Annotated in this window: 58 protein-coding genes and 1 pseudogene (1 of these 59 running past the window's edge); 9 read left to right on the top strand and 50 right to left on the bottom strand. The window is 34.0% G+C overall.

Annotated elements, in window-relative coordinates:
- The 29 genes from ord to BLV37_RS00140 all read right to left on the bottom strand — a co-directional run.
- Positions 1 to 110: the beginning of a 2,4-diaminopentanoate dehydrogenase gene (gene ord / locus BLV37_RS00280; RefSeq protein WP_091725619.1), read on the bottom strand. 937 nt of this gene lie to the left of the window's left edge; only the first 110 of its 1,047 coding nucleotides appear in the window; the start codon lies at positions 108 to 110; the stop codon falls past the left edge of the window.
- A 209-nt stretch (positions 111 to 319) separates the two neighbouring features.
- A complete protein-coding gene (locus BLV37_RS00275; RefSeq protein ID WP_091725616.1) occupies positions 320 to 1,729 on the bottom strand; it encodes a sigma-54 interaction domain-containing protein in 1,410 nt (469 codons plus the stop codon).
- 26 nt (positions 1,730 to 1,755) lie between these two features.
- Positions 1,756 to 2,580, bottom strand: a complete 825-nt coding sequence (gene pgeF, locus BLV37_RS00270; protein WP_091725613.1) for a peptidoglycan editing factor PgeF — start codon at positions 2,578 to 2,580, stop codon at positions 1,756 to 1,758.
- Between the two features lie 54 nt (positions 2,581 to 2,634).
- Positions 2,635 to 3,090 carry a transcriptional regulator NrdR gene (gene nrdR / locus BLV37_RS00265; protein ID WP_091725609.1) on the bottom strand — a complete coding sequence of 152 codons (456 nt, stop codon included), beginning with the start codon at positions 3,088 to 3,090 and terminating at the stop codon, positions 2,635 to 2,637.
- A 105-nt stretch (positions 3,091 to 3,195) separates the two neighbouring features.
- Positions 3,196 to 3,477 (bottom strand): YlmC/YmxH family sporulation protein, encoded by a 282-nt coding sequence (locus tag BLV37_RS00260; protein ID WP_091725607.1) that lies wholly within the window; start codon positions 3,475 to 3,477, stop codon positions 3,196 to 3,198.
- A gap of 105 nt (positions 3,478 to 3,582) precedes the next feature.
- Positions 3,583 to 4,356 (bottom strand): RNA polymerase sporulation sigma factor SigG, encoded by a 774-nt coding sequence (sigG, locus tag BLV37_RS00255; protein WP_091725604.1) that lies wholly within the window; start codon positions 4,354 to 4,356, stop codon positions 3,583 to 3,585.
- 226 nt (positions 4,357 to 4,582) lie between these two features.
- Positions 4,583 to 5,314, bottom strand: coding sequence for an RNA polymerase sporulation sigma factor SigE (gene sigE / locus BLV37_RS00250; RefSeq protein ID WP_091725601.1), 732 nt, complete (start codon positions 5,312 to 5,314; stop codon positions 4,583 to 4,585).
- Positions 5,315 to 6,220 (bottom strand): sigma-E processing peptidase SpoIIGA, encoded by a 906-nt coding sequence (spoIIGA, locus tag BLV37_RS00245; protein WP_244270420.1) that lies wholly within the window; start codon positions 6,218 to 6,220, stop codon positions 5,315 to 5,317.
- Between the two features lie 146 nt (positions 6,221 to 6,366).
- Entirely contained in the window at positions 6,367 to 7,458 is a 1,092-nt protein-coding gene (gene ftsZ, locus BLV37_RS00240) for a cell division protein FtsZ (protein ID WP_091725594.1), read from the bottom strand.
- Positions 7,459 to 7,480: 22 nt separating this feature from the next.
- Positions 7,481 to 8,728 (bottom strand): cell division protein FtsA, encoded by a 1,248-nt coding sequence (gene ftsA, locus BLV37_RS00235; protein WP_091725591.1) that lies wholly within the window; start codon positions 8,726 to 8,728, stop codon positions 7,481 to 7,483.
- Positions 8,729 to 8,833: 105 nt separating this feature from the next.
- The gene (locus BLV37_RS00230; protein WP_208975164.1) at positions 8,834 to 9,172 is read right to left on the bottom strand and encodes a small basic family protein; all 339 of its coding nucleotides are present in this window, start codon (positions 9,170 to 9,172) and stop codon (positions 8,834 to 8,836) included.
- An 8-nt stretch (positions 9,173 to 9,180) separates the two neighbouring features.
- Positions 9,181 to 9,915: a DUF881 domain-containing protein gene (locus BLV37_RS00225; RefSeq protein WP_091725585.1), complete on the bottom strand. Its 735-nt coding sequence runs from the start codon at positions 9,913 to 9,915 to the stop codon at positions 9,181 to 9,183.
- Positions 9,916 to 9,934: 19 nt separating this feature from the next.
- Positions 9,935 to 10,669 carry a DUF881 domain-containing protein gene (locus tag BLV37_RS00220; protein WP_091725582.1) on the bottom strand — a complete coding sequence of 245 codons (735 nt, stop codon included), beginning with the start codon at positions 10,667 to 10,669 and terminating at the stop codon, positions 9,935 to 9,937.
- Positions 10,670 to 10,679: 10 nt separating this feature from the next.
- Complete coding sequence (locus tag BLV37_RS00215) at positions 10,680 to 11,441, bottom strand: cell division protein FtsQ/DivIB (RefSeq protein WP_176967799.1); 762 nt, start codon at positions 11,439 to 11,441, stop codon at positions 10,680 to 10,682.
- A 52-nt stretch (positions 11,442 to 11,493) separates the two neighbouring features.
- Entirely contained in the window at positions 11,494 to 12,744 is a 1,251-nt protein-coding gene (gene murA / locus BLV37_RS00210; RefSeq protein ID WP_091725576.1) for a UDP-N-acetylglucosamine 1-carboxyvinyltransferase, read from the bottom strand.
- Between the two features lie 112 nt (positions 12,745 to 12,856).
- Positions 12,857 to 13,960 (bottom strand): undecaprenyldiphospho-muramoylpentapeptide beta-N-acetylglucosaminyltransferase, encoded by a 1,104-nt coding sequence (gene murG, locus BLV37_RS00205; protein WP_091725573.1) that lies wholly within the window; start codon positions 13,958 to 13,960, stop codon positions 12,857 to 12,859.
- Between the two features lie 5 nt (positions 13,961 to 13,965).
- Positions 13,966 to 15,075 (bottom strand): putative lipid II flippase FtsW, encoded by a 1,110-nt coding sequence (gene ftsW / locus BLV37_RS00200; protein ID WP_091725570.1) that lies wholly within the window; start codon positions 15,073 to 15,075, stop codon positions 13,966 to 13,968.
- A 2-nt stretch (positions 15,076 to 15,077) separates the two neighbouring features.
- Positions 15,078 to 16,436, bottom strand: coding sequence for a UDP-N-acetylmuramoyl-L-alanine--D-glutamate ligase (murD, locus tag BLV37_RS00195; RefSeq protein ID WP_091725568.1), 1,359 nt, complete (start codon positions 16,434 to 16,436; stop codon positions 15,078 to 15,080).
- A gap of 24 nt (positions 16,437 to 16,460) precedes the next feature.
- Entirely contained in the window at positions 16,461 to 17,426 is a 966-nt protein-coding gene (gene mraY, locus BLV37_RS00190; RefSeq protein WP_091725565.1) for a phospho-N-acetylmuramoyl-pentapeptide-transferase, read from the bottom strand.
- A 45-nt stretch (positions 17,427 to 17,471) separates the two neighbouring features.
- Positions 17,472 to 18,929 (bottom strand): UDP-N-acetylmuramoyl-L-alanyl-D-glutamate--2,6-diaminopimelate ligase, encoded by a 1,458-nt coding sequence (locus BLV37_RS00185; protein WP_091725563.1) that lies wholly within the window; start codon positions 18,927 to 18,929, stop codon positions 17,472 to 17,474.
- A 125-nt stretch (positions 18,930 to 19,054) separates the two neighbouring features.
- On the bottom strand, positions 19,055 to 21,232 hold the full coding sequence (locus BLV37_RS00180; RefSeq protein ID WP_091725560.1) for a stage V sporulation protein D: 2,178 nt from the start codon (positions 21,230 to 21,232) through the stop codon (positions 19,055 to 19,057).
- 12 nt (positions 21,233 to 21,244) lie between these two features.
- A complete protein-coding gene (locus tag BLV37_RS00175; RefSeq protein ID WP_091725557.1) occupies positions 21,245 to 21,712 on the bottom strand; it encodes an FtsB/FtsL family cell division protein in 468 nt (155 codons plus the stop codon).
- A gap of 30 nt (positions 21,713 to 21,742) precedes the next feature.
- Positions 21,743 to 22,675: a 16S rRNA (cytosine(1402)-N(4))-methyltransferase RsmH gene (gene rsmH / locus BLV37_RS00170; protein WP_091725554.1), complete on the bottom strand. Its 933-nt coding sequence runs from the start codon at positions 22,673 to 22,675 to the stop codon at positions 21,743 to 21,745.
- Between the two features lie 60 nt (positions 22,676 to 22,735).
- On the bottom strand, positions 22,736 to 23,167 hold the full coding sequence (mraZ, locus tag BLV37_RS00165; protein WP_091725552.1) for a division/cell wall cluster transcriptional repressor MraZ: 432 nt from the start codon (positions 23,165 to 23,167) through the stop codon (positions 22,736 to 22,738).
- A gap of 226 nt (positions 23,168 to 23,393) precedes the next feature.
- Positions 23,394 to 24,140 (bottom strand): prolipoprotein diacylglyceryl transferase, encoded by a 747-nt coding sequence (gene lgt, locus BLV37_RS00160; protein WP_091725549.1) that lies wholly within the window; start codon positions 24,138 to 24,140, stop codon positions 23,394 to 23,396.
- 84 nt (positions 24,141 to 24,224) lie between these two features.
- A complete protein-coding gene (yfmH, locus tag BLV37_RS00155; RefSeq protein WP_244270419.1) occupies positions 24,225 to 25,499 on the bottom strand; it encodes an EF-P 5-aminopentanol modification-associated protein YfmH in 1,275 nt (424 codons plus the stop codon).
- Between the two features lies 1 nt (position 25,500).
- Entirely contained in the window at positions 25,501 to 26,799 is a 1,299-nt protein-coding gene (gene yfmF / locus BLV37_RS00150) for an EF-P 5-aminopentanol modification-associated protein YfmF (protein ID WP_091725546.1), read from the bottom strand.
- Positions 26,800 to 26,820: 21 nt separating this feature from the next.
- A complete protein-coding gene (locus tag BLV37_RS00145; RefSeq protein WP_176967798.1) occupies positions 26,821 to 27,765 on the bottom strand; it encodes a ferrochelatase in 945 nt (314 codons plus the stop codon).
- A 350-nt stretch (positions 27,766 to 28,115) separates the two neighbouring features.
- Positions 28,116 to 28,598, bottom strand: a complete 483-nt coding sequence (locus BLV37_RS00140) for a YhcN/YlaJ family sporulation lipoprotein (RefSeq protein ID WP_091725541.1) — start codon at positions 28,596 to 28,598, stop codon at positions 28,116 to 28,118.
- A 146-nt stretch (positions 28,599 to 28,744) separates the two neighbouring features.
- Between BLV37_RS00140 and ychF the strand changes: the two genes are divergently transcribed.
- On the top strand, positions 28,745 to 29,836 hold the full coding sequence (gene ychF, locus BLV37_RS00135) for a redox-regulated ATPase YchF (protein ID WP_091725538.1): 1,092 nt from the start codon (positions 28,745 to 28,747) through the stop codon (positions 29,834 to 29,836).
- A 57-nt stretch (positions 29,837 to 29,893) separates the two neighbouring features.
- Here the strand turns inward: ychF and BLV37_RS00130 are convergent, their stop codons facing one another.
- From BLV37_RS00130 to BLV37_RS14900, 9 genes are all read right to left on the bottom strand, one after another.
- Positions 29,894 to 31,258 carry a restriction endonuclease subunit S gene (locus BLV37_RS00130; RefSeq protein WP_091725536.1) on the bottom strand — a complete coding sequence of 455 codons (1,365 nt, stop codon included), beginning with the start codon at positions 31,256 to 31,258 and terminating at the stop codon, positions 29,894 to 29,896.
- The gene (locus tag BLV37_RS00125; RefSeq protein ID WP_091725533.1) at positions 31,258 to 32,676 is read right to left on the bottom strand and encodes a class I SAM-dependent DNA methyltransferase; all 1,419 of its coding nucleotides are present in this window, start codon (positions 32,674 to 32,676) and stop codon (positions 31,258 to 31,260) included. The genes BLV37_RS00130 and BLV37_RS00125 overlap by 1 nt, the downstream gene beginning before the upstream one ends.
- Positions 32,677 to 32,735: 59 nt before the next feature.
- Positions 32,736 to 34,775, bottom strand: coding sequence for a type I restriction-modification system endonuclease (gene hsdR / locus BLV37_RS00120; protein ID WP_244270429.1), 2,040 nt, complete (start codon positions 34,773 to 34,775; stop codon positions 32,736 to 32,738).
- A 23-nt stretch (positions 34,776 to 34,798) separates the two neighbouring features.
- A complete protein-coding gene (locus BLV37_RS00115; RefSeq protein ID WP_176967797.1) occupies positions 34,799 to 35,317 on the bottom strand; it encodes a phospholipase D-like domain-containing protein in 519 nt (172 codons plus the stop codon).
- Between the two features lie 409 nt (positions 35,318 to 35,726).
- Entirely contained in the window at positions 35,727 to 36,137 is a 411-nt protein-coding gene (locus tag BLV37_RS00110; RefSeq protein ID WP_208975158.1) for a DUF3879 family protein, read from the bottom strand.
- Between the two features lie 656 nt (positions 36,138 to 36,793).
- Positions 36,794 to 37,276, bottom strand: a complete 483-nt coding sequence (locus tag BLV37_RS00105; protein ID WP_091725523.1) for a hypothetical protein — start codon at positions 37,274 to 37,276, stop codon at positions 36,794 to 36,796.
- Positions 37,277 to 37,344: 68 nt separating this feature from the next.
- On the bottom strand, positions 37,345 to 37,761 hold the full coding sequence (locus BLV37_RS00100; protein ID WP_091725520.1) for a hypothetical protein: 417 nt from the start codon (positions 37,759 to 37,761) through the stop codon (positions 37,345 to 37,347).
- A 74-nt stretch (positions 37,762 to 37,835) separates the two neighbouring features.
- On the bottom strand, positions 37,836 to 38,312 hold the full coding sequence (locus tag BLV37_RS00095; RefSeq protein ID WP_091725517.1) for a hypothetical protein: 477 nt from the start codon (positions 38,310 to 38,312) through the stop codon (positions 37,836 to 37,838).
- Positions 38,313 to 38,577: 265 nt separating this feature from the next.
- Positions 38,578 to 38,724 carry a hypothetical protein gene (locus BLV37_RS14900; RefSeq protein ID WP_176967795.1) on the bottom strand — a complete coding sequence of 49 codons (147 nt, stop codon included), beginning with the start codon at positions 38,722 to 38,724 and terminating at the stop codon, positions 38,578 to 38,580.
- A gap of 242 nt (positions 38,725 to 38,966) precedes the next feature.
- On the opposite strand from BLV37_RS14900, the gene BLV37_RS15370 reads away from it, so the two are divergent.
- From BLV37_RS15370 to BLV37_RS00060, 8 genes are all read left to right on the top strand, one after another.
- The gene (locus BLV37_RS15370; protein ID WP_091725514.1) at positions 38,967 to 40,370 is read left to right on the top strand and encodes a LuxR C-terminal-related transcriptional regulator; all 1,404 of its coding nucleotides are present in this window, start codon (positions 38,967 to 38,969) and stop codon (positions 40,368 to 40,370) included.
- A gap of 142 nt (positions 40,371 to 40,512) precedes the next feature.
- Positions 40,513 to 41,022 carry a hypothetical protein gene (locus BLV37_RS00085; RefSeq protein ID WP_091725512.1) on the top strand — a complete coding sequence of 170 codons (510 nt, stop codon included), beginning with the start codon at positions 40,513 to 40,515 and terminating at the stop codon, positions 41,020 to 41,022.
- 36 nt (positions 41,023 to 41,058) lie between these two features.
- On the top strand, positions 41,059 to 42,693 hold the full coding sequence (locus BLV37_RS00080; protein ID WP_091725509.1) for a hypothetical protein: 1,635 nt from the start codon (positions 41,059 to 41,061) through the stop codon (positions 42,691 to 42,693).
- A gap of 89 nt (positions 42,694 to 42,782) precedes the next feature.
- On the top strand, positions 42,783 to 43,334 hold the full coding sequence (locus tag BLV37_RS00075) for a DUF4352 domain-containing protein (protein WP_091725506.1): 552 nt from the start codon (positions 42,783 to 42,785) through the stop codon (positions 43,332 to 43,334).
- A gap of 24 nt (positions 43,335 to 43,358) precedes the next feature.
- Positions 43,359 to 45,497 carry a hypothetical protein gene (locus BLV37_RS00070; RefSeq protein ID WP_091725503.1) on the top strand — a complete coding sequence of 713 codons (2,139 nt, stop codon included), beginning with the start codon at positions 43,359 to 43,361 and terminating at the stop codon, positions 45,495 to 45,497.
- The gene (locus tag BLV37_RS14765; protein ID WP_176967794.1) at positions 45,472 to 45,876 is read left to right on the top strand and encodes a hypothetical protein; all 405 of its coding nucleotides are present in this window, start codon (positions 45,472 to 45,474) and stop codon (positions 45,874 to 45,876) included. The genes BLV37_RS00070 and BLV37_RS14765 overlap by 26 nt, the downstream gene beginning before the upstream one ends.
- A 13-nt stretch (positions 45,877 to 45,889) precedes the next feature.
- Positions 45,890 to 47,131 (top strand): zinc ribbon domain-containing protein, encoded by a 1,242-nt coding sequence (locus tag BLV37_RS00065; protein ID WP_091725501.1) that lies wholly within the window; start codon positions 45,890 to 45,892, stop codon positions 47,129 to 47,131.
- 19 nt (positions 47,132 to 47,150) lie between these two features.
- Positions 47,151 to 47,513 (top strand): zinc-ribbon domain-containing protein, encoded by a 363-nt coding sequence (locus BLV37_RS00060; RefSeq protein ID WP_091725497.1) that lies wholly within the window; start codon positions 47,151 to 47,153, stop codon positions 47,511 to 47,513.
- Positions 47,514 to 47,674: 161 nt separating this feature from the next.
- Here BLV37_RS00060 and BLV37_RS15215 read toward each other — a convergent pair whose 3' ends face one another.
- From BLV37_RS15215 to phaZ, 12 genes and pseudogenes are all read right to left on the bottom strand, one after another.
- Complete coding sequence (locus BLV37_RS15215; RefSeq protein WP_244270418.1) at positions 47,675 to 47,935, bottom strand: DEAD/DEAH box helicase family protein; 261 nt, start codon at positions 47,933 to 47,935, stop codon at positions 47,675 to 47,677.
- A gap of 171 nt (positions 47,936 to 48,106) precedes the next feature.
- Positions 48,107 to 48,292, bottom strand: a pseudogene (locus BLV37_RS15210) (type I restriction endonuclease); the annotation flags it as partial.
- A gap of 2 nt (positions 48,293 to 48,294) precedes the next feature.
- Positions 48,295 to 48,498, bottom strand: a complete 204-nt coding sequence (locus BLV37_RS00050) for a hypothetical protein (protein WP_091725491.1) — start codon at positions 48,496 to 48,498, stop codon at positions 48,295 to 48,297.
- A gap of 389 nt (positions 48,499 to 48,887) precedes the next feature.
- Complete coding sequence (locus BLV37_RS00045) at positions 48,888 to 49,913, bottom strand: class I SAM-dependent methyltransferase (RefSeq protein WP_091725487.1); 1,026 nt, start codon at positions 49,911 to 49,913, stop codon at positions 48,888 to 48,890.
- Positions 49,914 to 49,943: 30 nt separating this feature from the next.
- Complete coding sequence (locus BLV37_RS00040) at positions 49,944 to 50,504, bottom strand: GNAT family N-acetyltransferase (protein WP_091725485.1); 561 nt, start codon at positions 50,502 to 50,504, stop codon at positions 49,944 to 49,946.
- 190 nt (positions 50,505 to 50,694) lie between these two features.
- Positions 50,695 to 50,964: a CD3324 family protein gene (locus tag BLV37_RS00035; protein WP_091725482.1), complete on the bottom strand. Its 270-nt coding sequence runs from the start codon at positions 50,962 to 50,964 to the stop codon at positions 50,695 to 50,697.
- A 314-nt stretch (positions 50,965 to 51,278) separates the two neighbouring features.
- Complete coding sequence (locus BLV37_RS00030) at positions 51,279 to 51,887, bottom strand: DUF3298 and DUF4163 domain-containing protein (RefSeq protein WP_091725479.1); 609 nt, start codon at positions 51,885 to 51,887, stop codon at positions 51,279 to 51,281.
- An 80-nt stretch (positions 51,888 to 51,967) separates the two neighbouring features.
- The gene (pepF, locus tag BLV37_RS00025; RefSeq protein ID WP_091725477.1) at positions 51,968 to 53,779 is read right to left on the bottom strand and encodes an oligoendopeptidase F; all 1,812 of its coding nucleotides are present in this window, start codon (positions 53,777 to 53,779) and stop codon (positions 51,968 to 51,970) included.
- 80 nt (positions 53,780 to 53,859) lie between these two features.
- The gene (locus tag BLV37_RS00020) at positions 53,860 to 54,735 is read right to left on the bottom strand and encodes a cell division protein FtsX (RefSeq protein WP_091725474.1); all 876 of its coding nucleotides are present in this window, start codon (positions 54,733 to 54,735) and stop codon (positions 53,860 to 53,862) included.
- Positions 54,728 to 55,402, bottom strand: a complete 675-nt coding sequence (locus tag BLV37_RS00015; protein ID WP_091725472.1) for a cell division ATP-binding protein FtsE — start codon at positions 55,400 to 55,402, stop codon at positions 54,728 to 54,730. Before BLV37_RS00015 ends, BLV37_RS00020 begins: the two co-directional genes overlap by 8 nt.
- Before the next feature lie 16 nt (positions 55,403 to 55,418).
- Complete coding sequence (locus BLV37_RS00010; RefSeq protein ID WP_425287111.1) at positions 55,419 to 56,270, bottom strand: coiled-coil domain-containing protein; 852 nt, start codon at positions 56,268 to 56,270, stop codon at positions 55,419 to 55,421.
- A gap of 387 nt (positions 56,271 to 56,657) precedes the next feature.
- Complete coding sequence (phaZ, locus tag BLV37_RS00005) at positions 56,658 to 57,551, bottom strand: intracellular short-chain-length polyhydroxyalkanoate depolymerase (RefSeq protein WP_091725468.1); 894 nt, start codon at positions 57,549 to 57,551, stop codon at positions 56,658 to 56,660.
- Positions 57,552 to 57,671 lie beyond the last annotated feature (120 nt).

Here is a 57,671-nt window from a genome sequence, read left to right as displayed (position 1 = left end):
TCCATATCACATACGCCTACAATATCTACTCCTTTTTTCTTAAGTAGCATTCTTGCCATTCCGCTTCCCATTGCTCCAAATCCCCAAATTACAACCCTAACATTATCCATATAATACACACCTCCAAAATAAGTATAATTAAACAACCCATGTATTTTTTATTGCAATATCGTTGCCAATATATTCAAATACGTTATATGCTACAAAACAGGTGTTTTGCAATATTTTACATTAATAGTATTTTAAAGTACTGTCTTATATGCTAAATAAAATAAAAAACCGCAATTTTATTTGCGGTTATATGCAAAAGAATTTGCGGTTATAATGGTATTCTATATTTTTTAATCTTGTGCTGTAGTGTTTGTCTTTTAATTCCTAATAATCTAGCTGACTCTGAAATATTATAGGCTGCCTGGTCAAGTGCATCTTGAATTAAACTTTTCTCCACATTAAGTATTATATCTGGCAATGGTTTATGAGAATGAATTAATTCATCATAGTTAGGCTCCTTATCCATTATACTGGGCACAAATCCATAAAAATGCTCCTTTTTAAGAACATGCTCGTCATTAGAGATATAATTCATTGCTCCTTCAATTAGGTTTTCTAGCTCTCTTACATTGCCTTGCCAGGAATGCTTCATAAATTCCTGCATTAAATCTTTTGAAATCATCCAAACATCTTTGTTAAGCTTTCTGTTGTAATGCTTGATAAAATGTTCGCACAATAGCTTAATATCATCTCTTCTTTCTCTTAAAGGTGGAACTCTTATAGAAACTACATTAAGTCTATAATATAAATCTTTTCTTATGGTTCCCTTGCTTACAGATTCTAAAGGTTCTTCATTTGTAGTAGCTATTATCCTTACGTCTATTGGTATATCTTTTAGCCCTCCTACTCTTCTAATATATCCTTCTTGGAGCACTCTCAAAAGCTTTGCTTGCAGTGACATTCCCATTGAATTTACTTCATCTAATAATATGGTTCCACCATTTGCTTGCTCAAATAAGCCTGGTCTATCTACTGCACCAGTAAAGCTACCTCTTACAGTTCCAAATAGGATGCTTTCTAAAAGAGATTCAGGAAAGGCAGCACAATTCTGCCCTATAAAGGGCTTGCTTTTACGAAGGCCATCATAATGTATACTTTGAGCAAAAAGCTCTTTTCCAGAGCCAGTTTCTCCGAAAATTAATACACTGGAAGATGAATCCTTTGCTTTCCTTGCAATATCAATTGCCTTTAAAAACTCTTCATTGCGTCCTATAATGTGGTCAAATACATAATGATTAGATATAGAGGGTATGTCCTTTTTATTATCTCCAATTAGCTCTATTTGCAAGTCTACAAGCTGCTCAGAAAGCTTCTGAATATTAGTTACATTTTTGGCAATCTCTAAGGCTCCTAATATAGTATTGTCACGATTTATAGGAATAGTAGTATTTACTGTAGTTATTTTCTGTCCCTTATAGTTTAAATAGGTCTGAGTTCTATTTATTATACTTTCACCAGTCTTTATAACACTTAATAATGTACTTGTATTTTCGTTTAAGCTAGGGAATATTTCTAATAACTGTCTGTTCATAGCTTTTTCTCTTTCTATTCCCTCAAGCTTTGCCATGGTTTCATTGTAAAATACAGTTTTACCATTCGAGTCTATTACATGAATTCCCACATCAATATGCTGCAAAACTTTTTGCAGTAAAATTTTTTCAAACTCATGTGACCTCATGAAATCATTCCCCTTTTATTATTTGACTAAATAAGCTGTATAAATGCAGCCATTCTACCAGTATTCCCTTGTTCATTTCTATAGGAAAAAAACTTTTCCGTATTGCAGCTCGTGCATAAATTACTTATTGTAATATTTCTACTTAATATCCCATTTTCCTTTAATATAATTTCATTTGCTTTCCAGAGATCTAACTGCCACGTATATATATCTTGGTTACTGAAAATACCTATTGTATTAATAAAATTATTATTAAATTGATCATGTACATCTTTTTTTACTGAATAACAACAGGTTCCAATTGAAGGGCCTATGCCTACTAATATATCCTCTGGATTAGAACTGTAAGTACTAACCATAGTTTTAATCATTTTTTCTCCTATTTTGGCTACAGTACCTTTCCAGCCTGCATGAGCAACACCAGCTACTTTTTTAGCCCTATCTAAGAAAAATAAAGGAACACAGTCTGCATAAAAAGTAAATAACATAATCCCCTTCACATTTGTTAGTAATCCATCTATTTCCTTAAAATCCATTGGCTTAACTAGTCCTTTTCCTCCGTCATCTTCCGTTATTATTCTAATGTTTGTTCCATGAACTTGATCTGACAATACCATTTTATCCATAGGTACCTCTAATGCATCTGAAATAGTTTCAAAGTTTCTCACTATATTTTCCTCATTATCTTCAGTGTTCAATCCTAAATTTAAGCTATGAAAGGGATGGGGACTAGCACCTCCTATCCTAGTAGTGAATCCATGCTTTACAATTCTAGTTTCTTCAAAGCTAGGTATAGTATAAAATTCTATTTCTTTTTGTCTATTTAATCTAAAGCCTATGTTTGCACTCATTTTAGCACCTCACCAAACTATTACTCTGTTATGATAAAAGGACTCATAAGAGTCCTATTTTTCATCAAGTAGTTTTTTTAGTTCATCCATAAAAGTATTTATATCCTTAAACTGTCTATAAACAGATGCAAATCTAACATATGCAACCTCATCTGTATTTTTAAGCTTATTCATTACCATTTCACCAATGAGCTGAGTAGTTATTTCTCTTTCCATTGAGTTAAATAAGTTTTTTTCTATTTCGTCTACTATTTCCTCTATTCTTTTCATAGAAACTGGCCTTTTTTCACATGCTCTTATTATACCGTTTAATAGCTTGTTTCTATTGTATGCTTGTCTATTTCCATCTTTCTTTATGACCACTAGTGGAATGTCTTCTATCTTTTCATAAGTAGTAAATCTCTTACTACATTTAATACATTCCCTTCGTCTTCGAATAGCTTGTCCTTCATCAGTTGGTCTGGAATCTATTACCTTGGATTCATAATAATCACAATAGGGACATTTCATGTTTGTTTCCCCTCCTTTTAGCCAAAGTCTTAATCAAATTATATTATATCTTTTATTATGTGTCCATATATAAACAGTTTTAAGCCCTATATATTTTTCTCTTTGCTATTCTTTTTTATTTTCATCTCCATAATATAAATAATCCTCTGTGTTTAAATTAAGATCTACTAATATAACATCGCTGCCTATTCTTACAATGTTTTGCCATTTAATTACATAGTCTAAGTTCTTCCCAAATAAGCCTAATATCCTACCTGGTCCTGGAAGCATAATAGCTTCTACAGTTCCCTTTTCTAAGTTCACTTCAATATCAGATATTAAACCTAATCTAGTACCATCCCTTACATTTATTACTTCCTTCTCACGTAAATCAGTTGCCTTTACCATTGCTTATCACCTTCTTCTAATTTATCTCTATAATATATATGCTACAATTACCTCTATTATTATTCCTAATATTTTGTTGTGAAAGCAATGGTAAAAGAAAACATGTTATATTAATTTTCTCATGTGCTTTAACGCATTTTTTTCAAGTCTTGATACTTGAGCTTGAGATATTCCTATTTCCTCTGCAACCTCCATTTGTGTTTTGCCTTCATAAAATCTTAAGTTTAAGATCAGTTTTTCTCTGTCATTTAGCTTTCTAATAGCTTCTCTTAATGCTATTTCTTCAAGCCATGTTTCATCTTCACTTTTTTCATCACTAACCTGATCCATGACATATATAGCATCTCCACTATCGTGATATATAGGTTCAAACAATGAAATAGGATCTTGAATTGCATCTAGTGCAAATACTACCTCTTCCTTAGGTAGCCCTAATACTTCTGCTATCTCAGTTATGGTTGGCTCCTTTGAGTTTTTATTTATGAGCTGATCTCTAGCTTGTAATGCTTTATATGCAATATCTCTTAAGGATCTGCTTACTCTTATTGAATTATTATCTCTTAAATATCTTCTGATTTCCCCGATAATCATGGGAACTGCATAGGTTGAAAATCTAACGTTTTGAGATAAATCAAAATTGTCTATTGCCTTTATTAATCCTATACATCCTACCTGGAACAAATCATCAACATGTTCTCCTCTTTTACTAAATCTCTGTATAACACTTAGTACTAGCCTTAAATTTCCTCTCACAAATTCTTCTCTTGCAGTCATATCGCCTGCATGTATCCTATCAAATAACACTCTCATTTCTTTATTAGTAAGTACAGGTAATTCTGATGTGTTTACTCCGCATATTTCAACTTTGTTTATATGCATATAAGTAATTCATTCCTTTCATGATGTTTTGCCCCTTTTACATAAAAATTATTGCCTTTTTAATTGTTTATTATTCAACAATTAATGTAAATAGATTAAGTTATTGTAAAATAAAAATGAGATTCAGCATATTATTCCTAGTTACAAACCATACATAACTAAAAACAATATTGATGAACCTCAGTCTACCTGTACTATTAATGTATTTTTCTTATTTTTTGATTTTTTATACCATTTTGCTGATTTCTTTTTTTAATCTTTTAATTATTCTCTTTTCCAATCTGGATATATATGATTGTGAAATCCCTAATAAATCCGCTACTTCTTTCTGAGTTTTTTCCTCACCATTTTCTAAACCAAATCTAAGCTCCATAATTTTCTTTTCCCTATTGGAGAGTTTGCAAATTGCTTGGTTTAACAAGCTCTTATCTACCTCTTCCTCTAAATTTTTGAATATAATATCATTGTCTGTGCCTAATATATCTGATAATAATAGCTCGTTTCCATCCCAATCAATATTTAATGGTTCATCAAAGGATATCTCTGCTTTAGCTCTACTATTTCTTCTAAGATACATTAAAATTTCATTTTCTATACATTTCGAAGCATATGTAGCAAGCTTAATTTTTTTATCAGGATTAAATGTATTTACAGCTTTTATTAGTCCAATAGTACCTATTGAAACTAAATCTTCTACTCCAATTCCTGTATTTTCAAATTTTCTTGCAATATAAACTACTAGTCTTAAATTCCTTTCTATTAAAATAGTCCGAATAGTATCATCCTCATTAAGTCTTGAAACAAGGTAGTTCTCTTCCTCTTGAGTCAATGGTGGTGGCAATACTTCACTTCCACCAATATAGAAAACCTCAGACTCATCATATAAGCCTATTTTTCTTAATATTTTTATATAATATATTCTTATAATTAATTTTAGCTTGTATATTCTTTTCTTCACTTATACTACCTCCTTTTCTATAAACATTTCAGGATGAAGTAATGCAACATAGTTATGGTCATTTGATAAGGTATTATTATATATACCTACAATTATGTCACAAAATATTTTATCTTCATCATCTTTAACTATCACTTTGTCTGGCTTAAATCCTATTAGCATTCCATTTTCCTTACCCAAGGATTTGTAAGGTATTAGCCTAAACTTTATGTTAGTCATGTTTTCAACCATTATTGCAGAAATAGTTTCTAGGTCGTTTTCCTTATATCTTTTAAAAATATCTTGTACCTGTTCAGGTAATAGCTCTTTGATAGCATTAAACTGTATTATTATTACTGGTGTCTTAGTAACAGGATCTCTTAACATATTTCCAGTATCTAAAAGTCCTACTATTTCAACACTTTTACTATTTAAGCCTACAACAATTGGAATAAAGGTTTTACCCTTTGCTAAAAAGGTATGGATATATCCCCATACGGTTTTAATTAGAGTGTATGAAACAAATATTGCAAGTGCTAATAGCTTCACTGGAAAATCCTTAATATAAAATATACCATTACCAGCGTAGGTCTCAGCTTGAGCTAAGTAGAATAAAGCCAATGATGCACCAGCAAATATAAAAGCCATTACATAAAAGGTTGAAATAAGCCTAATAAACTTTTTAAGCTTAGATGGATTGAATCCAACTATTATTATTAATATAGAGACAGAGATTTTAATAATAAATTTTGTCATGAATTTTAATGAAGGAAAGAATATGACTAAAGAATATATTGCCCCAATAAAAGAAGCCAATAATACTCTAATATTATTTGCTTCTGTTTTAGTAAATTTTTTTGTTAAATGCAGTAGAATATAGTTAATCAGCATATTCTCCAATAAAAGGTATTCAGCATATATGTACAAAATATTGCCCCCTCTATTGTACATTCATATTCTATTTAACTTTTATTCAATAACCTTTAATATTATGTCTATTATAATATATGTAATATTAGAATTCTGTCACTTATTGAAGTCGAAAAAAAACTCTTTCTAGAAACTAGAAAGAGTTATTTATCTCTTCTTCTTAAAAACGTCGGAATATCGAGATCGTCATTATCAAGTTGCTTTGTATCTGGCATAACCTTTTCTTTAACCTTATCGCCAGTGATTGACAATTTTTGCGTTTCCACAGGAGCTTGTTTTTTAATGTTGTCGAATCCTGTAGCAATTACGGTTATTTTTATTTCATCTTTAAGATTATCATCAAGCCCAGCACCAAAAATAATATTTGCGTCAGGGTCAACTGATTGTCTAATTAAATCAGCAGCCTCATTGACTTCAAAAATTCCTAGGTTTGGCCCCCCTGTAATATTTAATAATACACCCTTTGCTCCTTCAATTGAAGTTTCAAGTAAAGGACTATGTATTGCCTGCTTAGCAGCTTCTGTTGCTCTATTTTCTCCACTAGCTTTTCCAATTCCCATATGCGCAAGACCCTGATTAGACATAATAGTTTTAACGTCAGCAAAGTCTAAGTTAATCAATGCAGGAACTGCTATTAAATCGGATATACCCTGAATTCCTTGTCTTAGAACGTCATCTGCTATGCAAAATGCTTCTACAATAGAAGTTTTTCTCTCTGCCACCTGTAATAATCTATCATTAGGAATAGTAACTAAGGTATCAACTCTACTTTTAAGCTCTTCTATTCCCTTTTCTGCATGAATCATTCTCTTTCTACCTTCAAACATAAAAGGCTTGGTAACTACTCCTACAGTCAAAATCCCAAGTTCTTTTGCGATTTCAGCAACTATAGGTGCTGCTCCAGTTCCTGTACCACCACCCATACCAGCAGTAATAAATACCATATCGGCACCCTTTAATATTTCCATTAATTCATTTCTATTCTCTTCAGCAGCCTTAGCTCCTATCTCCGGATTAGCTCCTGCTCCAAGACCTCTTGTAAGCTTTTCACCAATTTGAACCTTTATCTCTGCTTTTGAAGAATATAATGCTTGTTTATCAGTATTTACGGATATAAATTCAATACCCTTTACTTGGCTCTCTATCATTCTATTAACAGCGTTGTTTCCTCCGCCACCTACTCCAATGACTTTAATATGAGCAAATTGTTCCACATCTACTTCAAAATCGAACATACAGTTACCCCCTTATTTAATACTAGAAATAGTCATTCCAAAGTTTTTTAAAAATCGAAACTACTTTATTTTCTTCTTTATTTCTGCTTTTATTTCTCATTCTTTTTTTCTCGACATTATTGTATTCTATATAATAATTGAATTTCCTCTTTAAAGAATAATTAATCATTCCTACTGAAGCTGAAAAAATTGGATCTTTAACTCCTAATCCACTAGGCTGTCCAACCCGTATAGGGAGGTCAAACAGTATTCTACCTAGTTCTTTGACCCCTCTTAAATAGCTTATTCCTCCTCCAGTAATAACTACACCTGCCAATATTTCGTTCTTTAGTCCTAACTTCATAAGCTCATTATTAATAATCTCAAATATTTCTCCTACTCTAGCTTCAATAATTTCTGCTAATTGCAGCTCTGGTATTTTGATTTTTTCATTCAGCCCTATGGGTGTAGCTTCAAATATATTATCATTCTTTGCTAAGCCAGTATATGCTAACCCATATTTTCTTTTAATATCCTCACTCTCTTTTACAGCAAGCCTCAGCCCTATAGAAATATCATTTGTAATGTGGTTGCCTGCTGCAGGAATAAGACCCGAATAAACAATGTTTCCATCTTTAAACACTGAAAAGTCTGTAGTCCCTGCTCCTATGTCAATGAGTAAAACTCCAAGTTCAGTCTCATCCTTGGTAAGCACTGATTCAGATGTAGCTAAAGGCTCCATAATAATGCCTAGCACTTCTAGTCCAGCCTTATTTACACTCTTCACTAAATTTTGAATTGTAGTAAGTGAGGCTGTAACTATTTCTACATCAGCTTCGAGTCTAACTCCAAACATGCCTGTAGGATCACTAATTTCGTCATACCCATCTACAATGTATTGTACTGGTACTATGTCAACAATTTGACGATCAGGGGGAACTGATATTATTGTAGCTGAATTTAATACTCTTTTAATGTCGTCTACGCCTATCTCTCTATTATCATTAGAAACAGCAATTATTCCTTTATTTCTAATAATACTTGTATAGCCACCGGGAATATTGACATAAACTTGATTTATCTCAACATCAGCCATATTTTCTGCTTGCTCTACAGATTCACTTATGGACTTGGCAGTAGACTCAATATCTACAACTACACCTTTTCTAATACCTTCACATTGAGCTTTGCCAATTCCAATAATCTGTACTTTCCCGTTTCTATCTAGTTCACTAATGATAGTGCATATTTTTGATGTTCCTATATCAATAGATGCGATATAGTCACTCATATTATTTCCCCCTTAGTTGAAGCAGATGTTATTATATATTAAATTCAATATATCTGCCTTTTTTCCTCTTTTTTTGATAAAAATAATGATTTTTATCTTGTTTCATTAATTAGTATCTTTTTTGCTAAAAAAATATCTTCTTATAATAGCAAAATTTTGGAATAGCCTCCCTCCAAAAGTAAATATAGCTGCATAATAAAGAGGTACACCAAGTCTATCCCCAACATAAGCTAAAAATGCTGCTAGTATTGCATTGCCAAAAAATCCAGATATAAATATTGCTGTATTAAATTTTTTATCAAGTGTTGCTCTTATACCTCCAAAAACTGAGTCTAAACATGCTAATATAGCAACTGATACATACAAGGAATAGCTTGCAGAGTATGTTATAGGTAAATATATTCCTATCAACACCCCCATAAGGATACCTATAAAAGCTAAAATAACCATTATTATTCACCTTCTTTTTTTGGTTTTGCATACTTAAATTCTTGATCTGTCCAATAATATCTAGGTACATATACATTGTCCTTTATAATTGCTTCAACTCTTAATTTGTAAATTTCCCTTAATTGCCAACCATAAGTATTAGGCGCGTTAATAGCAGCGTATAGCAGCTTAGGATCACCAATTGCAGTTATTATAAAGGGATTGGCAGAGCTTCTTCCGTTTACTCTTATTGTAGGACCAGCACATTTTATTTCTGATCTAGACATTACTCTTTGACCGTTAATACTGATAGCCTCTGCTCCAGCTTTTCTTAAGTCATTCAATAATATTTGAATATCTGCATCATGTATAATGTCTTCATTTATTTCTGCACCTACTATGTCCTCATCTTCATTATCAGCTATTAATACTCTTATTCCAGGTCCTTGAACATCATCTAATCCTGCTATAAGTTTAATTTCTTTTATTCCATTCAATAAGTGCTCTGAAATATCTGTTTCTTCGTTATTTATCAATTCTTCTAACTCTTCTAATTCTTTTTCTTTTTTTATTATTAATTCTTTTATGTCCTCAATTTCTTTGTTCATATTGTTTATATCATTTTTCATTATCTGTATTGACTTTAATGATACTAAATCATAATCATCAATATTTTGCTTCATTTGAAATGATAGCAGTACTCCTAGGAGAACAGAAAAAAATATAAGCCATACAATACTACTCTTTTTTTCTCCCATTGTTTAATCCCTCCAATGGTTAATTTGAAATTTCCTCTAAGGGTTTAGCATATCTAAACTCCTTTATTTTTCTATATTTAGGAATAACTATATTCTGTTCCTGTTTTATGTGTATATCTAGGTTAAGCAAGTTTTCCATGCGCCATATAATTCCACGCTTAATTCTTAATGCATTTTCTAAATCATCGGGTTTCCCAATGGCTTTTATAACAAAGGGCGGTCCAAAGGAAACTCCATTGATTTCCAAATGTTTAGCAGCTGGAACAATTTCCGTAAAACTAGTATATCTTTGTTCATTAATAGATATGGCTTCAGCTTCTGTTGCATTTATTACACTAATTATTTGAAGAAGGAATTCATAATTATCTACTATGGCACTTGAATCTTCCCCATATAAAACCTCCATTGGTGGATCGTTAATTTCAATAACTATTCCAGGCCCTTGAACACTTTCATAGCCAGCTAAAACTCTGTACTTTTCAATATCTTTATATAAATTTTCTAAATACACGTCTTTTTCAGCTTCACCTTTTTCATACTGTTTTAGCTTTGCCTCAAGATTATCTAGTTCATTTCTTATTCTATCTCTTTCATCTTGTATTTTTTTATAATCAATAGCAAGCTGTTGAGCTCTTTGAGTAGGAATTGTACTAGAGCCTATGTTGTTTTCAACAGACTTAAGCTGAATAGCTAAAATAACGCCCAATATTATGCAAACTAATATAATTAAAATATTGCTCTTAATATCTTTCATTTTCCTCCCCCTAGTCATTATCTTTTATTATGATTGCATTGTTTCCTTTATCTAGGTGAATAGCTTTGTATCTTTGATTATTGCTTTCTAACTCCTTTAATATAGCTTGAAGAAAATTCAATTTATATTTTACATCATCTAAGGTTCCAAATGCAACCTCTTGTCCATTTTCCAAATAAATGGTGATTTCTCCATCTTCATCAAATGACACCTGGTTAAAAGTTTCAGCTAGCCCTAGCTTAGTACAAGAATCAATAAATTCTAAAATCAAATTATTCATTTCATCATTATTAAAAATAATTTCTTTGCCTATCTCTGCTTCTTCTATTTCTAAATTGCTTATAGTTATACACTTATTATCTTTTTTTTCTGAAAGAATGTTTAAAATAATTCCTTCATCATCAATGTATATATAAGACCCAATATGAACTATAACAGCGGCTTCTTTTCTTTCCTCAATATGAATAGCAATTTTATTAGGTAGCTTTCTTTTCACTTTTACATTTTTTGTGTAGGGATGAAGTTTAATATTCTCTTTAGCGGATTTTAAATTAATTTTAAAAATATTCTCACCAGTAGTAACTCCCGATGCAAGTATTAGCTTATCATCAGATATTTGTTCGTTTCCAAACACCTCTATATTTGAAATATGAAAGAAGCTTGTCTTAGTATATAAAATAAAAAAAATAGAGATTAATAATAAAAATATAATAAATATAAGTCCAGTTTTTTTCTTTTTAATTTTTTTATCTATGTTGCTATTTTTTTTCATAGTAGCTCCTCCACTAAGGCTTGTCCCTTGAGCCTTAAGCAGCATAAGCTGCTTAAATTTTCTTTATATCTGCGTTTAATGCCATGAGTGCCTTTTCTAGACCATCATATCCTCTTTCAATATGATAGGTATCTTCAATAATAGAAGTGCCTTTAGCAGCTAATGCAGCTAAAACTAAGGCAGCTCCACCTCTTAAATCTTTAGATGTAACCTTTGCGCCTGTTAGTTCCTTAGCACCTTTAATTATAGCAACCTTACCAACTGTTTTTATATTAGCTCCCATTCTAATAAGCTCTTCTACATGCTTAAATCTATTCTCGAATATAGTTTCTGTAACTATGCTAGTTCCATTTGCAATACTCAGTAGTGCAATTGTTTGAGCCTGCATATCTGTTGGAAATCCTGGATAAGGTAGAGTTTGAACTGTTTCAATAGCATTTGGTCTTTTAGGTCCAATAATTTTTAAGGTAGTACAGTTATTATATATCATGCATCCAGTTTCTTTAAGCTTCGCTATTATAGATTGAATATGTTCTACCTCAATATTCTTTAAAACTACCTCTCCTCCAGTTATAGCAGAAGCTATCATATAAGTACCTGCCACTATTCTATCAGGTATAATAGTATGCTCTACGCTAGTAAAGCTATCTACACCGTCTATTCTTATTACACTTGTGCCTGCACCATGTATTTTGGCTCCTATTCCTTTGAGGAAGTTTTGAAGATCAATAATTTCAGGTTCTCGAGCAGCGTTTCGGATTATTGTAGTACCTTCTGCTCTTACTGCTGCTAGCATAATATTCTCTGTAGCACCAACGCTGGGATAATCTAGCTGTATGTCACAGCCCTTTAACTTGTCAGCCTTACAGTATAGAAAACCATGGGCTTCTTCTATTGTTGCCCCTAGCTCCTTAAGGGCCTTTAAATGCAAATCTATAGGTCTAGGTCCTATTTCACATCCTCCAGGATAGCTTATTTCAACCTCACCACATCTATTTAGCATAGCCCCCATTAATATAATTGAGGAACGCATTTCTCGTACAAGCTCTTCAGGTATTCTAATTTTAGAAATATCTCTTGAATCAACGAAAATTATATTGTCTGACCTATTGACCTTACACCCTATGGCTAATAATATCTGTTCCATAATCTCTACATCTCTTAGATTTGGAGTATTAAAAATTGTACTTGTATTATTGTTGATTACAGTAGCTGCTAGTATAGGTAGCACAGAATTTTTGGCTCCAATTACAGGAATTTCGCCAACTAATCTTTTGCCTCCCTCTATGATATACTTACTCATCCTTACACCTCCAGAATATGCTCCAAACTATATGTAAAAAACAATATATATTTATCTTATGCATATTCTTTAAAGGTGTTACAACTTACAACATTCTACATAGTTATTTATTTTATATAAATTCCTTTATAATATCTAATATTCTTTCATCTGCATTAATGATACCCATTTCTTTGCTTTTTAAGGTCATTTCTCTTAACTTTATTTTATTGGATAGTAAACCATTTATTTCTTCATTTAACAATTGACCATTTAAGTCCTTTTCAAGTATTACTATACTTGCTCCCTTTTTCTCTAATGCTCTAGCATTATATTCTTGATGATTTTCAGTTGTATATGCTTTAGGTATTAATATACTAGGTATTCCAATGGCTGTTATCTCTGCAATAGCAATGGCCCCACCACTGGTTATTATTAAATTAGCAATAGATAGAGCCTTTGGTACTTCAAAAAAATAAGGATACACTCTAATGTTTTCTTTAAACTGGTATATACCTTTCTTATTTAATTCCTCCATAAAGCCATCATAAAGTCTCTTACCTGTAACATGAATTATCTGTATGTTGTTATTATCATAATTTTTAAGGATTACATCGAGCATTGCATCATTAAGTTTCTTTTGTCCCCCACTTCCTCCAAAGGATAAAACAAAGGGTTTATCTGGTCTAATATTCAAGTCCTTGTATGCTATTCCCTTATCAAAACCTATAATATCTTGTCTAATAGGGTTACCTGTTATAACTAGCTTCTTAGAATTGTTAAAATGCTTTCTTGATTCTTCAAAGCTTCCTGCAATTTTATCTACAAATTTTGATAAAATCCTGTTTGTAGCACCAGGAAAAGCATTTTGCTCATGTATTATTGTAGGAATTTTCTTCATTGATGCCAATAATACTATTGGACCACAAACATATCCTCCAGTACCTATGACTATATCTGGTTTAAAATCGTTTATAATATTTCTACCATCCTTAAATCCTAAAAATAGTTCTCCAATGGATTTTAAGGTATCCTTTGAAAGCTTTCTTTTAAATCCTTTTACTCTAATAGTTTTAAAATCGAAGCCTTCCTTTGGTACTATCTCAGCCTCTAGTCCATTTTCTGTTCCTACATATAATATTTCTGAATTTTTATATTCCTTTTTTATTTTTCTTGCTATGGCTAGGGCTGGATAAATATGACCACCTGTACCCCCTCCAGTAATTAAAAACTTCATATTTTTCAACTCCCACTAATATCTGTATGCCTAGATATATTCAACAAAATTCCCGCTGCTCCCATATACATCATTAGAGATGTACCCCCAAAGCTTACAAAAGGCAAGGTAATACCCGTTGTAGGCATAGAAGAAGTTACAACTGCAATATGGATCATAGATTGAACAGTAATAAGTATTACTATCCCAGCTGCAAGATAACATCCAAATAAATCCTTTGTGCTTAGTGCTATTCTAATGCCTCGCCAAATAATGAGAAGAAATAGAAGAATTACTGTAACACTACCTATAAATCCAAGCTCTTCCCCAATAATTGAAAATATAAAATCATTATATGGCTCAGGTATATAGAAGAATTTTTGTCTGCTTTTCCCTAACCCAAGTCCAAACAATCCGCCAGAACCAAGTGCATAAAGAGATTGTACTGCTTGCCATCCAACATTGTCCTTTACTTCAGGTGCAAAGGGGTCTAAAAAAGCTGTAAACCTTCTAAGTCTAAATGGCTCTAGTTTTATAGCCAAATAACCGCTCATTGCTCCTATTGAGCCAAGAAACGTAAGATATATAATTTTAGTTCCTGCAATGAATAAAATACCAAACAACGATATTCCTATAGTTGCTGCAGTACCTAGATCCTTCTGAAGTAGTACCATACCACATGCAATTCCGATAATAACTAATGAAGGCAAAAAAGTTTTAAACATACTCTTCATATTGTCCTTTCTTTTAGCTAAAAATGAAGAAAGATAAATAATAGAACCCCATTTTATAGCATCTGAAGGCATGAAGGTAGTAAAACCTAGATTAATCCATCTTCTAGCTCCTTTAATCTCTATACCTAAATCAGTAAATATTAGTAATCCAGTAATAATTGAGCCTATAAATATCAACTTCGATAGTTTATCTAGCCTCCAGTAATCAAAATTCATAAAGAACAACATAGCTACTAACCCTACTCCACTAGCAAATAGTTGTTTTTTAAGGAAATGATAACCATCATCCATTTTATATAAGGAATCAGGCCAACTGGAGCTAAAAACCATTATTATTCCTATGAAAACAAGTAAAATAACGGAAATCATCAAGGTAAAGTCGCTGGCTCTTTTTTTAGCCATTATTAAGCCTCCCTTAAACTCTTTACAGCCTGCTTAAATACTTTTCCCCTTTCTTCATAGCTCTTAAACATATCCCAACTTGCACATGCAGGAGAAAGAAGTATATTGTCACCAGGTACTGCTAATTCAAAGCTTTTACCAACTGCTTCTTCAATACTACCTACTATATATATATTACTAAAGCCTTTACTTATTGCAGTTTCTTTAATTTTTTCACTAGTTTCTCCTAACAAAACTAAGGCTTTAACCTTATCTTCAAAACTATCAATAAACTCTTCAAAGCCTGTTCCTTTGTCCATGCCTCCTGCAATCAATATTATAGGCTTTTTTAAGGCCTGAATAGCTTTAATTGATGCATCTGGATTGGTACCCTTAGAATCATTGTAAAAACTAACTTCTGAAATATTGTCTACATACTCTATTCTATGCTCTACCCCTTCAAATTCTCTCAGGGTCTTTTCTATAATCTCTGGTTTTATTCCTAATGCCCATCCAATTGAAACTACTGCTAATGCATTTTCAAGATTATGTCTTCCAGGTATCCTTATATCTTTAGAATCCATGACGTAAATTGTGTTTTTTCCATCACTAATTATAATTTGATTATTGTCTATATATACTCCATTATCTAACTTATTGCCTACGCTAAAGTAAATCAAATCTGATTTAACTTCTTTGCCTATTTCTCTTAAGAGTAAATCGTCATAATTTAATATAGTATAGTCGCCTTTTTGTTGATTTTTAAGTATTTTCTTTTTTGCTTCTACATAGTTATCAAAGGTTTTATGCCAATTTAAATGGTCTGGTGTAATATTAGTTATTACACTTATTTTAGGTCTAAAAAGTTTCGTGCTTTCTAGCTGGAAGCTACTAGCTTCTATTACAAAAACATCTTCTTTCTGTGCATTGATAGTCTCCCATAATACTCCCACCCCAATATTCCCAGTAACATGACATTTTAATCCCATGTTTTTAATTAGTTCACCAGTAAGTGCTGTTGTAGTAGTTTTCCCATTAGTACCAGTAATGGCGATAAACCTGTTTTTACTTATTCTATAAGCCAGTTCAATATCTGTAATCACTTCTATATTATTATTTTTAGCATTTAATAAAAGCGGTATCTCTACAGGAATTCCTGGGCTTTTTACTATTAAATAAATATTGTCTAAGCAGATGTCATTACTACCTAACACATATTTTATATTAATATCCTTTAATTCTGCTAATTGTTCTTCAAGCTCTTCTTCTTTTTTCATATCTGTAACAATTATATTAGCTCCTAATTTATCAAGTGCTTTAGCTGTAGATACACCACTTACGGCTAAACCTAAAATCAATACATTTTTACCTTTTAACTCCATATTATTCACCTGCTTTTTCAAAAATTAACTCAAACTATATATGCCTATTAAGCACAACATTACAGTTGCTGACCAAAACACTACCACTACCTTAGTCTCTTTCCATCCTTTTTGTTCGTAATGATGATGAAGAGGAGCCATTAAAAAAACTCTTCTTCCTGTTAATTTAAAAGAAGCCACTTGAATCATTACAGATACAATTTCAGCAAAATATATACCTCCAACTATAGGTATTATTAAGGACAGGTTAAGCAGCACAGCTATTGATGAAACGGCTCCACCTAAAGCTAGAGAACCTGTATCTCCCATGAACACCTTCGCTGGATAGGAATTATGTCTAAGAAATCCAAGACAAGTACCAGCAAGAGCAGCAGAAAATACAGCTATGCTATTCATTCCAGCATCTAAAGCAACTAAACTAAAAAATGACATTACAATGAGGGTAACTCCTGAAGCCAGACCATCTAATCCGTCTGTAAAATTAACAGCATTTACAGTGCCAAGAACTACCACAACAATAAATGGAACATATAAGCGCCCTAAATCTAGATATCCATTGTCTATAAAGGGAACTATTAATTTAGTTCCAAGAACTGAATTGTTAGATTGATATATGGCTAAAATCATTGCCAGGGCAACCTGTCCAATTAGCTTTTGATATGCTCTAAGTCCTAGGGACCTTTTTAACACCACTTTTATAAAATCATCAATAAACCCAATAAATCCAAATCCAACTGTAAATATGAGCAGAACAATCATATCCCTGTTAAGCAATCCAGAAGAGATAGTTGTTATTAGGAGAGCAATTATCATTATTATGCCTCCCATTGTAGGCGTTCCACTCTTTTTAAAATGCGTCTTAGGCCCTTCTTCTCTTATGCTCTGCCCAACTTTTAATTTTTTTAATACAGGTATAAGAATAGGTCCTAATAATAATGTTATTATAAAGGATATTATAATTACCCTAATTATATCTTTATAATCTGACATGTTTTCTCCTCCAAGTGTGTTTTAATAATGTTTTCTAAAAGTATATTATAGTGTTTTCAGTGCTTCTAATACAATCTTCCTCTCATCAAAAGGAAAGGTAGTATCTCCTATAATGATATAAGATTCATGTCCCTTCCCCGCTAATAGAATTATGTCTTTTGGTTTACTATTTTTAATAGCATATTCTATAGCTTCTTTTCTATCAACAATAGCAATATAGTCACCATTGACTTTTTTTATACCCTCTATTATATGGTCTATAATTTGCTGTGGATCTTCAGTCCTAGGATTATCTGAGGTTACAATGCATAAGTCACAATGAGTACCTGCAACTTCCCCCATTGGTGTCCTCTTGCTAATATCTCTATCTCCACCTGCTCCAAAAACTATTATTTTCCTTCCTTCTGAAAAATCATCTATAACATTTAATATCTTTTCAAGAGCATCTGCAGTATGTGCAAAATCAATAATAACAGTAAAATCTTTATCTGTAGGAATAACTTCAAATCTCCCCTTAACTCCTTTTATCTGTTCCAGTCCCAATTTTATATCATTAAGGTCAATGCCATAGGCATAGGCACATGAAGCAGCGGCTAAACCATTGTATATTGTGAATTTGCCTGGTATGTTCATGTTCACCTTAATATTCCCTTTTGGGGTATTGAGAGAAAAAATTACACCAGTAGCAGAATATACTATATCTGTGGCATAAATATCTGATTCATACTCAATGCCATATGTTAATAATGGTGTGTCTAAAGTAGAGATTTCTTTAATTAGCTTTCTTCCATACTTATCATCAATATTTATTATATTGCATTTACTAGTCATATAGAAAAGTTTTTTCTTTGCATTATAATAATTTTCTATACTTTGATGATAATCTAAATGCTCCTTAGTCAAATTAGTGAATATACCTACATTAAAATCACAGTTCTCAACTCTGCTAAGCTCCAGAGAATGAGAAGACACTTCCATAACACAGCTATATGCATCAGCCTTAACCAATTTACTAAATATCCGTTGTAGCTCAAGGGATTCTGGGGTTGTGTTTTTTGTGTCTATATGAGTTCCATCTACAAAGCTCCCGACCGTTCCTATTATGCCATTTTTCTTGTTGTTCATCTTTAATATAGAATCTATAATGTATGTAATGCTAGTTTTCCCATTTGTACCTGTTACGCCTATTAGCTCGATTTTTTTTGATGGATTTCCATAAAACTCTGAAGATAATTTTGCTAAAGCTTTTCTTGTATCTTTAACTTTTATTATTACCGCATCATGGCTTATGCTTACATCTTTTTCTACAACAATTGCTATTGCTCCATTATCTAAAGCATGTTCTATATAATCATGTCCATCAACCTTAAAGCCATTAATAGCAACAAAGACATTGCCTTTTACTACTTTTCGAGAATCATATTGAATACCAGTGATCTTAATATTTGTTTCTCCAATAACTTCTTCTGCCTTTAGCTCAGAAACTAATCTATTTAAATTCATCTGTTACACCTCACAGATTAAAATCAATTACCCTATATGATAATACCACAAATTTATAAAGTATTATAGTCTACTTAAAAGGCAACTTTCAAACATTTTGCTTGAAGTTGCCTTTTAAGTCAGTTTTAATTAACATTGTCAAATCTTACATTAACTAGTGAATTAAAGTCCACTTCAGTACCTGCCTTTGGAATCTGTCCAACTACTATTCCTGACCCTGAAAATTCAAACCTTAAATTAAGTTGATTTAAAAGCTCTAGAGCTTCCTCACGAGTTTTACCAGTTAAATCTGGCACAATAATTTTTTCAGTTTCCCTTCTTGTTGATTCTATATATAAGTCCAAATTTGCTCCTTTTTTAACTACACTTCCAGGCTGTGGAAACTGGTCTAACACTACTGCTCCTCCCTCTATATAATAGGCATCAGTAGTATATTTTAAACCTAATGCCAAAATTATTTTACTAGCATCTGTAATGCTTTTGTTTCTTACATCTGGGACTGTAACATTTTCATTTTCAGTAGTACTTTTTTCTGCTTCTGTAAACTGAGGCTCTACATCCATATAGCTTAAAATATCCTTGACTACTTGACCTGCAACAGGTGCTGCAATTTGCCCACCATAATAAGCCCCATTACTTGGCTCATCTACTATAACTAATACTGCGATTTTAGGGTCATTAGCTGGTGCCACAGCAAGAAATGATGCAATATACTTACCATCAGCATAGCGACCGTCTATGACCTTTTGAGCTGTACCTGTTTTACCTGCCACTCGATAGCCTGGAACATAGGCACTTTTACCTGTGCCCTCTGTTACTACACTTTCTAATATTTTCATCATTGTTTTTGATGTTTCTTCAGAAATAACCTTTCTTCTAATTTCTGGCTCATATTGATGTACAACATTTCCTTCCGAATCTACTAATTCTTTCACTACTCTAGGAACCATAAGATTGCCACCATTGGCTATAGCACTCACAGCTGTAATCAGTTGTATTGGAGTAACTGCAATTCCTTGGCCAAATGATATAGTAGCCAGATTTACGTCTTTAATAGCCTGTGAGCTGCTAGGTATAATTCCTAGAGCTTCACCTGAAAACGGAATTCCAGTAGGCTCACCAAAACCAAATGCTTTGATGTATTCATACATCTTTTCCGCTCCTAGCCTTAAGCCGACTTCAACAAAAACTACGTTGCAGGAGTTCTGAACACCTTCTACAAATGTTTGATCTCCATGGGGATTATAGTATCTCCAGCATTTTATAGGTTTACCACTTTTTATTTGTCTAACATACCCACCACAATAAATTTTACTATTAGGGGTAACCACATTTTCTTCTAAACCTACAGCAGCAGTAATTATCTTAAAAGTAGAACCAGGCTCATATACGTCATTAATAGAATAATTTCTCCACATATCATACCATTTATTGATTAATTCCTCTTGTGTTAGTCCTTCCCAAGATTTAGCTAATGCTTCATCATTTGGTACGGTTGGATAATTGGGATCATAGTCAGGTTTATTAGCCATTGCCAATAGGTCTCCTGTTTGAGGCTCCATAACTATAATTGATACGTTTTTTGCTTTGTTTTTTACTAATACTTCTAAGGCTGCTTTTTCTGCAAAGTGCTGAATAGTTTCATCCATAGTTAATACTACGTTCAATCCATCCTTAGCCTCATAAAGTCTTTCTTCATCATAGGGAAGCTGTCTTCCAGCCCCATCTGCAGTTTTAACCCACTTTCCAGGGATTCCAGTTAAATATTTATTGTATGCTCTCTCTATCCCATATTGCCCCACTTGATCTACATTATTGTGACCTATAATATGAGCTGCAAAGCTTCCAAAAGGATAATATCTTTTATTATCCTCGGCTAACTCTATCCCCTTTATACTAGCTTCTCTTAGTAATCTGCTTTCTTCTTTTTCAATCCATTGTTTAATCTTAACTATACTCTGCTTACTAGTTATTTTATTATATACCTCATCTTTATCTAAACCTAGTATCTCAGCTATTATTTTTGCATTTTCTTCAGGCTTTTCAATGTCAGCAGGTCTGCACCATACTGTATCTCTACTTACGCTTATTGCAAGTTTTTTGCCCTTACTATCTAGTATGTATCCTCTTTTGGCCTTTACAGGAATTCCTCTACTCCATTGCTCCAAGGCTTGTTTTTTTAAATCCTCACCTTGTACAACTTGTATAATTCCTAATCTTACAATCAGAGTGAAGACTACTGCTGAAATTAAAAACAAAGAAAATATTAGTCTTCTTTTAGTCGATAAAGTAGGTACTGACACGGCTTGAACCTCCTAAAGCTTATTAGATATTTGGCCTATTACATTGCTAAATAATTTCAAAAACCCTAATTTTTCTGATTTTTCTTCAACCTTTATTCCACTATCTATATCATAGCTATTAACTGCAATATACACTACTTGCTCATTAGTAGGATATATCATACCTAGTCTTGTTTCAGCTTCTTTCTCTATCCAGCCAGACTCTTTAATTCTTTCTAAATCTAATGAAATATCTACCTTGTGCTTATTAAGTGTTTTTATATCCTTTTCTAGCTTTGAAATCTCCATTTTAATCTGAGTTATTTGAGCATATCTAAATAATACTCCAAGGCACACAAATAAAATTAAAAATGCAACTGCAAAGAACTTTATCTTAGCAGAGGAATTACTCTTCTTGTTTTGTGTAACCTTTTTAGTTCTTTTTATATCTATGTTATTGTCTTCGTAATATGAATACACTTCTTTTTTGGCTACTAACAAGTTTATTCACTCTCCTTATTATTTAGAACACTAAATTTTCTCTCCGATCCTAAGCTTTGCACTTCTTGACCTTGGATTTAATTCAATTTCCTTATCTGATGGTAATATTGGTTTTCTTGTAATAATATTTAGTTCCTTTTTCTTATTACATGTACATATTGGAAGTTCAGGAGGGCATATACAATCTAGACTAAGTTCCTTAAATGTCTCTTTAACTATTCTGTCCTCTAAAGAATGAAAAGTTATAATACAGATTCGTCCTCCTGCCTTTAATGCATTTACCGCCTTTATTATAGATTCCCTTAATATTCCTAATTCATTATTTACCTCTATGCGTATCGCTTGAAATGTTCTTTTTGCAGGATGGGGTCCATCTTTCCTAGCTCCACTTGGAATAGCTTTCTTTATTACATCTACTAGCTCTCCAGTTGTGTTTATAGGCTTAATTTGTCTTTCATTTTGGATAAATTCAGCTATTCTTGCAGCCCACCGTTCTTCTCCATAGTCTTTAATTATCCTCTCTAGTTCTCCTTTTGGGTATTTATTGACAATGTCCCAAGCATTTAAATCCTGCGATATATCCATTCTCATATCAAGAAAAGAGTCCTTATTATATGAAAAACCTCTTTCTCCTTCATCTAATTGATGAGAAGAAACTCCTAAGTCTAATAGAATACCGTCTATTTCATGGATATCTTGTTCTTGTAATACTATATCTATGTTCTTAAAATTGTTATGGACTATAGTTATTCGGTCTTTGAACTCTTTAAGTTCTTCACTTGCCTTTTTAATAGCATTCATATCTTGATCAATACCAATTAGATGCCCATTCTCTAGTTTTTTTACAATCTCCTTTGAATGTCCTGCGCCCCCAAGGGTACCGTCAACATATGTTCCATTTTTCTTTATATCAAGTCCACTTATGACCTCATTTAGTAGTACAGATATGTGCTGAAACTCCATGTCTTTCACCTCATACTATTTAATAAATCTATTTGTTCAAAGTATGGATAAATATATAACTTAAATTCCAAGCTCTGCCATTTTTTCTGCAATTGCCTCATAGCTTAGACTATCGTCATCATTATATGTATCCCATTCCTCTTTACTCCATATTTCAACTCTTGTGGAGACTCCTATTATTACTGCATCCTTATCTAGCTTACAATGATCTCTTAAATTAACAGGAATAAGTATCCTTCCTTGTTTATCTAACTCACATTCTGTTGCTCCTGAAAAGAAAAATCTAACAAAAGCCCTTGCGTCCTTACTAGTCAGCGGTAAAAGTTTTAGCTTGTTTTCTAATATGTCCCACTCTTCTTTAGGATAGACAAAAAGACAATTATCTAATCCCTTAGTGATTATGAAAACATCACCAAGCTCATCCCTAAATTTTGAAGGGATTATTAATCGCCCCTTATTATCCAACGAATGTTGATATTCACCGATAAACATAAGCTACACTCCATTCCAAGGACACTTTGCCCCACTTCGTACCACTTTACTCCACTTTATAGTATTATTTCTATATTGTTTCATGAATTCCTGCATGATTTTAATAAATTTATAACTTTTTTTATGGGTCTATGGTACTAAAGACTACATTTTTCAACAAAAAAATCAGCTATTTTATAATAGCTGACATAAACTAGGACAAATATATGTTATTAAGTTTTTAGTTTTAGATTTCATCTCTTTCTAAAGGAAATTTCTTTCTAATTATAGCAAACATAGCAAGTGATAAAACTATTGTAATTATACTTATTAATTGTGCAACTCTAAAGGGTCCATACATTAAGCTGTCAGTTCTTAAGCCTTCTATAAAGAATCTACCTAAAGAGTACAATGACAAATATAATAGAAATACTTCACCATGAGCCTTTTTCCTTTTTTTATACCATAATAAAAATATGAATACAGCAAAGTTCCATAGTGACTCGTATAGAAAGGTTGGATGTACTTTTTGCCCTTCTATTATTATTCCCCAGGGAAGATCAGTTGGCCCTCCATGTGCTTCTCGATTTACATAGTTGCCCCACCTTCCAATAGCTTGACCTAAAATAATGCTTGGTCCTGCTAAATCGGCTAACTTCCAAAAGTATATTTTCTTTACTCTACAAAATATTATTCCAACTATTATTGATGCAATTAGTGCACCATGTATTGCAAGCCCACCTTCTCTTATGTTTATTATTTTCATTAGGTCCCCTTGGTACTGTTCCCATGTAAAAATAACATAATAAAGTCTAGCGCCAATAATTGCTGAAGGTACTGCAAATATTAGCAAATCAAGAATATCTTCTTCCCTTATGCCTATTCTCTTAGCCTCTCTCATTGCAACTAGAGCTGCCATTAATAATCCAAAAGAAATTATTATTCCATACCATCTTACTTCAATATTAAATATTTCAAATGCAACTGGGTCCATAGAAATCATCCCTTCATAATATATTAAAGCTACTTTTTTCTAGTAGCTTTAATTATATTTTTATTTAGCTATAAAGTCAATAAACTACTTTGGTGTTACTATGGATAAAGCTGACTGATTTTCATTTAAAAAGTCCTTAATCCTATGTTCAACATCTTCAATTTTTATCTTTTCTAATGTCTCTAAGTAATTTAATAAAGTATATTTATTATAATAATCATTTATGAAATTTCTAGCAATAAAATCTATTGAATTTGAATCTATAAGATGGTAACCCATTAATTTCTTTTTTGCTCTGTTAAAATCTCTTTCAAGCAATCCATTTTTCTTCTTTAATTCAACAAATGATAATATCCTGTTATAAACCTCTTTAGGAGCATCTGATTCTCCTCCTAATATTGCGTATCCATAGTCTCTATATCCTACATACTGAAACCCAAATTTGTCATTTATCAAGCCTTCATTGTAAAGTTCATGATAAAAATCTGAGCTGCTTCCAAATATAACTTCTAATAAAATATTAGTACAATGCTCTTTGTACGCCAAGCTATCGCCATCAAAACCTAGCTCTAGATCCTTAAATCCAATGTTAAACAAAGGTCTGTGAATCCCTTGTTTTTCTTCAATTATCTTCTTAGGAATAGTACTAGGCTCATTGTTTGTACCTCTGACAATATTTTCTTTTAACTTTTCATATTTGATTCCCCTTTCTTCAACTATACTTAAGGCTTTCTTAAAATCAATATCTCCAATCATAAATAAAACCATATTTTCAGGGTTATAGAATGTGTTATAACATTTATATAGTAAATCTACATTTATATTTTGAATGCTCTCTATTGTGCCTGCAATATCTATTTTCACTGGGTGACTATTATATAATCCAGACAAGCAATTTGAATATACTTTCCAATCAGGTGCATCGTTGTACATTTTGATTTCCTGTTGAATAATTCCTTTCTCTTTTTCAACATTTTCATCCGTAAAATAAGGATTCTGAACAAAGCTAACTAATAATTCTAGGTTCTCATAAAATTTGTCTATGCATGAGAAGAGATATGCAGTTTGGTTGTTATTAGTAAATGCGTTAACATAAGAGCCCAGTTTGCCAAATTCCTCAAATATATCAACGTCAGGCTCTTCAAACAGCTTATGCTCTAAAAAATGTGCAATACCTTCTGGGACTATTATTTCCTTGCTTTCTCCAATTGGAATAAACTTATTATCATTTGAGCCATAATTTGTTGCATAAATAGCATGTTTTCTTACATAATTAGTCTTAGGCATGCAAAACACTCTTAATCCATTACTTAATTCTGCACTTAATATTTTCTCATTTAAACTTTTGTTAATAATCATACTAATGCTCAAAGTATCTCTCCTCACTTCTGGTTTCTATTGTTTCGTTTGTTAAGAAATAAATAGTATCTAGTTTTAAATCTTTAAAAGATTTGATTATTTCCTCCCTATTAACCTTACATATATTATAGATATATTCATCAAAAGATTTATTTTCTTTGGATATCACATTAGTTAAGTAGAATTCTGCTAGGGAATAATTGCTATCTTGTAAGGTTTTTATGGATGTGACTATAGAATTTTTAGCATTATTAATATCTTCTTCTGAAAAATTTCCCTTTATTATTTCCTCCACTTGCATTTTTATAATTTCTTTTGTTTTTTCAAATTTATCTGTTTCAATTCCAGAAGAAACTAGCATAATTGATTTGTATTTTAATATTTGCGAGTATACATAATAGGCTAGGCTTTCCCTTTCTCTAACATAGGTAAAAAGCTTAGAATTTGGTCCTCCTCCAAGTATTTCATTGCCTACAATAAAGGCGTTAAACAGTGGGTTCTCATAAGGTATGTTTATTCTATAGCCTAGTATTAATTTTCCCTGATTAACATCCATTTTCTCATATATTACACTTTTACCACTTAGCTTTTTACTTGATATATTTTCTCTTTGTATATGTACAATATCATTTCTTTGTAGCTCAAGGCTTTTATATAGCTTATCCTCAAAATGAAATTCTTTACCTACTGCTGTTATCTCTATAAAACTAGTCTTTAGCATTTTTTGATAATGGGAATACAGATTGTCTTTTGTTATCTTTTTTACATCTTCTGCACTTCCAAACTTATATATACTAAACTTTTCGCCTCTACACATTTCTTCTATACATCTTTCCACAGCATATTGTTTTTTATCGTTAATACGACTCTCTATTCTTTTAATCATGTTTTCTTTTTCCTGATATATGTATTTTTCTAAGAAAGCACCATTTTCAAGCAATGGATTGTATATGATTTCTAACAACATTTCCAACAGTTTTACAGCATAATCTGCTTCCCCTGTAAAGTCAACATTAGCTCCCTCAATAGAAAATTTAATTATATGCTTCTCACCTTTTTTATTCACATCTATACTTAGGTTTGCACCATATAGCTCCTCAAGTTTTCTTTCTATATCAATACTAGTCCTATAATTTTCAGTACCTTGCCTTAGTACTAGTGGTATTAAAGCGTTTAATGAAGCCTCTTCGTCAGATAGTGGTCTTATAAAACTAAAGCTTAAAAGACTAGATTTAAATTTATCAGTATTTATTATATTAAGACCTATGCCATCTCCAATTTCTTTTCTTATATACTCCATTTGCACGACCTCCTTATTGATTTATTCCCATTTTTGGAAATTTGTAAATTCAATCCTATTCTTCAGTTCGTTTATAAATTTTGAATCCTTTAAAAATCCATCTATAATCAGCACCTTGACTCCTTCAGGAATATCTGGCCTAGAGCGTATTTTTTGTGTAATAATTATATTTTCAATATTAGTAACTGATGGCTTAGTATATATTATCAAAACCTTTCCTAAATTATATTCTAATATTGTGTTAATAGAGTCCATATAATTAGGTTCTATGTAATTAAACCATCCTGTCTTAATTTTATTTTCATTGAGGTGGTAGGATTCTGCTAATTTTGTTTTAATTCTGTTTCTAAACATTGAATCTTCTTTTAATCCCTTTAAGTATTTGTTTTTTCTATAGCCTCTTTGCCCTTCACCTACTAGTACTATACCTGTATTCCCTGGGTTGTCATCATCTATATGCTGACTAATAAGCTCTTCATATGAATTTTCTATAGTTTCGCTGTCCCATAGACTTTCAGTATATTTTACAGTAATATTTAATTTAAACAATTTCATTTTTTCTATTCTTGATTTTAATATACTTAGATTCTGCCCATCCGATAAAATTACTGGACAGATTATTACATCTCTGTATCCATCATTAACAATCTGGATTAAAGCTTCTTCTACATAAGTAGTATCATAAATGTAGGATAAGTATACTTTAAATTCATCAGATAATAGGTCTTGTAGTTGGTTTTTCACTTTTAAGGTATTTTCTTTATAGTCACTTTTCCCAAGCTCATTATAATATCTTTTTTTAGACCATAATATAAATGGAGAAAGAATTATATCTTTTAGGTTCCTATCTTCCTTAATATTAGCTATGCTTTTCTTTAAATTATATTTTTCTGCTTCTCCTTCGTATACAAGCATTACTGCCTTGCCCTTATTCTTTTGTTCTAGTCCATTTAAATACAACTCCATTTTATATCCTCTGGAAAAAATGAAAGCAATAGAGATAATGTAAGATAAAATAATATAAATTAGTATTGTTATAAACTTTTTATTTGATAATAGTCTATCTCTATTCCTTATAATTAATGTAGCAGTAATACTTGATAGAACTAAAAAAACACTTTCTTTAGGCTCCTCATATACAAAATAGAGTAATCCAAAAAACACTAGGAAAAATATATAGCATAGACTTTTATTTAGAAAATTATATTTCTTCATAATTATTTAAATCCTCACAAAATAGTAGTTATACTACAATACTATTTTAAAAATCAATAATATATGAAGAAATCCAATCTTAAGACTGGATTCTAAAAAACTTATTTTTTCTTTGCGATGGCTCTTATTATATCTTCTATATCTTGGTTAACAGTTTTTGACTGCTTTCCTCTTATCATTGCCTGCTGTATATCATCAAGTCTATAGAATAATTTTTTATCTGCTGTTATATCTATTTCTGAAACTTCTGCATCAAAGGTCTTTACTGTATCTATTATTTTTTTTCTTAATTCTTCTGAAATTACTCCTTCTTCTCCCTCTGATACATTAACTGCTACTATGGCTTTGTTGTGCCAAAACATTACTGTTGCATCATCTATTCCTGTCAAATCTACTAAAGTGTCTGCTACGGCTTCGCCTTTTATTACATCTTTGTTAGCTTCAGTAATCTCCCTTTCTCCTGTAATATTTTCTTCTTCCATAATATTATTTGGTGAAGGTTTTCTAGCAGCTTGACAACCTGATAAAATCAGCACAATAAAGAGAATGATGATCAATATAAGTATGTGAACTCTATTTTTCATATATAACACCTCCTAAATATTAGTTTCCCAATTAATGATATTTTTATTAATAAAAAATTAATTTGAATTGAAGTGGTAAAAATATTGGTGTATAATTGACTAGTGCATGATTTTGATTATCATAAAGTGTTGAAAGGAAGATAAAAATGAAACTAGGAATTGTGGGGCTGCCTAATGTTGGTAAAAGCACTCTCTTCAATGCAATAACTGCCGCAGGAGCAGAATCAGCTAATTATCCTTTTTGTACTATAGAGCCTAATGTAGGTGTAGTAGCTGTTCCAGACGAAAGATTGAAGGTCTTAACAAAATTATTAAATTCTGAAAAAGAAGTACCTACTGCTATAGAGTTCTTTGATATTGCAGGCTTAGTTAAAGGAGCTAGCAATGGAGAAGGGTTGGGAAACAAGTTCTTATCACATATAAGAGAGGTAGAAGCAATAGTCCATGTAGTAAGATGTTTTGAAGATGAAAACATAACTCACGTAGAAGGCAGAATAAGTCCAATAGACGATATTGAAATTATTAATATTGAGCTTATGCTTTCAGATTTGGACATACTTAACAGGAGAATACAAAAAACAGAAAAGCTAGTTAAGTCTGATAAGACTCTACAAAAAGAGCTTGATATATTAAATACTATCAAAGAAACCATAGAAGCAGGAAACTCTGTAAGATCTATTGATTTTACCGAAGAAGAAAAGCGCTTTGTAAAAGAGTTAGGGTTACTATCATATAAGCCTATTTTATATGTGGCTAATATTTCTGAAGAAGACCTAATGTCAAATCCAGAAAATGAATATGTTAAACAAGTAATTGATTATGCTAAAGCAGAAAATTCAGAGGTCATAATAATATCTGCACAGATTGAGGCTGAAATGTCTGAGCTTACTGATGAAGAAAAGGACAGCTTTTTAAAGGATTTAGGTCTTCATGAATCAGGACTAAACAAACTAATAAAAGCTAGCTATAGACTTTTAGGTCTTATGAGCTTTTTAACTACTGGACCTAAAGAAACTAGAGCTTGGACTATTAAAATAGGTACAAAAGCACCTCAAGCAGCTGGAAAGATTCACTCAGATATGGAAAAAGGCTTTATAAGAGCCGAGGTAGTTAGCTATAATGACCTTGTGAGCTGTGGAGGCTATCCTCAAGCAAGAGAAAAAGGACTAGTAAGGTTAGAGGGAAAAGAGTATGTTATGCAAGATGGAGATGTGGTGTTGTTTAGATTCAATGTGTAGAAAAATGCCTAGGATCTATAAAGGATCTTAGGCATTTAATTTTATGAATAATATTTATTAAATTTTCTCTTTTAAGACTTCTTTCAATAATTCAATAGCTGATTCTTCTGTAGGATCATTAGTATCTAATTCTCCTCTAAAGGCCTTTGTTAGTATGGATTTTTTCAAGAGTTCTATTTGTTCTTCAAGCCTAGTTAATTCTTCTATTTTTGATTCGAAGGATAGAAGATTCTCTAGAATACGGACTATTTCATGTTGTTCTTCTAGTGGAGGTAAAGGTGCTAATACTGGATAGATTTTAATCCCTGATATTACTGGTTGAGCAGATGAACTATTGTATTGCCCTAATTCTAAATATGTCAACAAATAATATAGAAAACTTCTATTTATATATTCTTCAGGATATTTTACTATAAGAGCATTATCAGTTATCCAAGCTTTTTCTTCGGTAATATGTACGTTACCACAATTAGCTCCAACTCTTCCAATAATAATAGATACCGTATCTATATTATAATTATCATGTACTCCTGTTATTCCATTACCTCCATATACAGGAATATTACCATCCAAATTCATATTGCTACTAGTCAAACCGTCTCCAGAAGATACTCTCAATATACTACCTAGTCTTATCCAATGCCAACTCATTGGAACTTCATATGGTATATCAATAATATCATCTATATTCTTTAATTGACTAATCTTATTTTTATGAATTGCCTCTTGAATCTTTTTCATCAATATTTCAGCTGTTTCCACTTCATTATGCTTTTTTCTCCATTTATCTGTCAATTCTCCTCTAAAAGCCTTTGCAAAAATAGCTGCTTTTCTATTTTCAAAACCTTCTCTTGCTTCTTCTATTAGTTCTCTTGATTCATCTACTTTAGAAAATAGAGATTCAATTTTAGTTACTATGCGTTGTTGTTCTCGCAGTGGTGAAAGTGGTATAGGAATCTCTTTCATTTTTCCCTGTGTAAGTTTTAATCTTGTTGTTCCGTTAACATAACCATGATAATTAAATTGATTTAAATAATGCATCAAATATAAGTTACCATAGTGTCCATAGTATGATTTCAGTATATGAGCATGATTATTTACCCAAGCCTTTCCATCAATAATATATGCTTTATCTTTTAGCAGTTCATAAAATGGTGCCCCATCTTCACCTACTAATACTAACTCTTCATTCGTTAAATAATCATCTATCCATCCCACTTGTCCCGTTGCACCGTAGTAAGGAACATTTCCTCTTCTTTTTTCCCTCTCATTTGCATTTACAGGCTTTCGAAACTTATCTAAACACTCAGCTCCACCTTCTAAAAGTTTAACCCAAACCCAATTATCAGGCACCTTATAAGGCTGTCTTTCTACCGGCACCAATGCTTCCTTCAATAATTCCTCAATTGTCTTCTTCGCCATTAATTATCCCCCTCCAAGAGTCTAAGCTCTTTTATGACACTCATTAGAAGGTCTGTGGCTTCTTCTAGTTTTGCTACTGCATCCTCTGCAGATTCTATCGGGTCTGGTAAATCTTCATAATCTATTAATGATTCATCTTTTATTAATCCTAAATCTAAGCTATCTCCCTTTGCCTTAATTTCCTCTCTAGTAAATCTATTCCATCTTTCATCATTTAATTTACTTCTGTCCTCAGCTTCATATGCATTTATAAAATCTTTAAAATGTTCTTCTGTCAGCATATTTCTCTTACCAAAGGATTCCATGTTTGTTCTTAAATCATAAAACCATACTTCCTTTGTATTATCTTTGTCTGTAGTTCCTCTAGTGAAGAATAATACATTGGTCTTTACCCCTTGAGCATAAAAAATACCGGTAGGTAGTCTGAGTATTGTATGGAGGTTACATTTATCCATTAAATCTTCTCTTATTCTCTGACCATCTCCATCTTGGAATAGTACATTATCAGGTAATACCACGGCTGCTCTAGCTTTACCATCTTTCTTTAATGAACGATAGATATGTTGTAGAAAGTTTAGCTGCTTATTGGATGATAAGTATGTTAAATCATCCCTAGTTGGCCTTTCTCCACCTTTTTTAGTACCAAAAGGCGGGTTAGTCATAACAACATCAAAATCCTTCATTTTCTTACCTAGATTTGATAGTGTATCTCCAAGGTAAATTTCTCCTTCTATATCATGTAACATAGCATTCATCAAAGCTAATCTATGGGTTTCCTGTACTAATTCACATCCTGTAAAGGCTTCTTTCTTTTGGAATTCTTGTAATTTTTCATCTAAATCAAATAGCTCATCGGTTTTATCTTTGATATATTTATCTGCTGCTATCATAAATCCAAAGGTTCCAGCTGCAGGGTCATTGCATCTTTCACCCGGCTGTGGGTCTATTAGCTCTACTATTACATTAATAAGTGGTCTTGGAGTAAAGTATTGACCTGCTCCTGATTTCTTTTCATTAGCATTCTTCTCTAATAATCCCTCATATAGATTTCCTAGCCCTTCTTCCTTTGCACTATACCAATCTAACTCATCAATAAATTTAACTATCTTATCTAGGTTTTTAGGTTCATCTATATTGGAATTAGCATTGGTGTAGATTTCTTTAATTTTTCCCTTTCCATTTGCACCTAACTCCAATAGTAACTTTCTGTAAAAGTTTTTAAGCTCAATTCCTTCTTTTTCTACAAGTCTATCCCATCTATATTCTTCAGGAATACTGTTTTCGCTTCCTGTTTCCTTTGCCATTTTTAAAAATAATATATAAGTCAACTCAGTAACATATTGGTGATATGTTATTCCATCATCTCTAAGTACATTACATAAGTTCCATAGCTTATTTACGATTTCTTGATTGTTCATCTTCTATGCCGTTCCCCTTTCATCGTATAAGTTTTCATTTATGGTTTTGATTAGTTCTTCTAACTTACCTCCAAAATGTTTATTGATTCTTTCAAAACCTCCACTAGTTTAAAAGCTCCTGTGTCAAAGGATTCTTTAGCAATTATAGATTCCTTTAATAACTGTTTTTCAATTCTATCTAGCCATTGAGTTTGTACTTTGTTCCATTTTTGAAGTCCTTTTACTTTTTTCATAGCATTTCTTATTCTTTCTTCATGGTCTATTAAAGTACTACCTATTGCCTGCTGTCTTATAAAGCTAATAATATCGGCTGTTATATCGGCATCTGTCATTTGATTGTATGCTGTGTTTAGGTTTATTTCTGAAAAGCCATGTTTATATAATTCTTGAATTAAAGATTTTAATTCTGCCCTAGTAAGTTCCTGAGGCCTTTGACATACAATTTGTAATGCTGGTATCTTGTTGATATTTTCATTAACAAATCTACCAAATTCCTCTAAATAATCCTCTGGCTTTTTAGCCTTTCCATAACCAGTGAAAGTTTCTAATACCTTATCTTCATGAGTTGATATAATAATCTTTCTCGGATTATACTCATATTCATCTAAATAGTTAAATATTTCTTTGTTTTTTTCTATTTGTTCTACCATTTCCTTTATGTTTCTATTTCTCAAATCATTAATAAATTCATCAGGTGTTTTTCCATTTGTATGTGATTTAAACTCTTCTAATCTTTTACCTTTAAGTTTCCTTTTATTTCTATGAAATTTAGCAATAATTTCATCTATATGGTTTTTCTTTTTCTCCTCAGTATCTAATTGAAACAGCTCATGAATTAATTCTTTAAACTTTACACTATTTCTTGTAACTATTGGCTTCATATTAGTAACTTTTTCTAATCCTTCATATAATCTAACAGCATCAAATATATTAAAATGAGTTTTTTCTATATCATCACATAACCTTGTGGCTCTTCCTAGCATCTGCTCATAAAGTATTCTTGATTTTACTCTTCTTAAAAAAACTAAATTACATATCTCAGGTACATCAACTCCTGTTGTCAACAAATCAACTGTAACTACAATAGTTGGATTTTCTTCATTCTTAAACCTCTTTATAGCTAATAATGGGTCTTTTATTGAACCTGTTATCTTCATTACAGCATCATCTTCAATCTCAATGCCTTTATCTTCATATATCTCCTTAATTAATCTAACAACTATATCTGCATGATTATCTGTAGCAGCAAATATTAAAGTTTTTTCTTTTCCTATTGGAGAAATATGGTCTAAAATTTGATCTAAAGCTACTCTATTGAAATTTTCATTTAAAACCTTTTTATTAAAATAGTCTATTTCTATGTTTAAATCATCAGGCAACTCTTCACTATTTATAATCTCATTAGTAACAGGATCATACATTGGAACTACATCTCCGGCTTTATAATTGATTCCTTCCTTGCTTAATTCTGTTACGACTTGTAGAGGTGGGCCATGATCAACTAAATACCCATCAATTACAGCTTCTCTATAGGAATAATCAAATACAGGCTTTCCAAAAATAGCTGTAGTATGCAAAGCAGGTGTAGCCGTAAGAGCAATTTTCACAGCATCAAAATATTCTATTACATTTCTATATTTACTTACATAGTCATCTTGATTTCTAAACTCTAATTCAACTTCTCCCATTTCTTTATCCAATAGATAACCCCTATGGGCTTCATCAACTATAATGCAATCATAATTATCTACAGGTAGAATTTCATCTTCTGAAAACATAATTCTTTTCACCATCCCCTGTACAGTCGCAATATGAAGTTTAGTAGTAAGTTCTGGGGATTTTTCATCAAGACCTTTAATATCATATATTTCATTGAATGTTTGTAAATCTTCAATAATTGTATCTGTAAATGTGTCCTCAGTTTGATTTCCTAAGGCTGATCTATCTACTAAAAATAATATCCTCTTAAATCTATTAGTCTTTACAAGTCTATATGCTAAACCTAATATTGTTCTAGTTTTCCCCGTTCCTGTGGCTGCTACAACTAGGTTCTTATATGATTCATACTCTTCTCTTTTTACTCTAAGATTCTCTAGGATTTCTTTCTGATGGGAATAGGGAGTCAGATTAAAAATATATAAGTACTATCATCTTTTACTTTACTGCTTAAAGATTCCTTTAGCTCTTTTCTATTATCTTCATCTATTGGCTTAAAGTTTCTAAATTCTTCATCATTCCAATAACTTTCAAATGTCTTCTTAAAGCTGTCTACTACATCCTTAGATGTATATTCTGATACTTTAAGGTTCCACTCAAGTCCATTAGATAGTGCAGGATTAGAAAGATTTGAAGATCCTATATATGCTGTAAGAAAACCTGTATTTCTTTTAAAATAATATGCTTTTGCATGTAATCTAGTCCTCTTTGTATCATAAGAAATCTTCACTTCGGTATTTGGTAACTCTAATAACTTAAGTATTGCTTTATAGTCTGATGCTCCCATATATGAAGTTGTAATTACCCTAAGCTTATTTGTTTTTGTAAACTCAACTAAATCATCATAAATAAGTCTAAGACCACTAAACTTAATAAATGATATTAGAAAATCAGCCCCATAAACTGTTCTAATCTCTCTACTCAATTCACTTTCAAGTGTTGGCCCTGTCTTGCCGGTGAATAGTTTTATTAAGTTTTTCTACAAACTCTATTTTTTCTTTCTCACTGGTCATTTGTGAAAGAGACTTGTCTATTATCTTTTTCCGTGCTTCTATATCTATTAACTTTTAATATAGTCCGTTTTTCAATGGATCTCCTTTTAAACATATGTCTATATATTAAGGTTCTATAGATTTAGCTTAGATTCTCTTAGTTTTTCAGACATAATAATAGCAGCTCAGTTTTTATGTCTGAACTGCTATTTTTTGTTACCTTATTTTATAGGGTTGTTCGCAATATATAAATTATGTTCATCAATTAACACTTACATTTTTAAGGGTACTTTTGGGGAATAATAATACTTCTTCATATTAATAAATTCATATTAATAAATATTATACTCTTTTATCAAATCCAGTATATGAAAAGTAATTTTTGAAAATACTTGGGTCAAAAGGTTCTCCATGTTTCCATGTCGGATTGTGTTCCCTCACAATATCAACTAACTTTTGAGCTTCTCCTGTTTTAATTTGCGTCAAGGTCCACATAGTTGAGGCACGTTTATCCACAGGTAAGGTTTGAGCGTGCTTTTTAATAAATTCGTTAAAGTTCTCACTCTCATCATTTACCATACCAAAACCATTAATAAAATTTCTTCTCGTCTGCTGAATGACCTTTTCTTTTATGTCATCTGAAACTTCCACTATCTTTTTCCAATCACTTCGCCCAGTAATATCCATACCAGGTTCAATAAATTTACTTGGATCAAAATTTTTCGGATTAGATATTTTATCTGCTTGTTTCATTGTCTTAATCCACATAGATAATGGCTGTCCTCCAATTCGCATATTGATCATACCTCTCTTATATTATTAACTGATTTTTTTATCTATAACTATTGCTAGTAAAGTTTACTCTATATAAATATTTGTTAATACATATAATTTACTGTCATTCGTGCAGTTGCAGTTGAAACTGTTCCAGTAGTAACAATTTAAACTTGCCAAGTCCCATAAAGATCTACTCCATTGCCTGTAACTGACTTCGATGAAAGATTCCATGAAGAAGATGGACTTTCAAATAGTGAGCTCATTTTGCACAATGATCCTCAAACTTAAGTATATTTACTATATATATCGGTTATTATATACATTCCTTTAATTTTATACTAATTACTCTAAGTAATGCGCGAAATATATCTGTTTAAAGTTCCTGAAACCCTTGATACTAAAGCATTTATGCGCCCTGTCACTATTATGACACGTTCCCCTGTAGCATGGTAAATGTATGTATTACTTTTAGTTTATTCAATAGATGGTTTTATTCTTTTCTTCCTTATATGCCATCTCTTTCTATTTTCTTAAATTTAAAAATCGGCTAGGATTTTTAGTCTGATATGAACCGCTAAGATTTGTTATTTTATTAAATTAACTTGTATAATATAAAATATATAGATTTAGGCTTAAAATTCGAAAATATAATTTAAATATGTTTTTTCAGTTCCAAAAGAATTACCCACTTCATTTGTTATTACCCTATACCTTGTTTTTTCCAATTCCGCTTTAGAATAATTACCTGTTGGCATTTCAATATAATAACCATTATTTGAACCATATCCATATAAATATGCAACAGGTGCATCATCTTTTACAAACAAGATATTTATCATATTTTCATTAACTGTTTCTTGAAGAACACGAGATTTAAATCCAATCTGCTTTTCCATTTCATCTTTAGACTGGTAAGGTTCAAAAATATATACTTTATCATAGTCGAAATTAAATAGTTCCCCAGCTGTCCCAGAGGCATCTGAAGCACCATTTAATAGTTTCTCAGTCAAATATCTATTATTTTTATTAAGCTCTGAATTCCACCTGATAAAGACAAATGTTGATATTAAGACAAGCAGGAAAAATGATATTTTAAATATGTTTTTATTTTTCATTAATAATCATCCCTTCTAGTTCTATTTACTCAGCTATTATTTCCCACAAATGTTCACTAACTTATTTTCTATTCTATATCTTCATCCAAAATCCAAGTTAACTTGATTCCAGATATTTCTATTAATAAATATGGTAATTTCATTTTAGGATTAGGACAAGGATTGTTTATTTCACTTCCTTTTAAAATTCTTACTTCAAGTTCTTCTAAGTTTAATATTAAGATATCCTTATCTATCCTACCTTTAACTGGATAATACGATATATATTGCATTTCATTGTTTATTTTATCATATTCTAATGGCATAGCTTCTAAGGGGAAATCCACACATAAACCAAAATCCTCCAATAATTTGGAGGTTTTAATATATTTAACTTTAAAAGTTTTATAATAATTCCTGCAATAAGCACAATCACATTGGCTTTCATATCTAAACTTATATTCTTTAGTAGTATTATAATCAAAATTTATATCTAATCCGTACATATCTTTCTAACCCCCTAATTTGAATTTACTAATATACATTATGTTTCCCAGAATAAATATGACTTAATGATAATTTAATTATTTTTATATTTTAATCTTTTATATTTTAACCCAAGCCCCATAAGTAGTGTTGGGATTAGGTTAGTAGCTAGTGATAATATTGGTATATTGGGTAATCCAAAAAGGAAATCTATTAAAACAAATGGTGTATAGTAAATATTTACTAAAATCCATGGTCCACTTAGTTCTTTCGGTATTACTTCAATTAAATTTACTCTAGTTTTTGAAAATATATAAAACCATAAAACAATACCAATTATCCCAACAAAGATACCTACAAAGAAATCATATTTTTGGTTTGCATCCCTATCTAATAATGTACCAGAGAAGATATAAGCCAATATAAACATAGATCCAATAAATACTCTGCTTATAATATTAGTAGTATATTTGCCAGTTTTAGGTCCTGTTGCAACAAAGATAACTAGGAATATAAATGATAATGCTACAATAATAAAATGCATTAATAATGCTTTGAAATTATTTTTCATACTTTCCTCCCCTTTGGATATGACCGGTTGATTCATATTACAACATTTATTTGCTTATACATAACTATTATTCTCTTCTCATGCACTTCTTACAACAATTATACCTTAATTACTCTAAGCAATGCATGAATCATATTAACTAAAGTTCCTGAAACCCTTGATCTTAAAGCATTTATGCACCCTGTCACTATTATGACACGTTCCCCAGTTGCCATATCTATAGTAAAATCAAGTTTTTTAGACTAAGAATTTGCTCAAGTCTATTTTATAATTGTATATTTCTAACATTTTCTAACATATCTTCTTTTGCCAAAAACACCTTACTGCTAACTCTAGAGTCTATCTGGGTAATTCTCTGCTGTGCAGCATAGTTTTCAACAATAAATGTTCCATTTTTTAACTTATCTTTCAATTATATCATAAATAAATACTACGCAATATTACTTAAAACAACAAATATTAACTATCATTTTGACATTATTGTGCTATTGTAATTATTTAATAACAATCAATTAGGATATTTGTTCGAATTTACTAAAATGAGGTGGCTTCTATGTCTGCATCCAAGGTGGGAAAGCCCTGGCGTTTCAAAACTGCTGATATAGACGAATGGGTTAAAAAAGGCGGAGCCTCCGATGAGCGGGAGGTTATAAAATGAACAGACATAAATTGTTAAATTCCCGGAGACTCTCTGTTGCGGCATTTTCGTTTTCTTTTGCCTATCTGCTCTCTTTCCTATTTGAGGGTCAGGTGCTGTATAGCCTGCTGGATTTGCATGAGGCAAACGCCATATTGACTACCATGATCGCACATTTTGCAGGGCTTTTCACCTGCGGTTTGTTTGTCAAGTCTCAGGTGACCGCCAAAACCATGATGCTCGGTGGCATGGGCTTATGCTTAGCCACCACTATCCCATTCTTTTTTCATCTCCCCGCTCTATGGTTGGGTGGACTGATTGTCAGCGGATACTTTAGCGGCTGCGCAGTGGCAGCATGGGGATTTTTCCTTAGAGCCTTTACTCCCAAAAACAGGCGCATTAAATCCTGCGCCGACTTTCTGATTTATTCTAATCTGTTGATGATTGCAGTCAACGTAGTTGCCATGAACAGGTCAACCTTTATCGGTCTAAGCCTTACTATGCTTTGCCTTATGATCGGTATGGTCTTCATTTGGGTACTGCCGGTGGAGCAGGAGAATGAGCAGAACAAAACATTTAAAAACAAGACGATTGGTGGCATTAAAAACCCACTATTATTGCTATGTATTTTTGTCTTTATCATCACAATTAATTCCGGATTGATGTATCATGTCATCAACCCTACTTTTGAGCATTTAACGGGACTGGTAAGCTGGTATTGGGCCGTGCCTTATATTGTGGCGCTTGCTATTATGCGCAACCTACCTATGAAAGCAAAGCGTTCCAGAATTTTGTATATCGGAATGGCAATGATTATAGGAGCGTTCATCAACTTTATTCTATTAGGGCGAAACACTTTCAGCTATCTGATTGTGGATACGCTGATGCTCAGTGCTTGCGGTATTTTTGATCTGTTTTGGTGGAGCATCCTTGGAGAAATGCTGGATTATAGCGACAACCCGGCACAAACCTTTGGCATTGGGCTTTCCGTAAATGTATTCGGCGTGCTTTGTGGAGGCGTCTTGGGAATGGCCGTAACATCCATTGGACTTCCAAGTGCAGAGGTTGCGGTGATTGCCCTTACTGTGGTTTGTGTTACACTGGTCATTCTGCCACCGTTAAACTACCAGCTTGTTTTACTGCTGAAAAGCCATGCCTACCTTGCCACCTATGGCAATATGAGTCAGCCAAAGCAAACGGACATTGTTCGTCAAATTAAAACTCTTTACCCACTGACAGTTCGGGAGGAGGAGGTATTGCAGCTCATCCTTTCCGGCAAATCCAACCGTGAGATTGCCGGGGCTTTGTTCATCAGTGAGAGTACTGTAAAAACACATGTAAGGAACATTTTTTCAAAATATGATGTCGGTAGTCGGGCAGAACTCATCAGCACCCTGCTGAAGAATCAAAGGGTTGGATAATTCATAAAATCATATAAATACAGGGTTTAACTAGCCTCTCATACTTTAGTATGAGAGGCTTTTTTCTGCAAATTCATCCTTTCGAACGATGCTTTTTAAAGATTTTTTCCTTAAAATCTATATTATAGGAGGTATGGTGTAAATGAAATTAATCCGAAAACGACGCAATGGATATGCCTTATTGTTCGCAGCCAGTATTTGTTTGGCGGTGTGGCTCGGTATGGCATTCGTGTTAGAAGTGGTTTTCGCCTTTGGAGCTATCAGCCTTATCTCTCTCCTGTTATTGGTGAGGCAGAGCCGTCTGCTCTATGACGCAACACTCATTTGGGATAATCGCATCCTTGCGGTGCCATCTGCTCTCGTCTCCATGCCGGGCCGCCAAATGAAAAAGGACACCGTGGAAACCGTGATATCTACCTTTGGTATCCTCATCGGCAGTGAAATTTACCGGTGGGGTCTCGATGGGGTACATGGCGTGCGGCTGCACACCGCCCATATTGATCAGGAACGGATGTACCTGACCTTTGGCGACGCGGCCCAGACCATGCGGGTAGAGTTGCTGCACGGAATGACTCAAAAGCAGGCGCTGCTGGATGCCGCTCAAAAGCTGCTTCATGAAACTGGCGTAACGGCAGACATCACCGGATGGTAACACAAGAAGCAAAATATAAACATTGGAGGTAATGCAATGAAAAAGTATGTGTCTTTATTTCTGGCGCTTATTATGATTTTCACCCTTGCAAGCTGCGGCGGTAGAACAGATGAAAACACCACGGTATCCCTTCCCGCAGTAGCCGCAGAACGCGCCGCCGTGGAACAGGCGGGCGCGATAGCGACTCAGCAGTACATCATCGCCCGGCTCAAAACTGAGGTGCTGATTGAGTATGACATTGAAAACGGCAGTATTGACGAGCTGAAAGCCATGACTGACGACACGCTGGAGGCATGGCGGCTCTGTGAGCTGGCCAGTGTCCAAGCAGCGGAATTGGCAGATTATGCTCAAAGTCTGCGCAGCTCCGCGTCTACGCAGGCGGCAACCATGTTCTATACATCATCAAGCCCTGCGAGGATTGGGCTATTTACTATGGTGGCCTACGCAGCTGAGGAAAACGCCGCTGTAAAATGGGCAAAGGAGCTGACCGAAAAATACGACTCCTACCCCGCGGGGCAAAAGGTCAAGCAGCTTTCGGAAAACCTTGGAACCGATGCAAAAAATGCCTTTGCCCAGCTTAAAATGGCGCAGGCTATTTTAGAAGGTGCGGCTTATAACGATGAAGCCGATACAATTCAGAAGTACGAAAATGCGGCGATGGCGACAAAGACCGCTTGTAAAACAGGACTATATATTGGTGGCGTCATCGCCAGTGGAGGTACAGCCACGGGCATTTTAGAGGCAGGAGGCATGGTCATCAGTGGCGTTGATACCATAGTGGACATCGCTTCCACCGGCAGCACCATCATCCTTGGCGAAAACAACAAAGTGACAATGGCAGCCAACGACCTCAAGGATATTGTGGGCCCCATCGCATCCATCGCCGGAGGGGTCAACGTGTTCAGCGGAGACTCAATCAAGGCAGGAATAAAGGCCGGTGCGGAGTTTTCAAAACAGATGGGATCTTTGGATAAGCTCAACTATATCGGGGAGAGCGTACTAGATTTAGTCAGCGAGGGAAAGATACTTGGCGGCACGATTACCGTGGGCGATGATGGCGAGACCACCGTAACCATGACCGAGATCAGCACAGAAGGAAAAACCCCCGATGAGGTGGCAAAGGAATTAAAGGAAGTGGGTCTGCCCGTGCCGGAGGAAGGAGAGCCTAAGACCGCCGCAGAGCTGGCAGAGGAAATAGAGGAAGAATACTATTACACCGAAGAAGAGCTGAACGAGGTCATAGAAAATCTGCGAAATCTGCTCTACGAGATGTTCTTGGATTCCGAGGAAGAACCCATGGAAACGCCTCCTGCCGAAGAACCGACCGAGGAATCTACCGCTCCACCGGCCGAGGCAATCGGTGGGCTTTCCATAGATGAGATCGTGGGGACGTATGATATTGTACTATCGAATGATGATGGGGATACGGAAGAAATCCAAAATGTTTACAGCAAAAATGAAAATGGTCAGCTTGTTCTCAATGGCGGTGCTATGGACTACGATCCTATAACTGGTACTTCAACCTATACTCATACATTTGATGATGGCGATTATATAACACAGACGCTTGTGTTTTCTTCCGAAAATGGCAGAATAAGTATTTCGGGCACCATACTTGCCGTTGGAAAAGGTACGGCGACGACCTATATAAAAGGCACCAAAATTGATTAGGGCAAGGCTCACACCGTCATGTCAAATGATTTTAAGAGGAGGCTTCTCTTATGAAAAAGAAATAAATTATATTTTTATCATTGGTACTTATGTTCACCTTAGCTGCTTGCGGTGAAAAAAACGGCGGTAAATCAACGCCCGAAAGCCCCCCACCCGCCGAATCAGGCAATGCTCCCTCCGGCGAGGCGGGAGCGGATGAAAACAGGTATTACGGTATCGGAGAAGCAGCCGAGGCAAACGGGATTTCCATCACTATTGACGTGGCGGAGCCTTTCGATTATACAGGTATGCTTTCAAGGCCGAAGGACGGATTTGAATATGTGAAGGTCTGGTTTACCTTCACAAATGTCTCCGGCGAACCGATAGATTCCCCGAACAAGAAGGATATCTATATTATCTACGAGGAAGGGCCCACCGGGGACGACAGCGACATGACCTCGGAAGAAAATTCACAGGTGATGTCGGATGTGGCCGACAGGAACCAGCGGTATATGAAGGACATAGAGCTTGCCCCTGGCGAATCCACCAGCGGCTGGATGGTCTATCAGCGGCAGACCGACAAAAGCGAGGTCACCATGCACTATTACTCCGGCTTTGTCAACGTCGCGCCGGATTTGAGGTTCAGCTTTGCGGTTGAGTAAGCCGACAGAAAGGAGCTTTGCGCAATGAAACGAAAAATATTATCTATTCTGCTTGTAGCCGTCATGCTGCTGTCCGCTATAGCAGGCCTTGTAGGATGTGGAAAAAGTAATTTTGCCTCAACCAAAATTGCTTCGGACAAAGGAGCAGAAATCGGGAATCTGAAAAAGGACGGCTGGATAGTATCGGTTCCTGCTGGAGCTTTTGACGGGGATGTAAGTGTCATCGTGGCGAAAGCCTCCGAGAGTGAAGACGCTTTGCTCACTACTCCCATCGATATCAGCGTTGAGGGCATGGAACAGGTGCGGCTGAACCGGCCGGTGAAAATCACCATGAAGCTTGATAAGAAAAACATCCCCGATGCCGAGAGCTTTGACCGAATGGTCATGGCATATTGGAACGGCAGCGAATGGGAGCCGATTATCCCCGACCCTGTTCGCCTGTCCGAGGGATATTTGGAATTTGAAACATGGCATTTTTCATCATACAGTGGCAAGTTGATGAACAGAGAAGAACAAATCAAGCTTTACGCTCACAAAATGGCGGTGGATTCTGTCAGCAACGAAGTGAAAGATCCAACTTATATCGAAAAGATAAAAGCAGTGTGCAATGATTATTTTGATGGAGTTGGGCTTTATGCCGGTGAAACACGAGAAATTATTATTGACCGTGCTTTGGAGATGAACATTATTCCGACAACGCAAGAGCTTGCGGCAAAAGGTGATATAGAGGCATTAACCTATGAATGTGGAAAGATTCTTGCCGAAGCCACAGTTGATATGGTTCAAGAAAATCCTTTGGTTAAAGAGAGCCTAATGGAGGGCTTAGGCAAATTGGGCACACTCACCGAAGGCGCAGAGGCTCTTTATAATGGGGATTATAAAACAGCTGTGGTGGAGTTCACCGATTTAGGCGTTACCCTGTTTGGCGGTGCTGCTGGCGGCGCAGTGACTGCGATTAAATCCATAGGAGATTTAAGCAAGGCAGCGGTAGAGCAAGGTATTATGGCGTGGAAAGATTATGAGATGGAATGTGCTTACAAGTCGTATGCAGGGCTTGCAAAGGAAGGCGCTTACGGATATACGCTTAACTCCGGTGACTGGGAAACGCTTAAAATCCAGATGCGTGGGTATTACAACCGCCTTTTAAGCGAAAAGAAGGAAGCCTGGCGCAGACTTCACGGAAAAGACAGCCTGACTAATGCTGAAATCAAAATGCTGGAAGACTATGTGGAAGCCGATCTAAAGGAACAATTCGACAAAAGGCTGGCAAATGAGAATCTGATTGAAGCCAAGGCTACGGAATATGAGAAGATCATTGGGAGCTTTAAGGATGCCAACCTGCTCAACCGCCTTGAAAACGGATATAAATATGACATGACTATTGAGCAGAGGTTGAAGTCGCTATTTACCATTCGACAAGTCATTTTGAAAATGGTAGGCGAGGATATATCCGTTTTCGGAAGTGAAAAAAACCGTGAAGATAATTTGAGTATGGCAATAGCCATGTGGCTGGGCTACGGTAAGGACAGAACCAAATTTTATGACTGGATGCGCGAACAAGGTTATCTTAAAAAGGCGGGAGCGGTGACTGAGGGGTATTGGCTGCTTGTCAGAAGCTTTGATAACAAGTATGAAACAAGCGCAGCTGACGATTCCTATTCAGAATCATGGAGTGGTGGCAGCGGAAGCTACACATATCGATGCAAAACAACATTTGATTACAGTTACTCCGGTAGCACCCACGATAATTGCAAGGGCGAATTTGTTGAGAATATAGGAACCGCAAGCAGCCCAAATGGACGGTATTCGGGAGGAGAGCCGGTTACCTTGGATTTGAGTATCAAGGCAAACACATCAAGCAACATTTGCTTCCATCTTGGGGCGTCTTTGGGGGCCGCTATTACGCCTATCAACCATGACGATCCCTTTGTCTCATACGGTACGGACACATCTCTTTATGATATTACTGAAAAGCACACAAAATCATATATTTGGACCGAAAAAAACGATACCAACACCGGCTACACGGGTATGCGAGTCACGGTTGGCGGCACGATGCCCGCAGGGTCAGCCGATGGCGATAAGGTATATATTGTGGTCGGGTTTACCGGTGGTAATCAAATAATTGCAACAGCTTATGAGTATGAATGGCATATCAAATAATAGCCCGCGAAAACGAATACTTCTGCGGATTTCATCCGTACTGATGTTACTTGCCGCCCTACCCATGCTGCTGTGGTGCCTGGGTCTTATTGACAATGCGGCACTGGACTACACCTACGCCGGAGCGGGTTGCTTCGCGGCTGGAATAGCGTACATCTTTTCTATGGTGACGGCCATCGCGGGCCTGGCCTTTGCAGAGCGGCTCCACCGACATCGCTGGTGCCGGACGCTTGGCTATATCCAACTGGTGGCGGGAGTGTTGCTGGTATATTCGCTTCGCTCCTATGCCACGATCACGTTACCGCCGCTTTTCCTATCGACCGTCCTGTATTTGGTCGGCGTGGGCTGGCGCGAAAAGCGGGATTGCGAACAACAATGAAAGGAGCGTTGAGATGTCAAAGAAGAAAAAGAGCAAAAACATCCCCCTGCCCATCCTCATCCTGATTTACGCCGTGCTGCTGTTTGCCATGTATTTGAGCCTATCTACGCTGGCTCTGGCGATATGGGGCGACAGCGTAATGGGTACGGTGGACAGCTATGACAGCCGTCGGGACGATACGACCGCACAGGAAAATCGCTCCCAGACCATTTCCAAGGGCTATTGGTTTGTGGTAAGTGGCAAGGAGTATCGGGGCTATGTGATGTACCAAAGCGACGAGGCGTGGCCAAGCCTTACCGAGGGCGAAACGCGCTCCGAGCGCATCCGCTACCTTGGCCTTTTCCCATACGTCAACAAGCCCTCCGCGTTGTGCGAATTTGATGAGATGGGCGAGGTGGCGATCATTTACCATATCCTCGCTCCCATCGGTTACCTGCTTTTGCTGCTAATTGTCATACGCACAGCCAGAGGCGGGAAAAAGAAGAAACTAGCGGCGAGGAAACCCGTCGCGCCTCAAATAATCGAAGCAAGGAGTGATACGGATATGTTTTGTTATAACTGCGGAGACAAGCTACCGGAAGGCGCTGAATTTTGCACCGGCTGCGGCAAGGCGGTGAATTTGAGAACGCCGGAGCCAATGGAGGTAAGCCAAGCGGCATCTTCCGATCCCTCACAGGGCGACGCGGGACTGGTCGGCTTTTCCGACAGGTGTAATTCGCCGGAAATACTGGCCGCCGCACAAAAAAACAAGAAATCCTCTATTGGCTGTATGTGGATATTGTTTTTCGTGCCGCTCATCGGCTTTCCCGTCGCCGGTCTGCTGATGGACGATTTCCCGTTTGGAGAATCCCTTGTCATCGGTGTTGGCATTTCTCTTGTCATGCTGGTCGTTAATCTGCTGACGTTGCGAAAAACCAATCAGCCCATGTGGGAGGGCGTGGTCGTCAATAAGTACAGCAAGGAGAAAAGCGAGCATAGGGGCGGCAAGGACGACAACTGGCGAACCTATACGGAATATAACACGATCATCAACACCGATGCAGGCAAGAAAAAGACCATCGTGGAAAAGGACAGTAACAGGCATATGTACGACTATCTGGATATAGGCGACAAGGTGCGTTTTCATCCGAAGTTCGGTACATATGAGAAATATGATAAATCGAAAGATCGCATCATCTACTGCAACGTGTGTTCTATGATGAATCCTATACAGAATGATCGCTGCAAGAGATGCAATAATTTGTTATTTAAATAAAGAAGGAGGTAGATTTCCAATGGAACAATTCAATACATTGCTGGAGGCAGCGGAATGTGCCGTAACACGATGCAAAAGCTTCCGTTTTGCCACTTCCAATGATAGCTACGAGGTAAAAGACTTGCTGGTGCTTGCCGAGACAAGCGACAATGAAGATCCCATCGACGAGGACAGCTTTTATGTGGTATCGCCCGCCGGAGCCATCGGTTTATGCGAGGATGGTAAGGACATCGACTGGCTGTTTCTGACAGTCTCCAGTACAGATGAGAATTTACCCACCACGCTTCAGACTACTTCACAAATCAATTTTTGCTCTAAATGTGGAAACAGGGTTATTCTGGGTACTCGCTTTTGTGGAACCTGCGGCAAAAAAATTAATTAAAAACATGGGAGAATCATTATAGACCAGTGCTACTTGATATTTATGTTAGGTAAAAAACAAACCTAACATAAATATCAAGTGTTAATTTTCTTTCTCCAATTAAATAGAAATACTAACTTCTCTAATCATGCACTGTTTACAACAATTAAATCCTAATTACTCTAAGCAATGCACGAAATATATTTATTTAAAGTTACTGAAACCCTTGATTTAATAACCCAAACTGCACCCATCACTATTATGACACGTTCCCCAGTTGCCATGGAGATTAAAATATTTTCTTTCCCATCAGCCATAGCATCTTCTATTGCTTTAATAGCATTAATTTGATATTTACGAAGATTAAGGCCCTTAGGGTCAGTTAAATATTCAAAAGTTTCCTCTTCAAGGCTCTTTGTAGATAATTCTATATCCTTGTCCAATAACTCCTTAAGTCCCCTAGGGGTATACCATGATTGCAAAGCCTTCGGATGATTTGTAGAATTTCTAGAATCTAAAAACCATATTCCTGACTTTTCTTCTAGCTGTTTTAAGTATTTCCTTCCATTAGTAGCAAATAGAAAAGGAACCTTGTACTCTCCCCATGTATTAATAATATATTCTTTATGTTCTTCTTTAATCTTCTTTGCATATTCCTTACAATCTTCTATATCTGCAGAAATATCCTTGCTGCCTCTTTTAGCTTCTATAAGGGCAACAAGCTCTAACCCAACAAATAAAGCATAGTCAGCCCTACCACTTTTCCTAGAGCCAATTGAATCTGTAGGCCATTCTGCTATTGCTAAGTTCTTATTCTTTTGTGGCCTTGTACCATTGGAATATCTGAGTATCTTTGTATCTGCTTCCCAACCATTAACTCTGCAAACATACCTAATTTTATTAAGCTTGTATTTGAATCCTGATAAATGTTTTTTTCAGCTAATTTCCCCAAATCAGCTAGCATAGGCCATCTTTGTTCTAGAAATTGAAAATTGCTTTGAAACATTTTTTCACCCCTTAGAAACCCTACTCATATTTATTTCCTATCGCCTTATTTGTATTACATTCATTGTAACCTTATTTAATGTAATTTTCAAATAAAAAGGATAGAGTATGATATATTTGCCGTACATACTTTACCCCTCCAAAATAATAAGGATTGACGCAGAATTCACTACACCAATCCTATTCTAGTATCCTTATAAATTTTTACTGCAATTGTACTGCGACTACATTATCACCCAGCGGTATAGTACATATATGAAAATCTCTGGACCAGAAGAACTTATTATCAACCTTTGTTATAGTAAATACCTAGCTTGTGGGATTTAATGTGTATAAAAAAGCAAGAAACTATTTTACTGTTCCTTGCTTTTTTATTTCATGGTTTTAGCTTTATTTAATTGCAGTTATCATAGGGTCTAAATCTAGTGGTGCCTTTAATCCTGATACTATTTTTACTGCTCTTTTGATTTCCCTATCAACAGAAACAAGGTCTTTTGGTCTATCTGCATCTGTAAATTGGTCAAATAGCTTTGCCGCTGCTAAAGCTCCGCTATATGTTGGAGACACTTCATTAAAACCAACTTCCTTTAACCAAGACATTAAGGTATTGCCAGAAGGATGAATTGTTTTGCAAGCTTGAAAATTGACAATAACAGGCTTTATTTCTTCTAAAAAAGGAATCGTAATCTGTTTAAAATTAATTTTATTATCTAAAGATAACATGTTTATTAATTTTTCCTTTGACATAGAAACAGTTAAGCCATATTGAATGACACACTCATTAATTAAATCTCTGTTAAACAATATTATTTTGAATGTGTTTTCGTTTAGACCTGCTATCCAGAAATCTTTTTCTTGTCCATCCTTGTATCTGTTTAAAGCCTCGTAATTTATTCTTATGCTACATCCAGGCTTTAGAACTCGGTATAGCTCTTCAATTGTTTTTTTAGGTTCTGGTGTTTGCTCAATAGATGATGCTGCCATTATACCGTCAAAGCTATTATCCTCAAAAGGTAGCTTTGTTCCAGATATATAACTTACAAATCTTGTATTATCAAGCTTCATCCTCCTAGCATTTTCTGTACATACCTTTACTCTCTTTTCAGATGAATCTATTCCTATTACTTCCTTAGCATAGGGAGCGATTATCAGTGAAGGCCATCCATCTCCTGGCCCAAAATCTAGAAGTTTTTTTCCTTCTCCGCCTGTTGAATATAAATAGTCATAAAGAGCTCCCCTATCTACCCAATGATGTTTTTTTGTAGCATCAAAGGGCTGGTATATTATAGGTAAACAATATCCTGATTGAGATTCCATCTCATTATATATGAACTCCTCTGAAGTGCAAAAACTTGGCTTTAATTTCGTTTCTATCCAATTAAAAATATCTTTATTTGAAATAGTTTGATTTTTCATTGATATTAAATAACCTCCGTAATTTTCCTTTTATTTATTAAATCTATCTTCCCATTCGCTTCTTAAAATTCCCATCTTTATTCTGTCATAAAATATTCCTTTAACTTTACAGCCCTTTCTTATTCTTCCTTCCATTTGAAAGCCTAGCTTTTCTCCTAGTCTAATCATTCCTTTGTTTCCTGACCATGTTCCAAATCCTATTCTTGCAAATTCTCTTTCTTTAAAAAGGTAATCTATCCACAATGTTAATACTTCTTTTCCTATTCCCTTTCCCCAATAATAGTCATCGGCAATGTCTATGCCTATTTCTGTCATATGCGGATCACAAGTATCATGATAAACATTTACCCAGCCAATATGTATATAGTTTTTAGTTTCTATCTCTAAAAATCTATATGGTGGTTTTCTTTCTCCAGTTAGCCACCTCTTTCTGCTCTCAATGACTGCACTTAAATCCTCATCATACCATGGACCGTCAAATTCCCATGCTTTTAAATCTGAAATGTTCCACCTCTCATAATTATCTATATCTGAATCTATGGTCTCTCTAAGATTTAATAATTCTCCTTCTATTTTAAATGTTTCTAGCATTTTTTCCTCCTAGAACTAATAGTATTTTCACAATCTTTATATTAAAAAATAATGGATGCAGTTGCATCCATTATTTTTTAGTTTATGCTAAAAGCACCTCTATTTTCACTTATATCATCCCCTTCCTTTAGTTCTAACCGGTCAATTATATTTTCTCATTTATTATGTGAAAATCATAGGAAGAGAATAATTATAATTGTTTTTTACCATATACGATCTTTTTAATTGTTTCTTCACTTAAATAGTAGCTTTGAGCTATTTCTTTGATAGGCATACCACTTTTAAACGATTGAAATATTTTCATGTTTCTTTTTTCTAAGGATTTTCTTGAGCCATTCAAATAACCCCAACCAACCCTTGGGCTCTTTTTAGGTATATAGATTAATCCACCATCAATATACTTCTGAACCTCTTTTAGAAGGTGAGCTGGTAATACTTCTGCTCCTTTTTTGTAACTCAAATAATAGTACCTCCTGTAATAAAGTATTAGATTTGTAGATACGAAGTGTATCTTTCATCATAATACTCACCCCCTTAATAAAATAGTTCTGAATAAATTATATCTTTAACTTTTATAGTTAAGATACTATATATATTAGCTCATTTATTGAATTTTTGCCACATTTAAATTGTATATATAACTACATTATATAGTATATATTATTGAGAATATAGACTGAATAGATATGAAAAGGGCATAAAACATATTAGTAAAATGTTTTATGCCCTTTAGAACTGCAGGGATACTATTTATTCTTCATCAGATAAATAATATTATACTCCCATCATTTTATCAAGAGGTCCATCTGTATTGATAATATCCTCTAGTTCATAAATAGGTATTGGAAAGTATGGGAATCCTGCTACATATGGAGTAATTTCATAAAGCTGGAAGAAAATTATTAAGCTATTATCCACTATATAATAGTCTTGATCCGGGCTTATGCCTTTGAACTCATCTAATAACATAATTCCTCTTTCCTCTATTTGCTCTTCAACTATTTTAGATATTCTTTCAATATAGTTACTATTTGGTTTAAATAAATCTTTTAATGCATACACCTTTCCCGTAGATACATCCATATTTAACCCTTTGATAATTGTCATAGGATGTGCACCACCAAAATCTCCTAATTGACCTAATGTAAGACTTAAGAAGTCTCTTTGATTAGCCTTTAGTTCATAGGAACCAGTGATATAAGTTACTAGATCTGGCCGTCTTAACTCGGCTGCAATATTAAGCATCAAGCTATATATTTCATCGTTTATTCTTCTTTGTGCTTCTGAATTCCTTAGACCATAAACCATTGGATAAAGAATGTCTGTAGTAGGAATATAATATCTACAGGTATAAATCATAACAGGTAGATATCTAAAGTCCATATTATCACTCTCCTAACTTTCTTAACCATTTAATTACTAATAGATTATGAAAATTAGGTTTATTGGTTCCTAAGAGTTTTCTAGCCTCTTTCTATTTCATCCGTAAGCTTTATAATCTCATCTATTAAACTACCTATATATTCTATAGTTTCTAGCAAAGGTTTATCTGTAGTTATATCTACGCCCGCCATTTTAGCTAGCTCTACTGGTGTTTTCGTTCCCCCAGCCTTTAGCACTTCCTTCCAATCATCTATGGCACTTTCATCACCATTTAATATTCTTTGACTTACTTGAGTTGCTACTGTAAGACCTGCACTATATGTATACGGATAAAGTCCCATATAATAATGGGGCTGTCTTATCCAAGTCAGTTCTGCACCACTATTGATAGTTACGGCATCACCCCAGAATTTTTCAAGTACATCCTTTTTGATTTCACTAAGTTTATTAGCGTGAACACTGCCACCTTCATCAATAATTTTATAGACTTCTCTTTGGTATGCTGCTTCTAATAAATGTGTTACAAAGTTATGGTAATAGGTATTGCTAACCATTGAAGATAATACCCATCTTTTAAATCTAGGATCATCTTGTTGCTTAATTAAATAATTACTTAGTAGCATTTCATTTATTGTAGAAGGTGCCTCAATGAAATAAAGTGATGGAGATTCATTAAATAAATTATTATGCTTTTGAGATAGCATAAAATGTCCTGCATGGCCTAACTCATGAACTAAAGTAAATACTTCGCTCATAAGTCCATTCCAAGAAAGCAAAATATAGGCGTGAACTCCATAAGGTGTTGCACAAAATCCACCAGTTGACTTCCCTATATTTTGGGCAAAGTCCACCCATCTTTCATCATAGGCCCTCATTACTAAATCTAAATACTCTTTACCCATAACTGATAATGCACCTTTAATATACTTCTTAGATTCTTCTATAGTAACCTTTGGATCATATTCTGGATCTATAGACACTTTTAGGTCTGCAAAAGTCATCTCATCTAAACCGTATATTCTTTTAATAAGCTTTGCATATTTTCTCATATGTGGTGCTAATTTTTCCATTATTACATCGATTTGTCTATTATAAAGCTCTCTATCTACCTTTTGATCAAATAGTAAATAGTCAAATACTGAATCAAATTTCCTCATAGTTGATATGATTTTCTCTTTTTGAACTTGAGTTTGATATGCAATAGCTATAGTATTCTGATATTCTTTAATCTTATTTGAAAATGCATCAAATGCTCTTCTTCTTATTTCAGTATCTTTTTCTCCTTGATATGTGTTTTCAAATAACACAAAACTAAGAGGATGTTCTTCTCCCTTTGCTTCAAAGCTTCCAAAGTCCATATCAGCTAACTTTGCTTGACTATACACATTTTCAGGTGACTGTAGTACTGGTGATAAGCTAGCGATAGCTTTCTCCACTTCTGGATGTAAGGTGTGAGGCTTACTTCTTTTTATATCTTCAAGATATATTTTATATTTTTCTGTTTTATTTATGGCCTGATCCAATATATTATCCTCTTTTTCCTTTAGTTCACTTTCTATAAAAGTCAATCTACTAATAACTTCTGAAAGTATCATGTCGTTCTTCATTGCTCTAGTTTGATTGTCTGAATTTGTTTGATCTACGGCCATAGCTAGGTAGCTATAAGTATTTGTTAGATATCCTTTTATAATTACATCTTCATATTCTTCTATACATTCTAAAATAGTATTCGGGTCAATTAGCTTATCCTTATACTTACTTTCCATCTCCTTAGACTTTTCAACAATTTCGGTTAATGTCTTTTCATACTCTTCATTGGTTTTGAATATATGGGATAAATCCCATGTTAAAGATAGGTCTATTTCACTTCTAGGTTTTAATTCCTTACTCATGCTTATCACCCTTCTTTCTTTATATTTATATAGCTAATTTATGCTTTTAAAGCAGTAACTCCTCAGCCTTTTAAAATAAATTATTTTTGTTTTGCTGACTTGATTCCAAAAATACTCCCAAATAAACCAATGACTAAGCATAGAATTATTGTAAAAATAGGAATTGCTTTATACAAACTATCTAAGGCTGGTAATGGAATAAAAGGTAATGGTCCTGCTATCTGAAGATAAACATATTTAAGTGTTATGGTCCCCATTACTGTGGCTAATATCCCCGCTCCCAAAGTAAGAATCAGTCCTACCATAATAAATGGTAATACTATAAAAGACTCTGGAGCACCTAAAAGTCTCAAGGTATTAATCTCTTCCTTGTTATTGTATATTCCCTGCCTAATAATATGGGAGGTAATGACTAGAGTAGACACCCCTACCGCTGCTACTACTAAGCTTCCCAACAAATTAACTATATTTGAAATGCTTTTAAGCCTATTTAATACATTCCTGTTATCTCTTACATACTCAACCCTATCTATCAATTCTACTTTATTGACAATAGAATCTACTTTATCTATATCTATTCCTGCTTCTATAAAAGAGTTAAATGGGTTTTTATCAAATAGCTCTAGTACACTAGCATCTTTTCCCATAATTTTTTCCATTCTATTGTATGCCTCTTCTTGGCTAACCATTGTTACATCATTTATTCCACCTATGGCTTTTATTTCTTCTATTAGTTGATTTAATTTGGTTTCTTCTAAGTCCTCATCATAATAAATACTTATTTCAGCCTCTTCTTGAATAAGAGTTACCATTTGACTACTAAGCCAGCCTCCAGAAATAACCATTAGTAGGATGAAAAATATAAATCCCATGCTAAAAACCGAAAGAATATTAGAGAAAAAATTCAACTTAATAATTGTTCTTGTTTCTTTTAAAAAATAGCCTAAGTTATTCATATGCCATCCTTTCCATCACAATATTGCCTTTGTCAATGCGAATCATTACTCCATCTTCAATATTTTCAATTAAATGAGTAGCATGGGTTGTAATAATCACCGTTGTATTATTGTCTTTAAACGAAGACAGAAGCTCTAAAATATTTAATGCATTTTCCTTATCTAAGTTTCCTGTTGGCTCATCTGCGATTATAAGTGCTGGTTTTCTAGCTACTGCCCTTGCTATGGCTACTCTTTGACACTCCCCCCAGGATAAGTTGTCTACAAGTGCATTTGTCTTATGAGACAGTCCTACTTTCTCCAGTGCTTCTTTTGCTCTTTCTTTCATTTGATTTGATGATAACTTTAAAAATCTCATACCAATAATAACATTATCTATTACCTTTCTTCCTTTAAGCAGCTTAAAGTCTTGAAATATAGGACCAATATCCCTTCGTATTTTTCTAATTTCTAATGCATTTTCTTTTTTCATAGTCCTCCCTAAAACCCTTAGGTGTCCAGAGGTTGGATATTCCATTCCCATCAACAGTTTTAAAAAGCTTGTCTTACCTGAACCGCTAGGCCCTGTAATATAGACTACTTGTCCTGAATCGATTTGTATGTTTACATCTTTTAAGGCCATAGTTCCATCAGGATATGTTAAAGATAAATCTTTTACTTGGATCAATTTTTCCCACCTCCAATTAAAATAATACTGGGGTAATTTTCAGTTCTATATTCTCCTCATTAATTTTAATTGACTTAATAATATTTTTACCTAATATTGGTTTTAAATCTAATTCTAAGTAGCCTTCTTTAAATAATTCTTCTATTGCACTACTTTCAAGTGGCATTTCAAAAAAGGTACCTTTATCCACTTCAAATACAAGCTTTTGTCCGTCCAAAACAACAAACGTACCTGATAAACTAAGTCTTTTATCTGGCATTTGTACAGTCATTCTATCAGATGAAAAACCAAATTCCATCTTTGTAGGAAATTCTTGACTACGGATAATTTCATTAAAGGTTTTCTCTTTTATGACTCCCTTAATAGAAAATAATGATAATTCTATTTCTATTGCATCAGGTGGTATGTCAGCTTCCACCATCATTCGGGAGAAGGCCTTTACAGTTTCAGAAAACAATGGCTTTATTCCAGACCAGAGCTTATTGATATTTGATAAATATTCTTCATATTTTTGTTGCTCTCCTTCTAAGGATACAAGATAGGCTTCTAAATCATTCTTAAGTCTAATTTTGTTCTCTATGGCCTCAGTTAGTTTTCTTTGTTGTTCTTCAATAAGTGCAAGTTTGTCAGAAAGCTTAGCTTTCTCTAAAGCTAATTTTTCTTTACTCTCTTTGATGGCTTCTAAAAGCTTGCTAGTATTCTTTGAAATATCACCTAGTATATTAATTCTTTCTATTAGTGTTGTTAGACTATCTGAGCTTAAGATTAGCTCAACATAAGAACCTGGTCCGTTTTTCTGATACGCTTTTAATACCTTTTCCAAGACACTTAGATTTTTTTCATACTTTTGTGTTTCAACTTGAATCATTTTTTCTAGCTTTGTTACTTCTTCGTTCAGCTCAGATATTTCTTTTGAGAGTTTTGTATTTAATGTATCCATCTCTTCTATTTCTTGGCTTAATAGAAAAAGTCTTTCTAAAATTTTTTTCTCTTCCTCAGTAATACTGGATATTTTTTCTTGTACCTCCAGTAAAGTTTCATCCTCATTAGCCGTATATATTGCTGTCATACCAATATTAGTAAAAGAAGACCCTAAGATTAATATGAATACTAATCCAAAACATAATAAATATTTTTTATAATGCCTAATATCCATTAACATACCTCCGTTAAAGGTAAGATTAAGCTAAGCACTTCTTATTAAATGGAAGTGCTTAGCACTACTATATTATTTCATTTGTTTGACAATAATTTCTTAATTCATAAAATCTAAAATCAGATTCATGAATCTATCTAAATCATCTGTCATGGGTGAATGTCCCCCATTGTCTAATAACTCAAGTCTTGCTTTTTCACCTATTCCTTCTGCTATTCCAATACCCATATTCATAGGAACTACTATATCCTCTTTCCCTTGAATTACCAATGTTGGTGCTTTTATTTTATGTACTCCCCCAGAGCCTTCTACTACTCCATTATGTTCATCTGAAATATTAAAATGGACTAATGAATAATCTATGTCTACTAAATTTCTTTGTTTTAGCATTTCATCAATATAAGCCTCATATCTTTCTTCTTCAGGCTTCCCAAAAACATATATTAATGCATCCCAAGTTGCCCTAAGCATATTTCTATCTTTATTTTCATATGCACTTAAAATAGGTACCACCTGAATAGGATCTTTAGCTATCTCTTCTTTTGTATTTAAAAACTCCCCAATAATAGGCTGACCATTTACATCCTTTTTGAATATTGGATAGCCTTTTATGCCCACAGATTCTACTAGTATTAACTTCTCAACATGTTCAGGATAATCTATAGAGAAATGCATAGCTACTCCACCGCCAGTAGACCAACCTGCCAGATAAAAATTCTTAAGCCCTATAGCATCTACAAAAAGCTTAAGATCTTCTGAAAGGTCTTTTAGTGAGTTTATAGGAGTATTATAGCTTGATACACCAAATCCTCTCATGTCTATAGCATATGTTGTGTAGTCACTAGGCAAGTTTTCCATAACTAAGTCCCAATGCTTAGATGAAGACATATTTCCATGAACTAGTACTAATACTTTGTTACCTTCCCCTGATTTCCTGTAGCCATAAGTTTCTCCGTTTGAAAGCTTAACAGAATTTAGAGTAATTTCTGACATATTAATCCCCCTTTTATTTTTTTAAAATAGCTCGTTGTAAAACTCTACAACTCGCATAAACACTACATCTTTATTATATTGAAATGGCTGGATTCCCCCATTTTGGGTATATATACATTG

Origin of the sequence: Proteiniborus ethanoligenes (assembly GCF_900107485.1) — a bacterium.
In the GTDB taxonomy this organism is placed as follows: domain Bacteria; phylum Bacillota; class Clostridia; order Tissierellales; family Proteiniboraceae; genus Proteiniborus; species Proteiniborus ethanoligenes.
Note: the sequence above shows the minus strand (reverse complement) of the source record. Positions and strands in the feature narration are given on the sequence as shown.

Excerpts from the sequence above, each read along its gene's own strand:
- BLV37_RS00275 (WP_091725616.1), bottom strand. The coding sequence starts at position 1,729 with ATGAGGTCACATGAGTTTGAAAAAATTTTACTGCAAAAAGTTTTGCAG.
- pgeF (WP_091725613.1), bottom strand. The coding sequence starts at position 2,580 with ATGAGTGCAAACATAGGCTTTAGATTAAATAGACAAAAAGAAATAGAA.
- nrdR (WP_091725609.1), bottom strand. The coding sequence starts at position 3,090 with ATGAAATGTCCCTATTGTGATTATTATGAATCCAAGGTAATAGATTCC.
- BLV37_RS00260 (WP_091725607.1), bottom strand. The coding sequence starts at position 3,477 with ATGGTAAAGGCAACTGATTTACGTGAGAAGGAAGTAATAAATGTAAGG.
- sigG (WP_091725604.1), bottom strand. The coding sequence starts at position 4,356 with ATGCATATAAACAAAGTTGAAATATGCGGAGTAAACACATCAGAATTA.
- ftsZ (WP_091725594.1), bottom strand. The coding sequence starts at position 7,458 with ATGTTCGATTTTGAAGTAGATGTGGAACAATTTGCTCATATTAAAGTC.
- ftsA (WP_091725591.1), bottom strand. The coding sequence starts at position 8,728 with ATGAGTGACTATATCGCATCTATTGATATAGGAACATCAAAAATATGC.
- BLV37_RS00225 (WP_091725585.1), bottom strand. The coding sequence starts at position 9,915 with ATGGGAGAAAAAAAGAGTAGTATTGTATGGCTTATATTTTTTTCTGTT.
- BLV37_RS00220 (WP_091725582.1), bottom strand. The coding sequence starts at position 10,669 with ATGAAAGATATTAAGAGCAATATTTTAATTATATTAGTTTGCATAATA.
- BLV37_RS00215 (WP_176967799.1), bottom strand. The coding sequence starts at position 11,441 with ATGAAAAAAAATAGCAACATAGATAAAAAAATTAAAAAGAAAAAAACT.
- murA (WP_091725576.1), bottom strand. The coding sequence starts at position 12,744 with ATGAGTAAGTATATCATAGAGGGAGGCAAAAGATTAGTTGGCGAAATT.
- murG (WP_091725573.1), bottom strand. The coding sequence starts at position 13,960 with ATGAAGTTTTTAATTACTGGAGGGGGTACAGGTGGTCATATTTATCCA.
- ftsW (WP_091725570.1), bottom strand. The coding sequence starts at position 15,075 with ATGGCTAAAAAAAGAGCCAGCGACTTTACCTTGATGATTTCCGTTATT.
- murD (WP_091725568.1), bottom strand. The coding sequence starts at position 16,436 with ATGGAGTTAAAAGGTAAAAATGTATTGATTTTAGGTTTAGCCGTAAGT.
- mraY (WP_091725565.1), bottom strand. The coding sequence starts at position 17,426 with ATGTCAGATTATAAAGATATAATTAGGGTAATTATAATATCCTTTATA.
- BLV37_RS00185 (WP_091725563.1), bottom strand. The coding sequence starts at position 18,929 with ATGAATTTAAATAGATTAGTTTCTGAGCTAAAGGCAGAAGAAGTTATT.
- rsmH (WP_091725554.1), bottom strand. The coding sequence starts at position 22,675 with ATGGAGTTTCAGCACATATCTGTACTACTAAATGAGGTCATAAGTGGA.
- mraZ (WP_091725552.1), bottom strand. The coding sequence starts at position 23,167 with ATGTTTATCGGTGAATATCAACATTCGTTGGATAATAAGGGGCGATTA.
- lgt (WP_091725549.1), bottom strand. The coding sequence starts at position 24,140 with ATGGACCCAGTTGCATTTGAAATATTTAATATTGAAGTAAGATGGTAT.
- yfmH (WP_244270419.1), bottom strand. The coding sequence starts at position 25,499 with ATGATTATTAACAAAAGTTTAAATGAGAAAATATTAAGTGCAGAATTA.
- yfmF (WP_091725546.1), bottom strand. The coding sequence starts at position 26,799 with ATGGAGTATATAAGAAAAGAAATTGGAGATGGCATAGGTCTTAATATA.
- BLV37_RS00145 (WP_176967798.1), bottom strand. The coding sequence starts at position 27,765 with ATGGAGTTGTATTTAAATGGACTAGAACAAAAGAATAAGGGCAAGGCA.
- BLV37_RS00140 (WP_091725541.1), bottom strand. The coding sequence starts at position 28,598 with ATGAAAAATAGAGTTCACATACTTATATTGATCATCATTCTCTTTATT.
- ychF (WP_091725538.1), top strand. The coding sequence starts at position 28,745 with ATGAAACTAGGAATTGTGGGGCTGCCTAATGTTGGTAAAAGCACTCTC.
- BLV37_RS00130 (WP_091725536.1), bottom strand. The coding sequence starts at position 31,258 with ATGGCGAAGAAGACAATTGAGGAATTATTGAAGGAAGCATTGGTGCCG.
- BLV37_RS00125 (WP_091725533.1), bottom strand. The coding sequence starts at position 32,676 with ATGAACAATCAAGAAATCGTAAATAAGCTATGGAACTTATGTAATGTA.
- BLV37_RS00110 (WP_208975158.1), bottom strand. The coding sequence starts at position 36,137 with ATGAAACAAGCAGATAAAATATCTAATCCGAAAAATTTTGATCCAAGT.
- BLV37_RS00105 (WP_091725523.1), bottom strand. The coding sequence starts at position 37,276 with ATGAAAAATAAAAACATATTTAAAATATCATTTTTCCTGCTTGTCTTA.
- BLV37_RS00100 (WP_091725520.1), bottom strand. The coding sequence starts at position 37,761 with ATGTACGGATTAGATATAAATTTTGATTATAATACTACTAAAGAATAT.
- BLV37_RS00095 (WP_091725517.1), bottom strand. The coding sequence starts at position 38,312 with ATGAAAAATAATTTCAAAGCATTATTAATGCATTTTATTATTGTAGCA.
- BLV37_RS15370 (WP_091725514.1), top strand. The coding sequence starts at position 38,967 with ATGAACAGACATAAATTGTTAAATTCCCGGAGACTCTCTGTTGCGGCA.
- BLV37_RS00085 (WP_091725512.1), top strand. The coding sequence starts at position 40,513 with ATGAAATTAATCCGAAAACGACGCAATGGATATGCCTTATTGTTCGCA.
- BLV37_RS00080 (WP_091725509.1), top strand. The coding sequence starts at position 41,059 with ATGAAAAAGTATGTGTCTTTATTTCTGGCGCTTATTATGATTTTCACC.
- BLV37_RS00075 (WP_091725506.1), top strand. The coding sequence starts at position 42,783 with ATGTTCACCTTAGCTGCTTGCGGTGAAAAAAACGGCGGTAAATCAACG.
- BLV37_RS00070 (WP_091725503.1), top strand. The coding sequence starts at position 43,359 with ATGAAACGAAAAATATTATCTATTCTGCTTGTAGCCGTCATGCTGCTG.
- BLV37_RS14765 (WP_176967794.1), top strand. The coding sequence starts at position 45,472 with ATGAGTATGAATGGCATATCAAATAATAGCCCGCGAAAACGAATACTT.
- BLV37_RS00065 (WP_091725501.1), top strand. The coding sequence starts at position 45,890 with ATGTCAAAGAAGAAAAAGAGCAAAAACATCCCCCTGCCCATCCTCATC.
- BLV37_RS00060 (WP_091725497.1), top strand. The coding sequence starts at position 47,151 with ATGGAACAATTCAATACATTGCTGGAGGCAGCGGAATGTGCCGTAACA.
- BLV37_RS00050 (WP_091725491.1), bottom strand. The coding sequence starts at position 48,498 with ATGTTTCAAAGCAATTTTCAATTTCTAGAACAAAGATGGCCTATGCTA.
- BLV37_RS00045 (WP_091725487.1), bottom strand. The coding sequence starts at position 49,913 with ATGAAAAATCAAACTATTTCAAATAAAGATATTTTTAATTGGATAGAA.
- BLV37_RS00040 (WP_091725485.1), bottom strand. The coding sequence starts at position 50,504 with ATGCTAGAAACATTTAAAATAGAAGGAGAATTATTAAATCTTAGAGAG.
- BLV37_RS00030 (WP_091725479.1), bottom strand. The coding sequence starts at position 51,887 with ATGGACTTTAGATATCTACCTGTTATGATTTATACCTGTAGATATTAT.
- pepF (WP_091725477.1), bottom strand. The coding sequence starts at position 53,779 with ATGAGTAAGGAATTAAAACCTAGAAGTGAAATAGACCTATCTTTAACA.
- BLV37_RS00020 (WP_091725474.1), bottom strand. The coding sequence starts at position 54,735 with ATGAATAACTTAGGCTATTTTTTAAAAGAAACAAGAACAATTATTAAG.
- BLV37_RS00010 (WP_425287111.1), bottom strand. The coding sequence starts at position 56,270 with ATGATTCAAGTTGAAACACAAAAGTATGAAAAAAATCTAAGTGTCTTG.
- phaZ (WP_091725468.1), bottom strand. The coding sequence starts at position 57,551 with ATGTCAGAAATTACTCTAAATTCTGTTAAGCTTTCAAACGGAGAAACT.